This window comes from Acaryochloris sp. CCMEE 5410, from assembly GCF_000238775.2.
Taxonomy (GTDB): domain Bacteria; phylum Cyanobacteriota; class Cyanobacteriia; order Thermosynechococcales; family Thermosynechococcaceae; genus Acaryochloris.
Map to the genome: position 1 here is coordinate 3,861,515 of NZ_AFEJ02000001.1, position 57,671 is coordinate 3,919,185.

Genomic DNA, 57,671 nt, shown 5'->3' on the forward strand with positions numbered 1-57,671 from the left:
TTCTCAACACGGTTGTTGTTGAAGAAAATGCTTCGATTGAAAGTAATAACACGGCTGTGGAAGCCAACGGTTTAGCCAGCATCGTCTTGAATCAGGGCACGATTTCGGGTGGGGTGAATGGTGTCAGTGCGACGGGCAATCGATTCCGATTGTTCAATCGTGGCACCATTGCTTCTGATAGTCGAGCGGTGGATATTAGTGATGGAGATGGCAGCATTGTTGTCAATTCTGGCTCGATTCTGGGCACAGACGATCAGCGAAACGGAACCCTATATGTTGATGGCACTGTTGATAACTTTCGGCTTCTGAACCAGCGCTCGGGGGTGATTGATGCGGGAGAAGACAATCTTGGCGATGCTGTGTCGGTGCAAGTGGGTGCTGCTGATGATCCCACCAGCGAGCGGATCAATATTGTTAACAATGGTTTATTCCAAGGTCGGGGGGATGGCCCAGAGGTCTTTGCCAATGGCGCCCGAGTAGGAGCGAATGGATCGAGTGGTCTGCGATTCTTTAATGGTTCAGGACAGCCCGCAACAGCCGTAAGTGGGTCTGTTGTCAATAACGGCACGATTACCGCTGAAGTCAATGTGGGCTTCTTAGGCGGTTTGGTTGTCGAAGATGGCGTGGGCTTTAATGGGCAGATTATCAATGGCCGTCATGGTTTGATTAATGGCCCCCGAAATGGTTTGTACATTGGTAACGCGGACCATGATCTAACGATTCGCAATTTTGGAACGATTCAAAGTGGAAGTCGGGCGGTCAATATCGATGGCTCCGGTGTAGATCTGCTGAATAATGGCACCATTATTGGAACCGGCAATCAGCGGAATGGCACCGTCTACTCTGATGCCACAGCCGAAGACTACTCTATTTTCAATGGACGGTCTGGTTTGATTGATGCTGGTGAAGGCAATCAGGGTGCAGGAATTGCCTTGCAGACGGGTGAGGTTGCTGGTGATGTAGTGCATGCGACGCTGGTTAACCAAGGCACGATTCAAGGCCGGGGTCAGGCTGCCGCTAACCTAGGTTTGGCAGGTGATGGTCTGCGTATTTTTTCGGGTGTTGATGGTGGCGGCACGGTTTATCGAGGCAACATCTTTAATCAGGGCGATATTTTATCTGAAAGTACCCAAGGTGCAACGGCTGCTGTGCGCTTTGCTAATGGTCTGGCCTATGAAGGGACCTTAACTAACGCCAGAGGTGGCCTCATTGATGGTGCTCAAAATGGTCTGTATTTTGGCGATGCTGAGCATGATGCTAAGGTCATCAATCGCGGCACCATACAAAGTGGAAGTCGAGCCGTTAATATCGATGGTTCGGGCGTTGATCTACGGAACTTTGGCCAAATTCTGGGTACAGGTGATCAGCGTAACGGTACAGTTTACGCCGACTCTACCGCCGAAGAGTATTCCATCTTTAATGGACGTTCCGGTTTGATTGATGCGGGTGAAGGCAATAACGGTGCAGGGGTGTCCTTGCAGACCGGAGATGAAGATGGCGATATTGTTGAAGCCTCTCTCAGCAATGACGGTATCATTCGAGGTCGCGGTGATGGCACAGGTAATCAGGCTGGTGATGGTGTACGTCTATTTACGAGTGTGACGGGATCCACAACCTTTGCCGGTGACTTGAATAATCGAGGTCAAATCTTAGGAACCGATGATGGCATCGACATTCAAACTGGGGTGACGCTGGATGGCGATATCAACAACACAGGTTTAATTAGGGCAGATCAGATTGGCGTCAATATTAGTGGAGCGCTGAATGGTGACTTGAATAACCAAGGTACTATTACTGGGGGAGCTGCTTCCATTGATGCGAGTGCTGCTACTGCTGGCGTTACCGTCAATAACCAAGGAGCGATCAATGGTGATGTGATCCTGAGTAACTTTGACGACATCTTTAACGGTGCTGAAGGAACCGTTAGTGGCGTCATTGATGGGGGTGGGGGCAACGACCGTTTGATTGGGAGTCGTCAGAACGAGAATTTCGTGGGTGGCGATGGTCAAGATACGTTTGTGTTTGGAGCGAATTCAGGAACTGATTTTGTCTTAGACTTTTCAACATCAACCGTTAACGGGAGTGATGTTCTTGATTTCAGTGCTGTTTTTAGTGATATCAACGAAATTTTGGGGGTTGGTGGTGCTGCTACTCAGGTGGGCACTAGCACCTTGATTGATCTGGGCAATAACGATTCGGTCTTCCTGGTCAATGTCTCTGTGAATGACCTAACAGCGGATAACTTTATCCTCTAGGTAAGTTAGCGGCAGGCTCTGAGCCTGCCGCATATTCCATCTGTTGGCAGTGCTGATGTGTGGTTTCCATGCCATAGATCGGCAGAATTCTGATTCCAACTCGGCCCTTCAAGAGGCTAACCAAGCCATCTATTTCTCTTCTCGATGTATGGGGGCAATAGCGCATAAATTTTCTCCAACTGACCGATAAGTAGTTGATGCCTCTAACCCTTCATCTCTAGCGCAATTGGTTCTGATCAAACCATAGGGTTTATGACCAGCCCTAAACTTGTGAAAGCCAATATTAACAAAATTATTTATTCAAGATAGGAATAAATCTAGAAATGATAGTCCTAAGACTGTAGTTTTTATCAGTTGTTAAACAGGAGGATTAGGAATATCCCAATATAGGTCGAAAACTGATTGTCATTAAAAATATAATTCTCTGTGGTTTGTAGAACATAAAAGAATTATTTGCCTTAAAAAAATAATTTTACTAGATGTTAATGTCCTGGCTAAGACCTAATTCTAAATTTCTAAATAGATTAATGAATAGGGTTAGCAGTGTCGAAATGAATCTCTTGGTAATGCTTGGAACTGCCTTGTGAAAGTTACATCTTCTCAGAAAGAAGGGTATGGTAACTATACTCTTCCTTCGTTTATCCTTTCACCTGTTTTATTTCTATAGTCTCTAGATTGATCTTTAGACTTGAATAACTCTCTCTATTAAGAGTATTTTTGATATGATCTCTGCTCTACCGATTGTGGATAAAACTGTTCAACCCTCTGATTTAATTCCTTTACTTGGACAGTATCAGCTTCTGCCTCAGTTGCTGAAAGAACTGATTATTGACCAAGCTATTCAGGATGTGCAATTAAGCCCAGAAGAAGTTGTTCAGGCCGTAGAGCAGTTCTATCGCCAGCATCAAATCGGTGAGGAAGCTAGGCGTGAGGTCTGGCTAACGCATTACCGGATGACGCCTCAGCAGCTGGCGGCCCAAGCTCAACGGCAGATGAAGTTGTATAAATTCAAACTCCAGACTTGGAATAACCAGGTAGAGTCTGATTTTCTGCAACAGAAAGGGCAGTTCGATCAATATGTTTATTCCTTGATCCGAGTCGCAAGTGCTGAAGTGGCTCAAGAGTTGTACTTTCGGCTACAAGCGGGTGAACAAGCATTTGCAGATTTGGCGACCAAATATTCTCAAGGGCCTGAAGCACAAACAGGTGGTTTGATTGGTCCTGTCACGGCTGCGAATCTGCACCCCACATTAGTGCAAATTCTGACCAGCGCTCAACCGGGGCAAGTACGCCCACCCATTCGTTTAGGTGAATGGTTTGTGATTGTCAGCTTGCAAAAATTGATCTCGGCTCAACTAGATGCCCCACTTCGACAACAATTGCTAGAGCAGCGCTTTAATGAGTGGCTGCAATTGCAACTGCAATCTGTTGTTGTATCTGATGATTCTATTGCTGTTTCTGCGCAAACACCATGACTTCAGCTATCCTTGCCCTAGAGTCTTTTCTCAAAGATCTGCCCGGTTTTGACCAGCTGTCAGAAGCGGTTTTATCTTCGGTGGCGAAAGAGTTTCAACCGTTGCGCTATCCCATGGGCCGTCCGCTGGTCTCTAACCGGGCTATGCCTCAAGACTTTACCCTCATCTATCAAGGGCAGGTGCGGCTATTAGGCTATGATCCCCGAACCGATGCTCCAGTGACCCTCAGTCTATTGGGACCAGGTGCTGCAGTGGGATGGATTAGTCTCGTACGCCAAATTCCTTGTGAGACAGCCATTGCTTCGGTAGAAACAGTGGGCTTGAAGTTGCCCGCTGCGACCTTTTTAGAGCTGCTAGACCATGAACCGAGCATTGCCCAAGTCTATGAGCAGCAGCCCAGTGTCTTAGAAGCGTTTGATGTCTTGGGCCAACAGTTATTGATACGGGCGGATGGTTCGACGGACCTCAAACGATTGGCAGAACGAGCGTTACCCGACAGTTTGATTCAAAACCGCCCCATACGAGATATCTCCATTGCCCAATTACAACCGAATTTGGAATGGTTTGTGAGTGGCGGGTCTATTCCTGATTTAGAAGTTGGGCAACCCTTGGAAACTTGTCTAGAGCAGCTCAATGGCACGGTCTCACGTTCAGAAACGCTCCGGTTGATCGGCTTATCGCCCATCAAGGCCCAGCAGCCAAAGATTGAGCCAGTGGCATCTGCTCCGCAAACCGATGCATGGGAGGAGATTCCAGAAGCACCGACTCTACTACCTACGGTGGATGAAGCCCCGGTCAAGCATGGCAAATATCCCTTTAAATCAGGTCGGGGTCCTGTTGATGCCCCGCTGGCCTGTTTTCAAATGCTGGCGCTGCATCTCAATCTGCCATTTCGCAAAGATGTGATTCGGCGAATTCTCAAAAACCAAACGGAGCGAAATGGTCCGGGAATTTCCCTACCGGTCTATGGTGCGATCGCAGAGTCGATGGGCTTGCGTGCTCAACTCGTGGAAACTCCTGCCTCAGCTTTTCCTCGCCTTCCCGTTCCTGCTTTGATCAACTGGCAGGATCGCATTGCCCTGGTGTATGAAACCGGCTCAAAAGAAATTGTGTTTGCGGTGCCAGAGCAAACCATGCTCCGCAAGCATCCAGATGATTTTCTAGAAGCTTTTGATGACAAGGTGCAGGTGCTGCTGTTAGAGCGCACCCATGATACGCCTCAAAGTCGTTTTAATCTGAGCTGGTTTTGGCCGTCGATTAAGAAGCACCGTAAGGTTTTGATTGAGGTGTTGATTGCCTCGTTCTTTGTGCAATTGTTTGGCTTAGCGAATCCGCTGATTACGCAAGTCATTATCGATAAAGTCTTATCCCAAGGGGCTCTGGGAACCCTGAACGTGCTGGGTTTGTTACTGGTGGGCGTGGCTATTTTTGAAGCCTTGCTGACGAGTTTTCGAACCTATCTGTTTGTAGATACCACCAATCGGATTGATATGTCTTTGGGGGCTGAGGTGATCGATCACTTGGTGCGTTTACCCCTACGCTATTTTGATAAGCGGCCTGTGGGAGAGCTAGCCACCCGAGTCAATGAATTGGAGAATATCCGTAAATTCTTGACGGGGACTGCCTTGACGGTGGTATTGGATGCGGTGTTCTCTGTGGTGTACATCGTTGTCATGGTGTTTTACAGCTGGCTGCTGACGATTATTGCCCTAGGCACAGTGCCGCTGTTTGCCTTGCTAACGTTTATCTTTGCGCCGATTATTCGCCGTTTGGCTCGGACTAAGGCTGAAGAAAATGCCAAAACTCAGTCTTACCTGGTGGAAGTTGTTTCGGGTATTCAAACGGTCAAGGCCCAGAATATTGAGCTGAAATCTCGCTGGCAGTGGCAAGATCGCTATGCTCGCTATGTCAGCTCTGGATTTAAGGCGGTGGTGGCGTCTACCACGGCGGGTTCCATGAGCGGCTTTTTGAATAAATTATCCAGCTTGCTCTTGCTGTGGGTTGGAGCCTATCTATTTATTCAAGGGCAACTGACTGTGGGCGAATTGATTGCTTTTCGTATCATTGCGGGTTACACCACTGGTCCTTTGCTCCGCTTGGTGCAGCTATGGCAGAACTTCCAAGAAACGGCTCTGTCTCTAGAGCGCTTGAGTGACATTCTCGATTATCCCCAAGAGGTGACTGAAGCGGACCGAGATTTAATTCCCATGCCCCTGATGGAAGGGGCGGTCAAATTTGATGAGTTATCTTTCCGATTTAAGGACCATGGACCGATGCAGCTGCAGCAGGTGTCTTTGGAAGTTCCTGCTAAGACCTTTGTAGGTATTGTCGGTCAGAGTGGTTCAGGTAAGAGTACCTTAATGAAGCTCTTGATGCGGCTTTATAACGCCAATGGAGGACGGATTTTAGTCGACCAGTATGACATTAGTAAGGTCGAGTTATATTCTCTCCGGCGTCAAATTGGCATGGTGCTACAAGACAGTTTGCTGTTTGATGGCACGGTACAAGAGAATATTGCTTTGTCCTCTCCCGATGCAACGGCGGAAGAAATTGTGGAAGCAGCCAAAGTGGCCTATGCCCATGATTTCATTATGGAGCTGCCCCAAGGCTACAATTCCCGAGTTGGTGAGCGGGGGTCATCTTTGTCTGGCGGCCAACGGCAACGGATTGCGATCGCACGTATGGTATTGCAAAATCCCCAGCTCATTATTCTGGATGAAGCCACGAGTGCACTAGATTACAACGCTGAGCGCCAAGTTTGCCTTAACTTAGCAGAAGCCTTTGGCGATCGCACTGTTTTCTTCGTCACCCACCGCCTCAAAACGTTGGAATCGGCGGATATGATTCTGATGATGGATCAGGGCAATCTAGTAGAACAAGGTACCCACGCTGAATTGATGCAGCAAAAAGGTCGATATTACTGGCTATACCAGCAACAGGAGATTCAATCATGACCAGTACTCAAGATTTCGCTGGCGACCCCACACAACTGAATGGAACGAATGGCAGTAACGGCAATGGATCGGAGCCAACGGTTCTGTCCCTGACTAAATCAGAGCCCAAAAAAGAAAAACCGTTTGATCGTCCGGTCATTTTACAGCAATCCCCCGTCTGGTCTAGAGCGATTATTTGGGGGATTGTCGGTGCTGCGTCTGCGGCCTTGGCATGGGCCTGCCTATTTCAAATTGAAGAAGCCATTCCTGCTACGGGACAGCTCGAGCCGAAAGGAGCGGTTAAATCGGTGCAGTCCCCAGTGACGGGAGTCGTTAAAGAGATTAAGGTCGAGGAAGGAGACCTCGTCAAGAAAGGAGATGTGTTGATTGTTCTCAATCGTAAAGCAACGCGATCGGAGATTAACTCCCTGAAACGCCAGCGTAGTAACCTGGTTCAAGTCAACGAGTATTATCGCCAACAGCTGAAAGGACAAACCGATACCCCCTTGCCGGATTTAATTGATCCTGAGTTGATTAATTCCACCCGCGATCGCCAATCTTTAGTGGCGGAAAATAAATTATTTAGAGCTCAGCTGAATGGTGCTAATAATGCTCAAGCCTTTTCCGCAGAAGAGCGGCAGCGTTTAAAGTCGGGTCTGTTGCAAGGAAAAACGAGCGTGGCGGCTGCCCAAGCCCGAGTCATGCAAGGGGATAAACAGCTTCGCCAAATTGAGGTCCAGCTAGAACAGACCAAAATTCAGCTGGCGAGTGCCCAACAGACTTTAGCCCTCAACAAAGAAATTGTCGCAGATATTGAAGATGCCCATAAGAAAGGGGCCATTGCTCGGGTTCAATTCAAGCGCCAAGAGGATGAAGTGCAGTCTGGTGAAGCCGAGGTCTCTCGCTTACAACAAGAACAGATTCGCCTCTTGCGGCAAATGGAGCAGATTGGACAAGAAAAACTACAGTCTCAAGCCCAAGCGCTTAATACGGTAGCGACGAATCAGCGTGATTTACTAGATCGAATCGCCGCTAATCAACAGCGTATTACTGAAATTGACAGTCAGCTGACCAAGGCCATAGTCGATAATCAGAGAACCATCGCTGATCTTGAAAATCGGCTACAGCAAGCAGAATTAACCCTAGATTACCAAGAGCTGAAAGCACCAGTCGATGGGGTTGTGTTTGACTTGCAGCCCAGTTCACCGGGCTTTGTGGCAAATGCGAGTGAACCCATTTTAAAAATTGTCCCTGAGGATAATTTGAAAGCCAAAGTTTACATTACCAATAAAGATATTGGCTTTATCCAGACTGGTATGCCTGTAGATGTCAGAGTAGATTCCTATAACTTTAGTGAATTTGGTGACATTAAAGGCACCATTGAGTCCGTTGGATCAGATGCCTTGCCTCCTACAGAAGTGCGACAGTTTTATAGTTTTCCCGCTGTTGTTAAATTAGATGCGCAAACTTTGAAGACCAGGGGCAGCCGTGACTTAGACTTGCAATCTGGGATGTCGGTCAGTGTCAATATCAAAGTCCGCGATCGACCGATTATTAGCTTGATTACTGATCGCTTTTCCAGAGAAGAGGATGGCATTAAGCATTTGCGCTAAGTTATAAAAGTCTCGGCTGAGCAGCCCCTTGTAATGAGATCAGCAGGGTTGTTTTACGTTACTCCTAGAAAAAATAGGATGGTTCTACTGACCAACAGTAGAGAGACCGATGAGCCATCTAATCGATACTTTGAAGCAAGTCCCGGATTTCCGCAGTGCCCATGGCCGTATTCATCCGTTATGGCTGCTGTTGCTATTGATGGTGATGGGCATGCTTGCTGGATATCAAGGGTACCGTCCGTTAGAAACCTTTGTGAGCGATTATCGCCAGCCTTTAAGTGAGCTATTGGGGCTTGAGAGCCTCGAAGTTCCGTCTCACTGTACCTTTCGTCGAGTGATGAAGGGGCTTGACTTCCAAGCGTTGAGCCACCAATTTGAAGCATGGATGCTCTCGAAAGCCCAGACTCACTCTCCCGATAATTATGCAGCCTCCATTGATGGCAAACGGATTCGTCAGGGGCTGACAGATGCCAAGGGGAAGCAGCGTTTTGTGGGCTTGGTGAGTTTATTTGCGGTGGAAGCAGGCATCACCCTCAAGCTCGAAGCCCTCACTCAGGAGGATAATAGCGAAATCAAAGTCGTGCAGGCACTGTTGGAAACCCTTCAACTCGATGGCTTGCTGATTACCATGGATGCCTTACACGCCCAAAAAACACTTGAGAAGATTGTGGCCTCGGGTAACGACTATCTTGTGGCGGTCAAATCCAATCAGGGAAGACTTTACGACCACCTCCAGACTTACTTTGAGTGTCTTAAACCCATGGCTGAGCACATCCACTCCGCCCAAAGTAGAGGACGAGATGAACATCGGTGTATACAGGTTTATGAGCCTGTCGGCATAGCCCTACAAGAATGGACAGCAATTCGCTCTGTACTTTGTGTCCAACGATGGGGTACTCGCAAAGGAAAGGAGTATCACAATACCGCCTATTACATCAGTTCAGCTGCCACCTCACCCCATCATTGGCAATCTCTGGTCCGAGAACATTGGGGCATTGAAAATCGGTTGCATTGGCCGAAGGATGTTGTTTTTGGCGAAGATGATTATCGACTCGAAGATGAACAAGCACTGCTCAATTGGTCAGTGCTTAGAACTATTGGGATTAATATCCTGCGGCTAAACGACTATCAATCCCTCAAAACCGCGATGACTAAGCTTGCTAATCGGGTCGATATTATTTTTTCGCTGCTAACTTAAAACAGCCCTGATGAGATCAGTGAGTCAAATAAAAACCCTAACGGTATTTCGCTAGGGCCAAGGGATCGATATTGGATTCAGAATGGTTCAAGCGTTATGGCGGAGCTTAAGCTGCTTTCTTCGCCAATTTTTTGCTGGATAACTCTTCTAAGGTTTCGAACTCTAAAGACTCGTTCATGCTATCTACATCTAGATCGAGCAGCATAAAACTGTTGATTTCTGCATCAGATAAAAAGAGAGACTGTTCAGAATGGGAAACAGTGGTGTTTAACGTATTGAGAAGAGTTATGGTCTGAATATTTTGGAGAAGTGCCATCTGAGAAGTCATTGTTATTGGGGGAGTGTGGATTGGTTGCTTATAGATATAGACTAACCATTACAGTAAGCTTGAGAGTCAAGCTAAATTGGTATAAGAATAAGTTATACTTCAAGGCTCAACCCTATACTGATCGCTAAAACTATTGATATACAAAGCTTTTATGTATGTGTCATGTCTATTTTGAAGATATACATCGTATAAATAAAAAACTGCTCTGGCATAACCAGAGCAGTTTTCGTTTTAAGCCTTATGGGTTAAATGATGCAGATTGAATGCTAGATATAGCTGAAAGAACTATCTGTCAGGCTAAATCCAGAGTCACCCATAACATTGGCAATTAACTCATCAGCGCCGCCAGCACTGCCATCACCATTAGAATCTAGATAGATTCCAGTTCCGCTCATGCCAGGTGCTGAAACTCCTAAGACGTAATCAGATGCGGAACCACTGAGTTGAATCATATCCTCGCTGCCATTGAAGTCGGTAATGACGGCAAAGTCAGTGAGACCTGCTGATGTTTCATCGCCGTCGTTGTAGTAGGCAACGTCACCGCCAAGGACAAAATAATCTGCCCCTTCACCCCCAGTCATATAGTCGATAGAGCCACTGCCTTTAAGAGTGTCGCTGTTGGCACCGACTAATACATCGTCACCACTACCGCCTAGTAGAGTGTCATTGCCTTCTTGACCGATTAGGGTGTCGTTGTTAGCGCCCCCGTCAAGGACATCATTACCTGCGCCAGCATAGAGGCCGTCATTTCCGGCATCGCCAAAGAGCTGATCAGCACCACTGCCTCCATATAAGGAATCTAGACCTGCACCACCCTGTAGATTATTAGATCCGTTGACTCCATAGAGAGCATCATTACCGTCTCCACCCAGCAGTTGGTTATTCCCAGTGCTGCCAAACAGCTCGTCGTTGCCAGCGCCACCATCTAATAGATCATTATCGCTATCGGCATACAGGGAATCGTCTCCTTCTCCCCCTAAGAGAGTGTCAACACCAGACCCACCGTAGAGCTGGTCATTGCCACTGCCTCCTTCGAGGAAGTCATTGCCGCTACCGCCTTTGAGGATATCTGTTCCTGCACCAGCATTGAGGATATCGTCATTGCTGCCGCCGTCCAGGGTGTCTTTACCATCGCCACTGGAGAGGGTATCGTTTCCTGATCCACCCTCGAGGGTGTTATTGCCACCCGTAGTGGTCAAAACGTCATCCCCGGCACCGCCATTTAAGCGGTCGCTGCCGCTGCCACTAGAAAGGGTGTCGTTGCCTCCCTGGCCGTAGAGCTTCACTTTTGCCCCGTTGGTGGACGTAATTTCGTCATTGCCGCTATTGGCATAGAGCGTTTCAATGCCGGCTGTATCGATATCCATATTGAGGTCAGAGGTGCTTTGATAGTAAGCCGTATCTGAACCAGTGCCGCCTTCAACCACCGTATCGTTAGCGTCGAAGTAGAGTTTATCGTTACCAGCGCCCCCGATTAATTGGTCTGCACCGGCATCCCCTTTCAGGGTGTCGTTGCCAGACCCCGCATCTAAGAGGTCATCGCCACTACCGCCAAGCAGACTATCGTTGCCGTTACCGGAGCTTAGAGTATCGTTGCCAGACCCACCATCTAAGGTGTCTTGGCCTCCGGCAGTCGTTAGGCTATCGTTACCGTCGCCACCGAATAGAGCATTGTTGCCCCCGCTAGAGGATAAGACATCGTTGCCGCTGCCACCATCTAAGCGATCGCTGCCGCTGCCACTGGTAAGGGTGTCATCGCCAGCTAGGCCATACATCTTAATGCTGGTGCCATTGCTGGAGGTGAACTGGTCTTTCCCAGCGTTACCGTGAATTTCTTCGATGCTGACATCATCAATATTGAGGGTTAGACCGTCGCTACTTTGGAGTTTGGCAACGTCTGTACCGTCGCCACCATCGAAGGTGTCGTCCCCATCGAAGTTCAGGGTGTCGTTACCTGCACCGCCCATGAGGGTATCGGCCCCGGCATTGCCCGAGAGCACATCATTGCCTTCTTGGCCTTCCAATCGATCATTACCCGTGCCGCCGGAGAGGATGTCATTGCCCGCCCCTGCGAGAATGGTGTCATTTCCAGCACCGCCATCGAGGTTCTCATGGCCCGTGCCGCCGGTGATACTGTCATCACCCGCTTCTCCGTGAATTTCGACATTCTCGGTGCCGGAATTGGTAAAGACATCATCACCGCCAGAACCGTAGGCTAGCTCAATTTGGCTGGCGCCCAGGTCTAGAGTGACTGGCTGGTTGCCTTGGGCGCGAGCGATGTCATAACCGTCGCCGCCATCGACTACGGTATCGTCCGCGTCGAACAGCAATGTGTCAGAGCCTTCGCCTCCATACAGTGCGTCTGCACCATCGCCACCGACCAACATGTCGTTCTCGGTACCGCCTTCGAGGGTGTCATCCCCAGCACCCCCATCCATGTAATCATGACCCGCTTCCCCTGAAATCAGGTCGTTGCCTTCACCTGCGATCGCAGCATCTTCACCTGCTCCACCTACTAACGTATCGTCGCCAGTGCCGCCTTCAAGATAGTCATTGGCTGAGCCACCAGATAACTGGTCATTACCGCCGTTACCAAACAAGGCCACTGTCGTAGAAGCGGGGGCTCCAGCACCATTCGTATTCGTGAAAACATCATCACCACTGTTACCGTGGGCTTCATTAAAGCTGTTGGCTCCTGCATCAAAGATAACGCCCTCTGCAGACTCAACAATGGCAACGTCATAGCCTTCACCACCCAGGATTTGGGTATCGGCAGCATCCATAAAGACGACGTCATTTCCCTCTCCACCTAGGAGCGTATCAGCGCCTTCACCACCGCTAATAAAGTCATTGCCTGTACCCCCATCAACGACATCATCCCCGGCGTTTCCTGAGAGCCATTCGTCATTGCCGGTATTTCCTGCAATAACATCATCTCCTGCACCCCCTTCAATCACATCTTGGCCTTCGCCACCGCTCAGCGTATCAGCGCCTTCACCACCGCTCAAGTAGTCGTTTCCAGCATCCCCAGAGAGGACATCATCGCCAGCATCCCCCATGAGAACGTCTTTCTCATCACCGCCAAAGAGGGTGTCATTGCCAGCGCCGCCGTCTAAAATATCTGAGCCAGCTTCACCCTTCAGTAAGTCAGCATCATCGCCGCCGCCTAAGGTGTCGTTACCAGCTCCACCGTATAGGGTGTCTAGTCCAGCATCGCCTTGGAGAACATCATTTCCTGCATCACCGGTCAGTAAATCTTGGTCAGCGCCGCCCAGAACGGTATCATCGTCTTCACCACCGGAAACAATGTCGTTTCCCCGGCCACCAGAAACGATGTCGTTGCCTGTACCACCAGAAACGATGTCGTTGCCTGTACCACCGTCGACCCAGTAGTCATCGCCTGTTCCGGCGTTGAGAATGTCGTTGCCAGCCCCGCCAGTTAGAACGTCGTTGCCTTCATCCCCTGCCAAGGTGTCGTTACCTGTACCACCGCTGATGATGTCACTTTCTAAGCCACCGCTCAGCTCATCATGGCCTGTGCCGCCGTCTAGGGTGTCCTTGCCTGCGCCGCCGAAGAGCGTGTCGTCGCCTAGACCTCCTTCTAAGATGTCGTCGCCTTGGTCGCCAGAGAGATAGTCATTACCGCTGTTCCCCAAGATGGTGTCGTTGCCTTCACCCCCTATGAGGACATCATTCACAGATGAAGCCGTGCTCGCGTACACCGAGACGCTATCTAGATATCCACCCAAGCTATCGTCGGTACCCACGGCTCTAAACTCAAGGGCAGTCGTATCACCATTGCCACCTTGGAGCTTATAGGTATAGGTCTGCCATTGTTCGATTTGGCTTTCACCATGGATAGTATCGATGAGTTCGCCATCCCAGTAAACTTCAATTGGTGTACTGTTGAGATCTACACCGGGTCTAGGAGTGTAAGCAAAAGACAGCTCGTAGGTTTGTCCTGCTACCGTGTCTAATTGCTGCATCATGCCACTGTTATTGTGGCTATCGAGTTCTACTCGGGCTTGGCCGTCATCAGCGACCCCTATCTGCTGAACTTCGATGCCGGACCCTTGGGTACTTGTCCAACCAGCTATGGATTGGAAAACATCCCAACTCTTATTGCCCAGAGGATTGTCTTCGAAACTGCCATTGACGACGAGATTGATTTGACCCAGGCTATCTTCTTGACCGCCATCGATAAAGTCGTTCCCAGTTCCCCCGTAGATGGTGTCGTCTCCGGAACCCCCATCCATAATGTCGTTGCCAGCATTGCCTGACATTAAGTCGTTGCCGGAGTCACCCAGAACGATGTCTTGGCCTTCACCACCGCTAACGGTATCTTCACCAGCACCGCCAGCAACCACATCATTGCCGAGGCCGCCTTCTACGAGGTCATTACCATCGCCACCGTCGACCCAGTAGTCGTCGCCTTCACCTCCATCCAGGACATCATTGCCCGCGTCGCCCATCATGACATCGTTACCGGTGTTACCCAGCAGGGTGTCTGCCCCTGTACCGCCAGACAGCACATCTTCTCCAGCGCCGCCATCGATTAAATCAGCGCCTTCACCACCCGAGAGCCAGCCGTCGTTGCCAGCGCCCCCGTCAATGGTGTCATTACCCTGACCACCTTCAATGGCATCCATGCCTTCGTCGCCGGAGAGGAGGTCATCGCCGAGTCCACCATCGATAAAGTCATGACCCGCACCACCGCTGATGGTGTCTTGCCCAGCATCGCCGTAGAGAACGTCCTGGTCGCCTTCGCCGGAAATGAGGTCATTGCCTTCGCCACCATGGATATTGTCATCTCCGTGCCCCCCAGATAGGGTATCTGCACCGGTGCCCCCATCCATATGGTCGATATGTTCACCACCAAAGAGAGCATCGTCGCCCGCTCCCCCCATCATGGTGTCATCATCTGTGCCGCCGTAGAGGATATCGTTGCCTTCGCCACCATCCATGATGTCGTGGCCTTGCTCACCGTAGAGGGTATCGCTGCCTTCGCCGCCAGACATCCAATAGTCGTCACCAGTACCCCCGATTAGCTCATCGTTACCAGCTTCTCCCATGAGAATGTCATTGCCAGACTGGCCCAGGATTTTGTCATCCCCTAGACCGCCTTTAAGGGTGTCAGCACCTTCACCCCCATCCACTAGGTCATCCCCAGTACCGCCATCCACATAATCTGCACCAGAGCCAGCTAATAGGCTATCCTGGCCTTCGTTACCAAGCAGGTTGTCGTTACCAACACCGCCGGTGACAAAGTCATTGCCCTCGCCGCCGCTGAGAATATCGTCCCCAGCGTCCCCATGTAGGGTGTCGTCACCTGCTTCACCGGCTAGCCAGTAATCATCACCTTGGCCGCCAATAATCATATCTGCGCCTTGGTCACCCATGATGGCGTCTTTACCTAAGCCACCAATGAGGACATCATTGCCAATGCCACCTAAGAGGAGGTCATCATTTTGGGTACCACTACTAATGGCGTTGGGATCGGCGAAACCTGCACCGCTTTCATCGATGGGACCGGTATAGGTGTAATTGCCACTTGCATCTTGTTGCCAGTTTTCGGTACTTCCTTCATCACCATGCATCCAGTCATTGCCTTGGCCGCCAGAGAGCGTATCGTTGCCTGTGCCACCTTTGACGACATCATCGCCTTCATTACCCGATAGCCAAACATCATCGCCTTCGCCGCCGATAATGGTATCGTCGCCTTCCTTGCCGACAACGACATCATCTGCCTCGGAGCCGAATAGAGCTTCGCTGCTGTCAGTACCAAATACTTGCATGGTTTCCCCCTGGTTTGTAATTCTTTTTAACGCTAATTGTTCAAGTTCACTAGAGTGTCAATAGGTGAAGATATAAAAAAAACTTATGTATTGACATGGATAGGCAGGACGGTTTGTGGACTTCATCATTCGGTGAAGTCCGGTGGATCAGAAACGATGGTTTAGAAACGGTTAAGGAACGGGTTGTGGATAGCTGACGGTTGAGGTATCTACAACGATGGGTTCATCCACAATCACATCGTCAAGATTGGCATCAATTAAATTGCTGCCAAATAAGTTGACCCCTCGTAAATCTGCTCCCTGTAAATTGGCTCCCATAAGGATAGCTTCGCTGAGGTTGGCCCCTCGCAGGTCTGCCTCACATAAGCAAGCGCCACCCAAATTGCTGCCAATTAAACTGGCGTCTGTTAAGGTGGCTTCACTTAAATCTGTACCAATCAGGACCGCATGGGATAAATCGGCCTGTTTGAGGTAAGCACCAATCATATCGGCTCCACTCAGATAGGCTTCGCGAAACGTGCATTGTTCTAGGGCAGTTTCGTTTAAACTCGCCAACATCAGTTCAGCCCGATTGAAATTGCTATGGCTGAGGAGCGTGCCGCTCAATTTAGCTCCAATCAGCTTCATACCTGCGAAATGGCGTTCACCTGCTGCATATTTTGCCAATATGCTTCGGCTAATATCTTCATCTCCTTCCAGATCTGCATGACTATGCTCTTCAATTGTTTGTAGCAATTTGAGAAGAGATTGAGATTGGGGGCCGACCGTACTCAGCTGTTGTAATTGTTCAAAACGACGTCCTAGTTGTTGTCGAGAATGGTTGAGTTCTGCGAGCTGTTGGTCTATTTCTTCGACATGGTGGGCCACCATTTGCTGCATGCGCTGTTGTGCATCTTTGGAATGTTCACCAAGGTCTAACAGTTCTTTAATTTCGTGTAGGGAGAGGCCAAAATTTTGGGCACTGCGAATGATTTGTAATCGGTTTTGAGCGGCTGTGGTGTAGAGACGATAGCCGGATCGATTCCGTTCGGGTTGTTTCAGGAGTCCAAGTTGCTCATAATAGCGAATGGCTTGGGGAGAGACACCAAATTTACTGGCGAGTTGGCCAATGAGCAGTCCAGTCGTCATTTCATTATCAGGGATTAGAAATCCAAGTTTTTTATCGGTTATTCTTAGGATGCCCAAATAAAAAGGCAATTTAGCGGAGTAAAGACGACAAACTCCAGCAAAAATTGCCTTTGACTGATATAAGGTTTAAGAGAAATAGTTTGGATTTGACTGTTAGTTAAGCCACGGCAGCCACTAAATGATTTGTAGTTTTTGGTCCAACTTTTTCTTTGAGAACATCTTGAATTTGGCGTAAATAATCTTCGGCAACTTCTTGAGGAAAATTGAGGTGAATGGTGAGATTAGGATTGCTGCTATAGATGTGTAATGAGCCATAGGTGGGTAACCAGCCTGAGAAGCCAGCGACCTGTGTATAGGCGATAAATTGGAAAGCCCGAGTGCTGGGGTTAGAGTACTCAATCCCGCTTTCTGTAAGGGTAATAATGACATCGCTGTTTGCATCTTTGGGATGAAAACCTTTGAATTCCATTCTCATGACAGACTCCTAGACATGGGTCAATTTAATGTGCTCAATCTGGTGTTTGCGGAGTATTCTTTTATAGAATATTTTTGCTAAAAAAGAGTAAGTTTTCTATTTGTCGTGAGTACGAAAGCAGAAAAAGAATGACTCTTTAGTCAGATTGGATATTTCAATATTGCCCAAAAAGTAGTTCTATCTAACTTGATAATGTTGTGGCGTTCAAGTAAAAAATTTAGACTGTATTTAATTTTTGTCGGAGATATATGAAGACTCAAACAACTTATTTTTTGTGTATACAAAATAGACAGAAAGATATACATCCTAAACGGTATTTTTGAATGCTTAACAGATGGGGCAGAGTTGTACTGGAGGTCCGTCTTTAGGCTGCTCTAGACCTGTACTAGCAAGTTTACGGTTCGCTAGCCATCACAGCTTGCCCTTGGGCAGGCGGGTTCTTTTGGTCCCAGAGTAGCCGATATAGCTGAATAGGGGCTTGAATGCCTTTGACTTGCACAGGTGTCAGCTGCTGGAGCGGTACGTCACACTGATGCAGTTCATTTAAGGTGCTTTGGGAGATCAAGATTTCTCCAGCACGGGCCACGTCACAAATACGACTACTGACGTTAGTGGTATTGCCAATGGTGCCGTATTGAAACAGTTGTTCAGACCCAATATTGCCAGCGGCAACGACGCCGGTGTTCACCCCAATATGAATCTGAATGTTAAAGTTCCACCGCTTGGCCCAGCGTTGATTCAGTTTGGAGACGGCTTTTTGCATGGCGATGGCGGCTTTCACTGCCCGCTCTGCATCGTTGGGATGTTGATAGGGGGCTCCCCAGACGGCCAAAAGGGCATCCCCAATATATTGCTCTAAGGTGCCTTCGTATCGAAAGACGATGCCCTCAACCATGACGCTAAAGTATTCGTTGAGCATGGCAATCACCTGCCGAGGTTCGAGGCGCGAGGAGAGCTCGGTAAAACGGCTGATATCGGCAAAGACGACAGTGACCTTGGTATCAATGATCTCTAATCGACTTTCCTCACTCAACTTTCGCCAGACGTTTTGCGGGAAAAAGCGTTCTAATTTGGTGCGCAGAACGGCTTCAGTTTGAATCTTTTTGTAGAGATGGGCATTGTCGATTGCGATCGCAGCCTGATTCGCTAATCCACCTAAAAATTCCAAATCTTCTTCCGAGTAGAGGGCGCGGACCGACAGGTTATCCGTATACAACACCCCAATCACTTCATCCCTGGGCTTGAGGGGGACGCACATGGCGGCATGGATGGCCTGCTGGACGATGGAGCGGGATTCGTGAAATCTGCGATCGCGGGCGGCATCATCCGTGAGGATGCCTTCGCCTGATTCATAGACAAAATTGGTGATGGTGGTGCTGTAAAAGCGAAGTCCCGTGGGAATACCACTCCGGAATTTGATCGCTTTTTGTTCTAGCTCCTGGGTTTGAGGATTGACCAGGAGAATTAAACCCCGGTCAACGGTCATAATCTCGAACAGCAAATCGAGAATTTTATCGAGCAGTTCTTCTAACTCTTTAGGAGAAGACAGCTGCTGACTGACTTCGAGCAAAATTTTGAGCTTATCAACAGAGCGGGTTTGATCGTCCTGCTGTTTTAACTTTAAGCCGACGCCTGATTGGCCAGGGGCATCCGGCTCCAGTAAATCTTGCAGCTCAATCCGAGTATTTTCTGGAGCAAAACGACTAATGATGGAAAGGGATTGATCCGGGGGTGGACTGGGGGGACTCAGATCGGGAATGGTGGCCGTCAAGTTCCAGGTGATTTGCATATCTATGGTCCCGAACCGGACCCGATCACCATCTTTGAGATGGCATTGCTGAATCGGCTGATCATTCACATAGGTATGGTTGAGGCTATCTAGATCCTTGAGAACAGCCTGACCATTTTCTTGGACCATTAGCTCCGCATGATGACGCGATAAGCTCGGGTGCATCAGCACAATATGATTGTCTAACCCCCGGCCAATCGAATTGGATCCTGTAACCAAGGTGTAGGATTTGGGATTTGGTGCATTGGGGGGAGCCACTAAGTACGGCACATGCACTCCTGTCGTGGATAACGCGTCTTGATCACAACTTTAGAGATAGTTTAAAGGTTACCAATCGCTAAATCAGGGGAAGTTAAACACTATATTAATGTCTAAATTCAAGAACTCCCAATAATTGGGTGAGTTTTAGGTTGGCTTTGGTTCCAGATGTTGCCTGATTGATTTACACAATAAGGAAGCTCAATCACAATAAAAGGGAGGTTACCGTTTTGGCAACGACTGATGTTCTGAGTCAGTCGGGGACTCGCAAGTTTTGGCGGCGATGGGGGCAGACTGACACATATACAGATGGCGCTTGAGGTCGGACTCAAGTTATGACTGAGAGACAGGTTGAGACTGAGCTGTTATGACCAAACTCTTAAATAACCGTTATCAAGTTCTGGATGTGTTAGGGGGCGGTGGCTTTAGCACCACGTTTTTGGTCGAAGACACCCATATGCCCTCTCGGCGTCGCTGTGTCTTAAAACAGCTCAAGCCCGTGAGCGTTGACCCCTCGATTCAAACCCTGGTGCAAGAGCGGTTTCAGCGGGAAGCGGCCATTTTAGAAACCTTAGGGGAAGTCTCGGATCAGATTCCCCGACTGTATGCCTACTTTACGGAAGCCCATCAATATTATCTAGTCCAAGAGCTGATCGAAGGACGAACCCTAGCAGAAGTGATCCAGACGCAAGGCGCGCTCAGTGAAGCGACGGTCCTCGATATTTTGATGAGATTGCTGCCAATTATCGATCTGATTCATCAACGAGGCATTATTCATCGCGATATTAAGCCAGAAAATATTATCTTGCGCAACCAGGATGGCAAACCGGTCTTAATTGACTTTGGGGCGGTGAAAGAGACCCTAGGGACGGTGATGAATCCCCAGGGCCAACCCACTAGCTCTGTGGTGATTGGCACTCCTGGATTTATGGCGACTGAGCAATCCCGAGGCTTTCCTACTTATGCCAGTGATTTGTATAGTTTGGGGCTGACGGCCATTTATTTGCTCACGGGTAAGTTTCCCCATGAGCTGAATATCGATCCCCAAACTAGCCAATTACGCTGGCATCAATCGGTACTGAATGTATCTCCTGGGTTCGCGACGGTTCTCGATCGATCCATTAACCTGGCAGCCCGTGATCGCTATGCATCAGCCCCTGACTTTTTGCAAGCGCTCCGCGATAGCACGATCAAACCTGACGCCAGTGCGTCTGTAGCCAATGCCCCCGAAGCCAAGGCGGCGGTGCCACCGCCTGCCCCTACCCCCGCCTATGCTGAGCCGATCCCGGTGGTTTCGCCAGAGAAGTTGCCCACGAATACCGCTGCACATACGTCTGTGCCAGAGCCAGAGCCTAGCTTTACTCCTAAGAAAGTCGGGATACTGAGTGCGATCGCACTCGCGTCTGCGGTGGTTAGCTTTGTGGCCGTCCAACAGCTATGGCCAGTGATGGCAGGACTTTTAGCGGGCCGTACCGATGATCCTAGCCCCACGGAAATTAGCCCTGGCGTATCGCCCACTGATACACCTGAGGCATCATCCAGCCCGACTCCAGAGATATCGCCTAGTGTGACGCCAGAGGTTTCGCCCAGTGTGACGCCAGAGGTTTCGCCGCCGCCGACCCAATTTGCTGCGATTGCCTACTCCATCCCCACAGGTACTTATGGGTATGGGTTGCGGTATCCGTCTCAGGTGGCTGCCGAACAACGGGCTCTTCAAGAATGTAATCAGCGTGTCCCTGCTCAAGATTGTCAAGCCTTGTTTTGGTTTAAAAATGCCTGTGGGAGTTTAGTCCGGGCCACATCGGGAGCCTATGGCTGGGCGTGGAGTGAAACTATTCAGGAAGCAGAGCAAGAAGCGCGCAAGCAATGTTCTAGCTTTGGGGGCACCGATTGTCAAATTTTGCTGAACCTGTGTAGCGATCGCGTGATCCAATCCAGCTAAGCCGTCGTTTTCTCTAAATATCGGCGAACCCCTACCCCCATTTGGGTGAGGTTAGGGCCGATCTTTTGACTCAGTAACTCTTCTACAAACCCTGCCACTTGACTCCTTAAAAAGTCGGGAATGCCGTCAATTTTGCGAGGATAGATAATCAACTCTCCCCGATTCTCGACAATCGTGGTGTCCCCCTGCTCGCGAAAGAGATTTTTGCCAGAACAAGACACGGCTTCTGTGAACGCATGGGTTGTAATCCGCCACTCCAATGAAAAATCGGCTTCATTCCAAATATTATGTTCAGTCCAAGACAGCATTTGCTCGTCAATAAAGGCCTTGGCAATAGTCGGAATATCACCACCCCCATGCCATTCATTGGTACAAATCACTCGCTGATCTTCTCGCTGGTAAGTCTTGGGCTCAATATGATGCACATTGTCCATATAGGGTAAGAGTTCTTGTAATTTATCCCGGTAAGTTGCAAATACAAGGGATCTAGGAAATGGGATGTGGGCATCTACAGAGATGTTCATATTGAGCTGACCGATAACAAACACATATAAGCAACCGAATGGGAGTCAATGGATGATGGATTTACAAGCTTCTATGTAGATATCGCATTTATATGGCTTCTGCGTTTAGATGTAGTAAAAATCAATGAAATTAAAGTGTTTGTTGAACAGTTTTTTTATAGGTTCACATCATGTTAGTGTAGGGCGTTGAAAACCCTTAAACCCCTGATGGGTAAGCTTTATCTCTACCTCGCTGTTCAATAGCTTGGCTTAATCTCTCCCTATTCTGGCAGCATCTTAACCTGAATGCTCAAATCAGAGGTTTTAAGACTCCAAGAGGGTGAGACAATTGTAAGCAAATAGAGTGATAAATGCTCTAGCCAAAGTATTTTTTAGATTCGTTAACGTTTTAGCTCACTTCTCATCAAAACTCTTCCTAAATCGGTTTAGGAAGCACCAGTGTGTGTGGAAGCAAAGGTTCACCTTATGACATTCAAACTATCGCAGGCTAAACATCCTTGGAGACTTTCGGCGGAACTACTCCCATTTTTAGCCATGTTAGCGGCGATTGTGGCTTTATCCTTAGCTGCTATTTTTATCAAGTTAAGCGAACGTGAGTTGGGACCCTTTGCGACCATCTTTAATCGCTTTTGGGTGGCCTATATTGTCCTATGGGTGTGGCATGAGTGGGAGAGTCTTCGAGGGTCGACAGAAGCAGTCAAAGAAATTGAATATACTCGACGGGATCAAGGATTACTGGTTGCAGCAGCCCTGATGTTTTGGGGGTGTATTGCCTTATGGGCTTGGTCTCTGACGCGCACAGAAGTGGCAAACTCAACGCTACTGCATAATCTCACCCCTTTATTCACCACCCTGGGAGGATGGTTACTGCTACAGCAGCGCTTTGATCGTCGCTTTGTTGTGGGGCTGGTGGTAGCAATCATCGGGGCAGTGGCTTTAAGCGTTGGAGATTTCCAAGTATCAACCTCTCATTTAACAGGCGATCTGGCCTCCCTCTTATCAGCCGTCTTTTCTGCAGCCAATTTGATGATTATTGAGCGACTGAGGGCTAAATTCTCTGTCAATACCATTCTCCAATGGTGCTGCTTTTGGGGGGCAATCTGGACCTTACCTGTCGTGTTACTGACCGAAGACCGCCTATTTCCGATCTCAGCCTCGGGTTGGCTATCAGTGATTTGTCTAGCCATTGTTTGCCAAGTGTTAGGCCAGGGACTACAAGCCTTTAGTTTGAAGCGGCTGTCGTCAGGACTAGTGGGTATTTTGCTACTCCTAGATCCAGTGTTAGCAGCCCTGACTGCTTGGGTGTTGTTTGCCGAGAGCTTGACCCTATTGAAGTGGACAGCTTTTTTTGTGGTTCTATTAGGTGTCTATTTGGCTAAGTCAAGTGATGTCGGTACCCATCCTGTTGAAGAAGGATCTTGACGGCTGATTGAATCTTAGACTCTGGACGAGGACATGCAATGCATCGGAAGTATTGCTCCCAAGATTGGATCTAATGGGAGAGGGGAGCTGTGTATAAATAACTTTACAGATAATGTTACAAACATCTCAAGATAGAGCTGACTAGGGATGGATAACAGAAGTGTAAATCTCTGATGAGTAGGATATGGGCCAAGATTTGAGAGTGCAGATTGAAACTTATACTTTTTGTAGAGAAAGGATTTGAGCCTACTTTTGCCTGGTTCCGTAGCCATCGATACATAGAGAATATAAATGATCAACATTGTCAAATAAACATTGTTATTTCTTATGATTCTCGTTACAATCGTATCCATCGGGCTAAACGCCTAGCAATTACGGAGTCACATGTCATGAGCACACAAAATCAAACTTTCGGATTCACTAGCTTTGCAGAGACCCTAGGTGGTCGCCTTGCAATGGTTGGTTTTTCGCTGGCCGTGATCACTGAAGTTCTAACTGGACAAGGGATTGTAGGTCAAATTGCAGCTTTACTGAGCTTCTAGTCTGAAGCTGCTGACTAAACCGCATAGTTTTGAGTAGAATAGTTCGCGCTTTAAGCCCCCAGCACTGCTGGGGGCTTTTCTTACATCTACCTACCCAGGGAAGGGTTTGTGATTAGACAAAGGCAAATCCTTGGCTAAAGTCATTGAGAGTGACTTGGGAAACCACGCCAATCAACTCATTGGTGGCTTGCTCATGCCAGATTTCTGTGGAGACGCCATCTTGAGCCAGTCCCAAGACATAGTCTGCGGCACTCCCTTGGAGTTGAATCACATCATCACTGAGAGTAAAATCCAGGATATTGGCATAATCGTTCGCCCCACTAGTGTTGACATCGCCATCGTCATAGAACAGACCGCTGGCATCTCCCAAGATGAACTGATCCAGACCCAGACCGCCCATCATGGTGTCGAGCCCTTCACTACCCCAGAGCACATCGTCTCCAGCACCACCATCCAGGTGATTGTCGCCAGTACCACCCGTCAAGGTGTCGTTACCTGCTTCACCCGCAAGGTCTCCTAAATCCTTACTTAAGACATCATCGGCTAAGCCACCATGGAGAATGCCAGAAGCATCTTGGTAGACTCGCACATAGTCAATATTGAGAGAACTTTGGTCGGGAGTATTGGCAGTGGGCTGCCCGGGCCAACCGCCTCCAATCGCTAGATTGGAGATCAGGTACATGGGGACATCAGGAATATCATGGGTGATTTCATACAGGGCTTGACCATCCACGAACCAGGTAATCTTATCGGCATCCCACTGGGCACCAAAGGTGTGAAAGTCAGCGCTGAAGTCAATATTGCTGAACACCTGCTCTCCACTTTCTGAGGCAATGTTGGATTGGCCATCGACATAGTGTAAGGAGGTGAAGATCCGATCCGTTTGGTCACCGAGTACTTCCATCACATCAATTTCTGGGGGCCAGCCACCATCGGTGGGCAGCATCCAAAAGGCTGGCCATAGGGCTTCACCACTGGGAACTTGAGCCCGAATCTCCATATAGCCATGGGTAAAGGCTTGCTTGTTGTGGCTGGAGATCATCCCGGAGGTGTAGTCAAAGGTCTGGGTATCGGCATAACCTGCAAGGGGGTCGATGATGTTAGCCGTAATACCCTGGTCGAGTTTTTGGCCCAGCAGTTTAAGCGTCCCGTTCTCAATGTCCATGCCGTCATAGGTGACGCCATCAATGACCTCGTTGTCACCCACGTAATATTGAGCTTCGTTATTCCAGAGGTTGGTGCGACCGTTGTAGTGATTGTGGTGGGTATAGCGAGTATTCCAGAAAGACTCATCTAAAGACGTGCCGTCAAATTCATCCTGAAAGACGAGTTCCCAATTGGAATCATTCGCTGGATGCCAGTCAGTGGCATTGGGGTTATCGGTATAGTCAAAGTAATTGGCTGAAAGAACGACACTGTCAGCTTTTAAGTTTTCAACCACTGCGACCAATTCGTCAGTGCTATCCCAAGTACCGTTGTTATTGGTATCCAGATAGATACCAGCATTTTCACCAGAGAATTGAGATTGGAGGCTGGTGGGAATATCAGAGACCACATAGTCATTGGCACTGCCATGCAGTTGAATGCTGTCTTGGAGGCGATTGAGGTCTTGAATAACCGCATAATCGTTGTCGCCCTGGGTAGTGGCATTGCCATCATCGTAATAGGCAGAGATGGAATCTCCTAGGATGAAGGCATCGGCTCCTTCGCCGCCGAGCAAGGTATCGATGGTATTAACGCCACTGTGGCTGTTGTTGGAGGCTCTTACGCCATCTAGGACATCATCTTGAGCACCACCATTGAGGGAGTCGTTGCCTTTGCCGCCCCAGAGTTGGTCATTACCTGTACCACCGTCGAGGGTGTCATGGCCGTTGCCCCCTTCTAGGCTATCTTGGCCAGTATAGCCATACAAGACGTCTGTGCCGCCATTTCCATAGAGGACATCATCTCCGGCTCCCCCATCCAGGAGGTCAGCTCCACCTCTGCCATAGAGCGTATCGTTATCATTTTCTCCATAAAGGGAGTCTTGACCTGCGCCACCGTCTAAGAAATCGACGCCATCAAATCCGAAGATAAGGTCATCACCATCGTTGCCGTAGAGGAAATCGTCACTGACGTCTCCAAAGATCAAGTCATTGCCACCCTGGCCACTAATCGTATCGTTTCCAGCACCGCCATTTAGGGTGTCATCACCATCGCCGCCATCTAGGGAATCATCCCCTAAGCTGCCGTAAATCTCATCATTTCCTTCTTCGCCAAAGAGGGTATCGTTGCCGTTATAACCGTAGAGTTTATCGTTACCTTTTCTGCCGTAAACGATGTAGTCGACTAGATCTTCCCAGCCACCCCAAATATCATCTCCATCACTTAAAAAAAATGATTTTATAGTTCTCATTGATCAATCCTTTTTGTGTGTATCCTTTGTGCCTTGGAAGACATTTTTGTGTTGTGTAAGTCGATTCTAAATTTTCTATTTAGCTGTAATGTCAATAGATTATTTGATTAGTATTTCCTATAATTTTTCGCAAAAGTGAGTTGCATAAGTTTTATGCAACTCATAAACAAAATATTAAATTGTGTGCTTCTTAGCTTTAATTTATGAATTGAATATGGCTTCAATCTATGATTTAGAATGAATCAAATGGCGAATATCCAGTGATAGAATGACAGCACTCTAGTTGAGTCGATAAATGGATGTAACCTAGGCCAACTGTGAAATTGTAAGCTGTTTGAAAAAGTTCAGCAATAACTTTTGCACCATAACTATCGATTAAGCGAGTATTCTGAAAATCTAATACAATATATTTATTTGAAGTGATAGCTTCACAGATTGTTTGGAATAGTTTTTCTGTGTATTCTTGATTGCTTTGTGTCACATATTTAGGCATGACTAATATACAAGTCTGATAGCTTTTGTGGGTAATAGAACTAGTTTTTAAAGAAGCGGAAACATGTTCTTTTAGTAATGTGGCGTAAGACATGGTTTATCGTTCCAATGAGTCGAATTTGGCTCTCAGTAATATACTTACTATGTAGGCCAACTCATCTACTATGGCAGTCCCATGTATGCAAACATGTTTTTGCCAAATAAAAATAGGTATAAGTTTTGTATAACAATTTCTGGAATGGCAAAAAGCAGGTGTAGATCCAGGGCTGTTTTAAGTTAGCAGCGAAAAAATAATATCGACCCGATTAGCAAGCTTAGTCATCGCGGTTTTGAGGGATTGATAGTCGTTTAGCCGCAGGATATTAATCCCAATAGTTCTAAGCACTGACCAATTGAGCAGTGCTTGTTCATCTTCGAGTCGATAATCATCTTCGCCAAAAACAACATCCTTCGGCCAATGCAACCGATTTTCAATGCCCCAATGTTCTCGGACCAGAGATTGCCAATGATGGGGTGAGGTGGCAGCTGAACTGATGTAATAGGCCGTGTTGTGATACTCCTTTCCTTTGCTTTGTGCCCCATCGTTGGACACAAAGCACAGAGCGAATTGCCTCCCATTCCTGTAAGGCTATGCCGACAGGCTCATAAACCTGTATACACCGATGTTCATCTCGTCCTCTACTTTGGGCGGAGTGGATGTGCTCAGCCATGGGTTTAAGACACTCAAAGTAAGTCTGGAGGTGGTCGTAAAGTCTTCCCTGATTGGATTTGACCGCCACAAGATAGTCGTTACCCGAGGCCACAATCTTCTCAAGTGTTTTTTTGGGCGTGTAAGGCATCCATGGTAATCAGCAAGCCATCGAGTTGAAGGGTTTCCAACAAAGCCTGGACGACTTTGATTTCGCTATTATCCTCCTGAGTGAGGGCTTCGAGCTTGAGGGTGGTGCCTGCTTCCACCGCAAATAAACTCACCAACCCTACAAAACGCTGCTTCCCCTTGGCATCTGTCAGCCCCTGACGAATCCGTTTGCCATCAATGGAGGCTGCATAATTATCGGGAGAGTGAGTCTGGGCTTTCGAGAGCATCCATGCTTCAAATTGGTGGCTCAACGCTTGGAAGTCAAGACCCTTCATCACTCGACGAAAGGTACAGTGAGACGGAACTTCGAGGCTCTCAAGCCCCAATAGCTCACTTAAAGGCTGGCGATAATCGCTCACAAAGGTTTCTAACGGACGGTACCCTTGATATCCAGCAAGCATGCCCATCACCATCAATAGCAACAGCAGCCATAACGGATGAATACGGCCATGGGCACTGCGGAAATCCGGGACTTGCTTCAAAGTATCGATTAGATGGCTCATCGGTCTCTCTACTGTTGGTCAGTAGAACCATCCTATTTTTTCTAGGAGGAACGTAAAACAACCCTGGGTGTAGATCGCTTGAAGAGCTACCGTTTTAGGCGGTCATTTGCAAAATATGCTGTTGATAGAGTTGACTCAACTGCTGGGCTACACCTTGCCAGCTAAAGGTTGTTTCTACTCGTTTGCGGGCGGCGAGTCCCCATTGTTCTCTGAGAGCAGGATCTGCCAAAATTTGATCAATGGCTCGGGAAAATCCAGGAATATCTTTGGCCGGGATGAGTAAGCCCGTTTCATGGGGTAGAACGGTGAACTGTAGCCCCCCTACATCGCTGGCAATCACGGGTGTTCGGCTAGCCATTGATTCTATGGCGACTAGGCCAAAGGGTTCATAGTGACTCGGAACGACGCTGACATCAGCTGCTGCATAGTAGTAGGGCAAGGCGTCATTGCTAATTCGCCCCGGAAATTGTGTATGGTCGGCTAGATCGAGATCTTGAACGATACCTTCAATGCGATCGCGTTCCCAACCGTCTTTTTCCCCCGGACGACTACCCCCCCCAATAATCAAGCGTAAGGAGTCATCTGTCCTAAATTTAGACTGAGCCATGGCCCGGACGAGGGTTTCAATGCCTTTGCGAGGGTCAAAGCGACCAATATAGAAGACGACTTTAGCGTCTAGGGGAATGTCCAACTTTTGGCGGGCCTCGGCTCGGGTCATCGCTCCATAGCGACCAATGTCGGTGCCACAGGGAATGACTTGAATATTGCCACGGGATGAAAGATGCGATCGCATATGAGCTTCTTCCTGAGGACTCGTGGCCACAATACAGTCCGCAGCTTCTAAGCATTGCTTTTCGATCGCGAGCCGAGTCTTCGCAATGGTAGGAATATTGGGAACATTGGCATACTTGATCGCCCCTAGGGAGTGGTATGTATGCATTTGAACCAGAGGTTGGTGCTGTTTTAGTTCCATGCCGACCCAGCTGGACAGCCAATAATTCGTGTGCACCAAAGGATATTGACAGCCTTCTTGCTGTTGAAACCCTAGAAGTTCTCTGACGAATTGTGGTAGATACTCAAAAATTTCGTCCCGACTCACAAATTCAGTGGGGCCAGCAGTTAGGCGAATGGTGCGACAACCAGAGCAATGTTGGACCTGCTCAGCTTGTTGAGGGTGAGCCTTTCGGGTAAACATATCTACCTGCCAGCCGAGATGAGCTAGCGCTTCACCTACTTGGCGGACATAGACATTTTGTCCACCTGCTTCTTCTGCACCGATCTCAACTGCAGGATCACCATGTACAGAAATCAGTGCAACTTTGGTTGGCGGTCCATGGGGTGAGATTGGACTAAATGGACTCATGACCCTGCGCAGAACTAAGTAACACTTAGCAAGAATACTTCCAAAATTTGCAAAATAAATCAACAAATATTTATACAAAGCATAGCCTACAACCACCCTTTCCCTGATGAATTGCTGTGTTTCTCAACAATCGCCCAGCAAAAAAATGCTGAATGCGGAAATGATCCCCATTGTGATCCCTTTCCATAAGCTGGGGTTTTCGTATCCATTAGACATCAAAAACAGCAATTATCCGTAAATGCTTTGTTATAGATTTAATCCAATGTATATTGTTGTTAACATTGATTAAAGTCAACTAAAAGCGCTGACCTATGCAGATAACGAACCGAATCCATTTCCGAAACTTTAGCGGTGACCTCTTTGGGGGGATCACCGCTGCTGTTATTGCTTTGCCTATGGCTTTGACCTTTGGGGTTGCATCTGGTGCAGGTCCTGCTGCGGGCCTTTACGGTGCCATCTTGGTGGGCTTCTTTGCGGCTTTGTTTGGGGGCACGCCTACCCTGATCTCTGAACCTACGGGTCCGATGACTGTCATTATGACAGCGGTCATTGCCAATCTCACAGCAGCAAATTCAGAAAAAGGCTTAGCGATGGCCTTTACGGTGGTGATGATGGCAGGGGTATTCCAGATTCTGTTTGGTGTTCTGCGCTTAGGGAAATACGTCACCCTGATGCCCTATACCGTTGTGTCGGGCTTTATGTCAGGGATTGGCATCATTTTGGTGATCCTGCAGCTGGGACCCTTTTTAGGGGAGGCAGCGCCCAAAGGTGGGGTGCTAGGTACGCTCAGGGAGTTACCGACTCTTTTGTCGGAAATTAACGGCGCTGCGTTGTTTTTAAGCCTATTAACGGTAGCCATCATTGTCCTGATCCCGATCATTGTGCCCACTCAACTCAAGAAGTGGTTCCCACCTCAATTGGTTGCCCTATTAGTGGGTACCTTTGTCGCACTGTGGTTGTTCCCAGGTGCCAGCGTTGATCGGATTGCACCTTTTGAGGCCGGGTTGCCGACCCTACGAATGCCTGTTTTTACCCAGAGCGAACTGCAGCTGATGGTTGTGGATGCGATTATTTTGGCCGTTTTAGGGTGTATTGATGCCCTGTTAACCTCTGTGGTGGCTGATAGTCTAACCCGCACAGAGCATAACTCTAATAAGGAACTGATCGGCCAAGGGATTGGCAACCTAGTGTCTGGTTTGTGTGGTGGTATTGCAGGTGCTGGAGCGACGATGGGCACCGTGGTCAATATTCAAGCGGGTGGGCGAACGGCCCTCTCTGGTTTGACTCGCGCTTTTATCTTGTTGATTGTTGTGCTCTGGGCAGCCCCTTTAACCCAGAATATTCCCTTAGCCGTACTGGCGGGAATTGCCCTCAAGGTGGGGATTGACATTATTGACTGGGATTTCTTAAAGCGGGCTCATCAAGTGTCTTGGAAAGGGACCGCCATTATGTATGGGGTGATTGCCCTCACCGTTTTTGTTGACCTGATGGTGGCTGTGGGGATTGGGGTGTTTATTGCCAATATCGTTACGATTGATCGCCTGAGTACCCTGCAATCCAAATCAGTGAAGGCCATCACTGATGCAGACGATGAAATTCAACTGACAGAGGAAGAGAAAAAACTCCTCGATCAGGGCCAAGGACGCATGTTGCTCTTTCATTTAAGTGGTCCCATGATTTTTGGTGTGGCGAAAGCAATTTCACGAGAACAAAAAGCACTGAAATATTGTGAGGCTTTGGTTCTAGACTTGAGTGATGTGCCTCATATGGGGGTTACCTCGTCCTTGACCATTGAGAACGCGATTGAAGAAGCTCTCGACAAAGGTTGTTCTGTTTTTGTGGTTGGGGCTGCTGGCCAAACGAAACGCCGTCTAGGCAAATTAGGGATTTGGGACCGTCTTCCCCCGGAAAATTTATTGGCAACTCGAGTAGAAGCGTTGCGCAAAAGTGTCGCAGGTCTGGATCACTATGCGACCTCCGGTTGAGAATAGCTCACCCTTAATGTCTGGATGCTTAATCAAGGATGTTTTTCTGATTTGACAGATTATTGTTCACTTAATGTGGGATATGAATACATTCATCGATACTTTATCAATGTCACCGCTTCTCCAAGGCGGCATTTCTCAGCCTTGGTTAATCGCTGCAGCTAATGCAGATGAAGCGCCCCTCATCCTCTCAGGGGTACTCCTTAGCCTAGTGGTCATTTATCTGGCTAGTAAGCTTGGCGGTGAGTTATCACAGCTCTTAAACTTACCGCCTGTATTAGGAGAACTAGTGGGGGGTGTGGCCATTGGGGCCTCAGCCTTGCACCTGCTGGTCTTTGCGGAAGGTGGAACGGTGGCTGCCGATTCGGCCTTAATGCCGATTCTGCAGTTTATTGGCGGCAATCTTAGTGCGGAATCGATTACCTCAATTTTTGAAAGCCAGAGCGAAATCATTGAGATTTTGTCTGAGCTGGGGGTAATTATTCTGTTGTTTGAGATTGGCTTAGAGTCGGATCTCAGAGAACTGACGGAAGTGGGCTATCAGGCGGTGTTAGTGGCGGTTGTTGGAGTGGTGGCTCCCTTTACTGCAGGAACAGCCGGATTAATTCTCCTGTTCAATATGCCCACGATTCCCTCGATTTTTGCTGGAGCAGCGTTGACGGCAACCAGTATTGGTATTACCTCCAAAGTCCTGTCTGAATTGGGCTTTCTCAAATCAAAAGAAGGCCAAATCATTGTGGGGGCTGCCATTATTGATGATGTGTTAGGCATTATCGTCTTGGCGGTGGTGGCTAGCTTGGCGAAAACGGGCGAAGTCGATATCGTTAATGTTCTGTATTTGATTGGTAGTGCCACGGCGTTTTTGGTGGGCTCCATTCTATTAGGTCGATTTTTCAATCAGGCCTTTGTGACCATTGCCGATCAGCTCCAAACTCGCGGCAAACTGGTGATTCCTGCTTTGAGTTTTGCTTTTCTTATGGCTTTCCTCGCCAATGCAATTCACCTAGAAGCGATTTTGGGTGCCTTTGCAGCAGGTTTAGTGCTCGATGAAACCGATAAGCGCAAAGAGCTGGATCAGCAGGTGGTTCCCATTGCCGATATTCTCGTGCCGGTTTTCTTTGTGACTGTAGGGGCAAAAGCTGACTTAAGCGTTTTGAATCCTGCTATTCCTGAAAACCGTGAAGGTCTTGTTATTGCTGCCTTTTTGATTGTGGTGGCGATGATTGGCAAGCTGATTACGGGTTGGACTGTGATCGGTCAGCCTGGGATTAATCGATTTGCCATTGGCGTCGGTATGATTCCTCGGGGAGAAGTAGGTCTAGTGTTTGCTGGTATCGGTTCAGCCAGCGGTGTCCTAGATAAGCCCTTAGAAGCGGCGATTATTACGATGGTGATTCTAACTACCTTTGTGGCGCCGCCGTTATTGCGGGTAGCGTTTAAAGGTGGTGCGATCGCAATTGAGTCTCCGGCTAACTAGCACATCTCGAGAACTGCGATGCTGGGGTGATATCGCAGTTCCCTCACCCACTTCTCTCACCCCCTTTTTTAATTAACTCTTTTTAAAATCACCATGTTAGAAGCGTTTATCTTTGCGACGATTCTCTGTGGCTTTTTCGGCATCATCCTCAAGCAAAATCTGATGATGAAGATTATTGCAATGGATGTGATGAGTACTGGCGTCATTGCCTATTACGTCAAGATCTCAGCCCGACAAGGATTATTCACTCCCATTCTCACCAATAGTCATCAAGGGGCCTATGCGGATCCGGTCCCTCAAGCCGTGATTTTGACGGCAATTGTGATTGGTTTTTCGATTCAAGCGTTGATGCTGGTGGGCGTCATGAAGCTCTCCCGCGACAATCCCACCTTAGAAAGCCGCGAGATTGAAAAGACCTACACACCATGAACACCCTGACGATTATTTGGATAGCCCTGCCGTTTTTCGTGGGGTTTGTAGGGTATCTAGTCCCTAAAGTTGATCGGTACTTAGCCTTGGCCATGACCTTGGTGTCTGCCAGCTATGCCGCTCGGGTGTTGATGGAATCAATGCCGCTGACGGTGGAGCTGATGGATAACTTTGGGGTCACCCTCCAGATTGATAGTCTGAGTGGCTACTTTATCTTGACTAATGCCTTAGTTACGGCTGCCGTGATTTGCTACTGCTGGGGAACGGGAAAATCCGCGTTTTTTTATACCCAGACTATTATTCTCCATGGCAGCGTCAACGCCGTCTTTATTTGTGCTGACTTTATTAGCTTATATGTGGCCCTAGAGGTGATTGGCATTGCCGCCTTTTTGCTGGTGTCTTACCCCCGCACCAACCGGGCGATTTGGGTGGCTTTGCGCTACCTGTTTATCAGCAATACGGCCATGCTGTTTTATTTGGTGGGGGCTGTGTTGGTGTATCAAGCCAACAACTCCTTTGCCTTTGCGGGCTTGGCAAAGGCACCCCCAGAAGCCTTAGCCTTGATTTTCCTGGGACTGCTGACCAAAGGCGGCATCTTTGTATCGGGGTTGTGGTTACCCTTAACCCATTCCGAGTCAGAAACCCCTGTCTCTGCCCTACTCTCCGGTGTTGTGGTGAAAACAGGTGTCTTTCCTTTGGCTCGGATGGCCTTGATGGTGGATGCAGTCGCCCCAGTGATCACCTTATTTGGGATTGGCACCGCCTTTTTGGGAATTAGCTTGGCTCTCTTCGAGCAGGATACCAAGCGGCTGTTGGCTCAAAGCACGATTTCCCAACTTGGATTTATCCTGGCTGCCCCTGCTGTAGGTGGGTTCTATGCCTTGACCCACGGCTTGGTGAAAGCCACCCTCTTTTTAACCGCAGGCACCTTGCCTAGTCGAGATTTTCAGGAACTGCACAAGCAGCCAATTCCGCGATCTCTATGGCTGGTCTTGGTTATGGCCAGTTGCTCCATCTCCGGTATTCCCCTCTGGGCTGGTTTTGCTTCCAAGGCCTTAACCCTAAAGAGTTTGCTGCCCTGGCAAATGATTACCCTCAATATTGCCACTGTGGGTACCAGTGCCATCTTCGCCAAATTTATCTTTTTGCCCCATCAAAGTGAATCTAAGTCGATTAGGCCCGGCTTTTGGGTAGCAGTGCTGCTGCTATTAGGCGGCTTGCTGGCGGCGAATGGTGTCTATTACCAGGCTTATACCCTAGCCAATATTGGCAAAGCCATAGCAAAAGTAGGGATTGGCTGGCTGGTCTATTGGCTCGTTATCCGACGGGTGGTGCTGAAACTACCACGGGTCCAAGAACAAATCGAGCATTTAATTGGGGGGATGAGCTTAATGTTAGTTCTACTGTTCTGGATGGTGTTGGCATGACTGGATATCTAAATATTCTGCTGCGCTTAGCCATCTGGTTTTTGCTGACCGCCGATTTTGGCATTGCCAATATCATCATTGGCGTCTGTGTAGCTCTATTGCTACCGCGCCGCGCAAATCCGGGGGCCTTAAAAGATTGGCTGCATGCGATCGGGGAAATTATTATTGCCATTCCCCAAGCTTTTATTGAGGCGATTGAAATTATGGTTCGTCCCCATCGCTATGAAGCGATGACGATGGAACATGTCAAACCACAACGCACTCCTGGTCTAATTTTTCTCGATATTTTCGTGATTACCTTTACCCCGAAAACCATTGTGTTGAAATACCACGAGGAAGGGTTGTACGAAGTCCACCGGATCCAGCGGAGGAAGCAGTCATGAATATCATCCTAATTGCGATGATTCTGGCCCTAGCGATTCCCATTTATGAAGCCTGTCAGGACGAGGATGTGTGGCAGAAAATGTTGGCCTTTGCCAGTATCGCCAGTAAAACGTCGATCATGATTTTGGTAATTTCAGTTCTGCGGGATGACTGGATGATTGGCGTTGTCGGGGTGTTGATTCTCAGTGTTGGCAATGCAGCCCTGATGCTGTTGGCTCATATTATTAAACGGATTAGTGACGGATGATTAACGCAATTAGTTATGTCTGTATGGGCATGGGCATGGTCTTCTGGTTTTGGGGCACCTGGCCCTTAGTGGGTCACCGCTCAGTGCTGTATAAGCTCCATAGCCTCTCCGTGGCCGATACCTTGGGTTCCATGTTAATTGTCGTCGGTTTGCTGCTTAAAATTCCCCGAGAGTGGCCCTTGCTGGTGTTAGCCATTCTATCCCTGGCCATCTGGAATACGGTGCTGGGATATGTGTTGGCCTATTGCTCAAGTAGTCCCAAGGAGGCCGAGACATAATGGAAGATAGCTATGTTTACATCATTATTGCCCTGTTGCCTTTGACCGCAACAATGGTGGTGCTGCAGGTCAATCCCTACCATGCTCTGATTATTCGGGGGATTTTGGGTGCGGTAGCCGCTCTGGTCTATGCCGTCTTGGGGGCAGCAGATGTGGCCTTAACAGAGGCTCTCGTCGGAACTATGCTGGCGATTACCCTCTATGCAGTAGCAGTCCGCTCCTCCCTAGTGGTGCGATTGGGAGTACTCCAAGCCGTCGAGCCCCAAGGGTTTCAATCTTGGATTGAAGGATGTCGGACGGTATTCTCTAAGCACTATATGCGCTTAGAGCTGGTCAATTACCCCAATGACCAAGACCTCCGCCAAGCCTTGAATGAAAAGGAAGTGCATGCCATTTATCTGCCTCAACAGCCTGCTGAATCCCAGGATCAAGCCCTAATTCGCGTCCCTCGCTTATACGAAATTATGGAAGCAGAATTGACATCACCCGCAACAACCCTGACCTGTGTAACGGTGGCTGAGTCTGCGGAGGTGAAGGTATGAAGTGGCTGTATATCCTTGCGGGCTTGGCTCTCTATGTCAAAATTTTGGTGATGCCTAATCCAGACTTAGATATCCCTGATCTATCGTTTGTGCAGGCTGTTGTCGATGATAGTGGTGTTCCCAATGCCTTAGCGGGCATTATTTTCAGGAATCGCCTCTACGACACGATTTTCGAGGTGGTGGTGTTTACCATTGCAATTATGGGCGTCCGTTTTCTGCTGGCGGATGAGCAGCCCTCTAAAAAGGTGCATCGATTTACAGATGAACCCTCGATTGTCCTTGCCAGGTTAGGGGCAACCATTGCCTCCTTGGTTAGTATCGAGTTAGCGATTCGAGGTCATTTAAGTCCTGGAGGCGGATTTGCAGCAGGTGTGGCAGGCGGTACCGCGATAGGTCTAATTGCGATTACCTCATCTTCGAAGTGGATGCAAGGAATCTATCAGCGCTGGCGAGCGGCTATGTGGGAGAAGATTTCCGTGCTGATATTTTTGGTCTTAGCTGCAATCACGTTGGTCGGTTTTGAGTTACCTCACGGTGAACTCGGTGCTTTGGTCAGTGGGGGTGTGATTCCTATTCTTAATGTATTGGTGGCGATTAAGGTAGCTCTCGGTTCTTGGGCTGTGATTTTGGTGTTTATTCGATATCGTGGGTTGTTGTAGGCTATGTCTTGTAATGCTTCCAAAGGAGCAACGGCAAGTTTGCATATCGGAAAACTTCCGTGAAGCTGCTTTAGCATTCAGCGGTGCTAATGTAAAACTAGCTTTGTGTTGAGAGTTAGAAAAGCTATAACTGTTTTTATGTTAGGAAGAGATCAGCCTTCTAAGCCTAATCATTAATCAATCGATGGACATAGTTGCTGCCACACCTGATGAAATCAACGTAATGATCTGCTATCGGGATGGGCAGAAGCAAAGCCTGAAACAGACGCCATTTTTCTCGTTTGCCAACAAACGCTGGTACCGAGACAAAATCGCTGAAATTGACTGCTACATCAATGCAGCAAAAGTCACGGAGCGTGTCTTCTCTGTTCCAGGCTTCAAACGCAGAATATCTTGGTGGGATGAGTCTAAGAGCTGCTACTACACTGAAATAAACGGCCTCATCTGTGAAATTGACGAATATGTACATGGCGATTGTCTTTGCATTCAGCAAAGTGCTACTCCACAGGTAACCGTGCACGAATGCCCAGACGGTGAAGTGTGTACTGCGATCATTATTGACGCAGACATCAACAGAATTGAAGACATATCCGATGCTGTCTCTAGTGAAGTACCAGTGTGCAGCGTATTTCCCGGTTACTACGAATCCATCGTGGCCGATATCAACGCGTGCGTGGAGCCCTTGTTTCCGCATGAACGCCCTGAATATGTCAATGACGATGTTTATTGGTTTTACTTTCACAACGAATGCGCTCATTGTGCCGCAGCATATGGTGCTTAAGGAAGATGCCTAGAGCCACTTCAACCGATGACTGATGAACTTCTCGAACACATACGCAAACGCCCAAGAATGTACGTTGGCTCGACCGAGTTTTGGGGCTTCATCAACTACTTAGTCTGCGCGTATCGCTTGTTGATTCAGTGGGGGGCAACCCGTATCGAGCTGACGCAAGACACTGCGTTTACGCTTTATTCTGACGCCACGCTCCCTTTGGATTTAGACACTAACAACCCGTTTGAGTCCATCTCGACAAACTTTAACCATGTCGATGCATGTATCCTGAACGCATTGTCAAAGCGGCTGGATATTTACAACGCAGATGGCGTTGCCTACGCATATGAGCTTGGGAAACGAGTAACCAGTTCGAGCGAACACTTGGCGTCAATTGGTGTGACACTTCATTTCATCCCAGATGATGACATATTCTCCGTGACCGATCTTCAACCAGCGGTTGTCAGCAGCTACCTCCACCGCATGTCATATTTATATCCTCGTATTCAGTTTTCGGTCATCGCTGACGACTACAAATCGGTTTACTCGCGTCCTGGTGGTATCGCGGAGATGTTTAAGGGTGTCTCAGCTCCCTATCAACTGCTACATGAACCGATTCATGTGTCCGGTAAGGATGGCGACTTCGAGATGGAACTGGTCTTTGCATTCCACAGTTGGTCCGAGGAAATGACGTGGACCTTTGCCAATTACGGACGCGCTGCTGATGGCGGCACCCATGATGACGGATTGCGTGCTGCCTTGGATGACTTTGCAAGCGAGGTGATCGGCAATGATGACAGGCATAATCGTCCTGGCTATTTGGCTATATTGTCTTTTCAATACCCCAATGTACAATTTGCGGGATGTATCAAGAGCAAGATTGGCAACATCGAATTGGAAGCAAAAACATACAACTTGGTTGGCAAACTATTAAGTTCGATTGATGTGGTAGGTCTAGCGCACCTCAAAAGCATGAGCCGATTTCAGTCCGCAGACTTTTGGTGATACCCAAATTGCCTTGCATCACCCGTGACAGAGCAATGCTATGAACTGGAGCGGTTAAGGCAGACTGATTCATAATGGACACTCAATGATTGCCACTCGATAACAGCAAGTGTTAGACCTCTATCCTGCTTTGCAGTTTTTTGGGTGAGAAATTCTCGACAAAATGAGAGAACAAGTTTGTGATAATCTCTGACCGACGGTAAAGTTTGCTCCCGATATAGCAGGCATGGCAAAACTCCCAAACGACATCTCAGAGACAATCTGGAGATTAAAGCGGCAATTAGCTGATGTGATCGAGAATGCTAGAACTACTGAGTTCGCCCTGTTCAACACATTCGGTGAAACCGAACGAACCATTGTTTATCTTGACGATTTGCAAAGTGTTGCAGAGCAGGCGACTGAGCGATTTACCCAGTTTTCAAGCCTGCAAATTCGGATTTTCAACATTCAGCCTCATGTTCCAAGAGATATGCTAGAGCTAGTGATGCAAATTATTTCGAATACAGAGGCTAGACTGCCAGCACTAGAACAAAGTATTCAAGAAATTAAGACCGAGTGGAAGTTACCATGACCAACCAACTATTGATGCCCGATCCGTCCGTTGATCCACGTCTGTTGGGAAATCTTCGTCGTGCTCGTCTAGAAATTGAGGAATTAGGATTACAGCTTGATGAAGTACTGGCTAAATTTGACGAAGAAATCCGTCAGCAAAGGCTTAAACGCATTCAGCAGTCCTTAAATCTTGCCGACAAGCAACCACTTAGTTCATGACTATCAGTGGAAGTGTTAACACGGAAGTAAGCGTTCAGATCTCTGATGGTTAGATTGATAGAAGACACTCCGATGACTCAAGTTACCCTCAATATCCCGGATGACTTATTTGAGAATTCAGACGACACTTCCATAGACTTAGCCCAGCGATTACAGTTAGCAGCCGCGATCTACTGGTATACCCGTGGCGAGATCTCCCAAGGGAAGGCTGCACAGTTAGCTGAAATGACACGTAAAAAATTCCTTGAACGATTGGCCCATGAAAACCTAGATGTGTTTCAAGTCGATTTAGAAGATTTAGCTCAGGAGTTAGTCTTAGACTGTCGGCTAACATGAGGTAAGACTTATGGGTCACAAGTATGGTCACAACAGTTGTACCAGTTGAGCATGAAGCCATTGGAGAAAAACGCGTCAGTGTTAGCGGCTTGACGTGGGATGCCTATCAGCAAATTCTGCATGCCTTACCTAATAGTCGAGCAGTTAGACTCACCTATGACCAAGGAACTTTAGAAATCGCGATGCCTCTGGAAGATCATGAATTTGCCCTGCGATTAATTGAGCGATTCATTGTGATTTTGGTGGCGACTATGGGAATGAAGATCAAAACAATGGGGTCCACAACCATGGATCGCCCAGATTTAGATCGGGGGTCTGAACCCGATTGTGCCTATTACATTCAAAATCAAGCGGTGGTTGCAGGACGGAAGGTTGACTTCTCTCAAGATCCACCACCGGATTTGGTTGTAGAAGTAGACATTACCAACACGGATATTGCTAAAGATCGGCTGTATGCCTCGATGGGAGTGCCTGAGTTTTGGCGCTATAACGGGCAGGTGTGGCGGATTTTTCAACTGCAGGGAGAAGCGTATCACGAATGCGATCGCAGCCCCACCTTCAATTGGGTCAACAAAGAAGACCTATACCACTTCCTAGCACAAGCTCAACAGGATGAAATTGCTGCGGAGCAAGCGTTCCGCTCATGGGCTCAAGAGCAGTGTCAGTAAAAGTTACAGCAGTGAAATTGGCTGGTTTAGAGCCTGTTTGAGTTACACATCTGCACAAGAATATGAGGATGCCAGACGACGTTTATTATGGAAAAAATGTTAGTGTCCTGATTTATTCGCCATGGGCTGAGATAGCTGAAATGCTTTGATAATAGAGAATTCAGAGCACTCCTTTATGAACATTGCCCAACGCGAGCAGCAGATTATCCGCATCCAATCTCAAAGTTCCTATGCTTCTATTAACGAAGCCCTAGAATCAACCCTTCGTCTTGAAGCTAACCGAGTCACCCAGATCGCAGTAGAGTCAGCTCTAGACGAAGAAGTTCAAGCTTATCTATCAGAGATTCAAGGGGATCGACCTCGACGTTCAGGCTACTATCAACGGATCCTTGATACCCAGTACGGCAGGATTACTCAGCTGTCCGTTCCCAAACTACGGAAAGGGAATGCAGGCCGAGAGTGGCAGATTTTAGAGCGTTACCAACGAGCCCTTGGCAGCCTGCTAGAGTTTTGCCTAGGGCTGTATGTCATGGGCTTATCGCTTCGAGATCTGCAAGAAGCTCTCTATGAGATCCTGGGTGCAGTCTTATCCGTGAATGCCATTAACCGGATTACACTTAAAGCCCAGAAGCAGATGCTCCAAAGTCGTCAGACTCGTCTTGAGAAAACCCCTTTTATTTGATTGTTGATGGGGTTTGGGCGAGTGTTCAATGTGCGTCTGAAGACTTTTGGGAAGACCAAGCTGGGCATATTCGGAAACTACGCCGTGCGGAAGACAGAGTCATCTTAGTGGCCATGGCGATATGGCCAAATGGGACACAAACTGTTCTCCATTATGAAATTGCTGTCCAAGAATCTGAGGCAGCTTGGCTACTGTTCTTTGAGCACCTGCGGCAACGAGGATTGCAAACCCATTTGGTGAAGCTGATTGTGAGTGATGGCACCACTGGGCTACCTAAGGTAATTCGCGCTCTGTTTCCCCTCGCGCAACATCAACGGTGCATTACCCATAAGGTTCGAGCGATGCTCCGGCATTTGGGCTATGAGCAATTGCCACACCTGGATGCTCAAGGACAAGAACTGTCCCACTCTGAAGCCAAGAAGCTGCGGTATTCACAAATTAAACACGATGCCTATGCTATCTATAAAGCGCCAGACTGGGAAGAAGCTATTGTTGCGTTGCTCGTGTTTGCACAGAAATGGACAGACCTTGAACCCGATGCGGTCAGAACCTTTACCAAAGATTTTGCCCTGACCTTGAGTTTCTATGATTTTGATGAATCCATTCATTCGCTGATTCGTACTTCCAATGCGCTAGAACGGTTGTTCCGAGAATTCCGAACCAAAGCTGATGAGATTGGTGCTTTCCCCAATGAGGAGAGCTGTTTAGCGATTTTCTTCCTCGTCTCACGCAGAGATCATGCCAAGCATGATCGTCTCAATAACCATGGCGAATAAATCGGGACACTAACGAAAAAATAAACAAGACTTTGGGCTGCACTACAGCGTATTCGAATCACCGCCTTGGGATAAACTATCACAGTTGGCTTTACGTGATATCGGTCATATCAAACGCATGAGCAAGAGAACAGTTGATGAACTATTGAGGTGAGAACGTTTGCACAAGTTACTCAACTGTTTGTATCTGCACCTGACCATCAACCACCCGAGCCGGGTAGACCGCAAGCTTGACGGCATCATTATCTAAGCAGTCCCCTGTTTTGAGATTAAAGTTCTGTTTATAAATCGGAGAGGCCACTTTCAAGACGCCCTTGCGATCGCCAATTAGACCCCGCGACATCACAAACGACTTGCTAAAGGGGTCAAAGTTATCTAGAGCATAGACTTCATCGGTTTCACCAATGCGAAAAATGGCCACCTGATTGTCTCCCACCAGAGCGTTAACACCCGTGTTAGGTGCGATCGCATCTAGTGAACAAACGGTGATCCAACGGTTGGCTGTAGTCATTGGGGCCGGGGTTGATACGGATTGTTCCATGACAGCTTGGGTAATAAGGATCAAGAAAAAACAAGGGGATACAGATGTGGTCATCGTGTCTGCATCCCTGTAGCAAGGTTGAGAGGCTAGCTGCTGCTGGGAGCAACCAAAGCCTCTCCCTGTTTTAAGATGGCCCGCTCTGCCTCTGTGGCCGGACGCTTCTGGCCTCGCTCCTGTACATAAACCAAGGACGGGTCGGTGGCATCGGCATTCACAAAGTGACGGAAACGCTGCATCTGTTGTGGACTCTCAAGGGTGGCGGCCCACTCACATTGATAGGTGTCTACATGGTGCTGCATCTGGGCTTCCAGCTCCGCCGCAATGCCAAGGGAGTCCTCAATAATCACCTGTTTGAGATAGGCGAGTCCCCCTTCTAGCTTGTTAAACCAGGTAGAAGTACGTTCCAGCTTATCCGCCGTACGAATGTAAAACATCAAGAACCGGTCGAGATAGCGAATCAAGGTTTCCTTATCAATATCCGTCGCCAGCAGAGAGGCATGTTGGGGCTTGGTACCACCGTTGCCACAGACATATAGGTTCCAGCCATTTTCCGTGGCAATAATGCCAAAATCTTTGCCCTGGGCTTCGGCACATTCCCGTGTACAGCCCGACACCGCCGACTTGAGTTTGTGGGGCGATCGCAAGCCCCGATAGCGCAGCTCCAGCTCAATGGCCAGACTGGTAGAATCTTGCACACCAAATCGGCACCAGGTACTGCCCACACAGGATTTCACCGTGCGCAGTGCCTTACCATAGGCATGGCCTGACTCAAACCCAGCGTCCACCAATCGCTTCCAGATCAGGGGCAGTTGATCCACCCGGGCTCCAAACAAGTCCACCCGTTGGGCGCCAGTAATTTTGGTGTACAGGTCAAATTCTTGAGCCACTTGACCTAAGACAATTAGCTTCTCGGGGGTAATTTCTCCCCCCGGTATTCTGGGGATCACAGAATAGGTGCCATCTTTTTGAATATTGGCTAAAAATGAATCGTTGGTATCTTGGAGGCCCACATGGGGACGATCCAGCACATACTCATTCCAGGTGGAGGCTAGCATCGACGCCACTGCTGGTTTACAAATCTCGCAGCCATGGCCCGAACCATGCTGGGCTAGCAGTTCATCAAAGGACTTAATCTGTCCCACCCGCAGTAGGTGATATAGCTCCTGACGAGAATAGGGAAAATGTTCGCACAGGTGGTTATTAACCTCGATGCCCGCCTTTTTCAGCTCCGACTGCATCAGTTCTTTCACTAGCGGTACACAACCACCACAGCCCGTGCCCGCATTAGTGCATTGCTTCAGGCCAGGCAAATCGGTGATATGGTCGTCTCGCACCGCAGCACAAATTTGCCCTTTAGATACATTGTTACAAGAACAAATCTGGGCCGTATCCGGTAGATTCTCTACACTCAAGGATGGGGCCTGCCCTTCAACCGCTGGCACCATTAGGCTTAAGGGGTTGGCTGACAGTTTGACCTGGTTTTGGGTTAGTTGTGAAAATGTGCCATAGTCCGATGCATCGCCAATCAGTATGCCTCCCAGCAGCAGTGACCCGTCGCTGCTGACCACTAGCTTTTTGTATGTGCCTGCGATCGCATCGGTCACTACCAGCTCTTTAGACCCCGGTGTTTTGGCAAAGTTGTCACCAAAGCTGGCCACATCTACTCCCAGCAGCTTCAGCTTGGTGGACATATCCGCTCCAGTAAACTGTTGCGGCGTCGCCACCTCCATCAGCGTATCGCTGACCACCTCCGCCATATGGTATCCCGGTGCCACTAGGCCAAAAGTACGGTCTTGATAGGCGGCGCATTCACCAATGGCATACACCTTGGGATCTGAAGTTTGGCAAGCTTCATTGATGACGATGCCCCCTCGGTTGCCGATGGCTAGGTCGCAGTTTCGGGCTAACTCATCTCTGGCCCGAATCCCTGCCGAGAAGACAATCATATCCGTCTGTAACGCTTCGCCATCCGCAAATTCCATTCTCACCAGCTTGCTGTTTTCGCTGACGATATTGGTGGTGGTTTTGCTGGTGTGTACCTGTACCCCTAATGCTTCAATTTTGTCTTTCAGTACGGCACCGCCTGCCTCATCGATTTGCACGGGCATTAGCCGGGGGGCAAACTCCACTACATGGGTGTCTAGCCCCAGAGATTTTAGCGCGTTGGCGCATTCCAGACCCAGTAGCCCACCGCCTACTACTACGCCGGTTTTTACCTGGAAACCGTAGGCTTTAATTGCGTCTAAATCTTCAATGGTGCGATAGACAAAAGTGCCGGTGGCGTCGTTGCCTTTGATGGGAGGGACAAAGGGGTAGGAGCCCGTGGCTATGACCAGTCGGTCGTAAGCAATTTCAAGGCCGTTGGCAGACTTGAGGATCTGGCGTTTGCGGTCAATTTCCACCACCTGGTCGCCAATGTAGGTGGTAATGCCATGCTCCTGATAAAAACCAGGCTCTACCATGGTGAGGCCTGCGGCGGTTTTACCTTCAAAGTACTGACTCAGGTGTACGCGGTCGTAAGCGACACGGGGCTCTTCTCCAAAGGTGACCAGGTGCCAGCGATCGCCACCTCTTTTTTCTACCATTAGCTGGAGAAACCGATGTCCCACCATGCCGTTGCCAACAACGACGAGAGTTTGCTTATGGTTCGGCATATGTGTAGTTTTTGAGCAACATACTGAGCACCAGGGTGATCGATCCCTGGCGAAAAAAACAGCCCTTGTATGCGCTAATTGACTGAGATCGATGCAATAAACGCGTTTAGAGGTGAATTATTAATAGTTATTCTCACAAGTACAAAAAATAATACTTGAATATAACAAGTTGTTATTGAACGGTAATGTTTTGCAAAGCATCTTGCGACATTAGATTGGTTCGCTCTTGTCTAGTTCTCAAAAAAATCTACAAAATGATTTCAGTTACATCTATTTCTCGACGGTGACGACTGGCTTCGATTGGGTCAACAAAGCAGACCTATACCAATTCCTTGAACAAGCCCAACAAGATGAAATTGCTGCCGAGCAAAATTTTCGAGCAGTGGTGCAACACAAACTTCAGCAGCCATAATCCACTTATGGTCTGTATATCACCCAGCCTCTAGAGGTGAGAAACTGACTGTTGGAGTTTGAATTGCCATAACTGAGCATTTCATGTTTGGCTGACTTGGGACAGCCATTGGAACTCTGTTCACCCATACAGAGCAGATTCCAGCCCGCAAATGAAGTTGAACTGCCGGGAGTAATTGGTTCAACGCCAGGATTGACTGATTGAAATTGGTTAAATAATTGATTCAGTGCTAGAAATTGGGACTGACTGAGAGACGCAATGTTGGCACTATAAGCGGGAATGGGTTGATTGGGATTTTGGATCACTTGATCAACAATAGAAAGCTCAGGTTGCCTTGCTGGTGGGGGCGTACTCCTAAGATCTTGCACATCAGGTTTAGCCCATTGAGGTTTGAGAGATGTGCGACAGCGCGGGTTGTCTAAGTTGCAGTACAAGTCTGGACACTGAAGCTGTTGCCAAAGGGCTGCCTCTTCACCATAAAAGAAATCACTGCCAATACCAGGGCCTCTGGGTAAGAGAACATTACAGGCATGTTGTCGAGTGCCCGTAATTTTTAATACACCAGCCGTATAAGTCTGAATTTTGTCATTACTGCTATTGGCAACGTTGACTGTTTTGGTAATGGCAGGGCTGGAGGGCGTTTCATTGCTGGGGGTGTCAGTTGAAATGGCTCCCTCATCCGGATCATTGAAGTTATCAGCAGAGGCGGCTGCCTCATCCTCAGCATCTTGCTCTGCAGAATTTGTAGAAACGATGGGATTCACTTCCTGAACGGGCGGTTTTAAGATCATGGCTGCCCCCATAATGCTGGCGGCAATTACGCTAGTGCCTGCAATTACAGGAATTAACCAGTTCTTACTCGGCTTTACCTTTGCCTGGTTAGACATTGGTGCAGCAGGTTGTGAAGTCATGGGTGTTGGCACGACATACTCAGTTGTTGCTAAGGTGCCTGAAGTTTGTGGAGTGGGTGGTGTATCCCTAATGGGAGTCGAAGGATTGACGACTGTTGATTTTGCTTGTTGTAAGGCTTGGATCGCTTCTCCTGCGGTTTGATAACGCTCTTTGAAGTGGTAGCGCACCATTTTGGTGAGAAATTGAGCAAATCCACTGCTAACGTCGGCTTGGTCGATCCAAACCAGCTCACCTTCATCATCTTCTGGGAGTTGAGCTGGTGAGAGTCCTGTGAGGGCTTGAATACCGATAATGCCAACGGCATAAAGGTCGCTGCTAAATCGAGGCTTGCCACGAGTTTGCTCAGTGGGCATGTATCCTGGGGTGCCAATTGCGATGGTTTGGCTGACTTGTCCTGATACAACGGTTTGCTGGGCACGCACTTCTTTAACCGCTCCAAAATCAATCAGAACCAGTTGGTTGTCTTGTTGGCGGCGGATAATATTGTCTGGCTTAATGTCCCGATGAATCACCTTTTGGTCATGGACAAACGTAAGAATATTGAGAATTTCCTCCATTAGCTGGATAACCTGGGGCTCACTCCAACGCTGGCCGAGAGGTAGCTCCTGAGTCAGCGGATGCCCTTCAATAAATTCTTGTACCAGATAAAATTCAGCACTTTGCTCAAAGTAAGCTAACAGCTGGGGAATCTGAGGGTGTTTCCCCAGTTTTTGGAGAATTTCTGCTTCGCTAAAAAATAAACGCTTAATCGTAGTGAGAAAGGCAGGATCTGCCTTGGCAGCATGGAGGCGCTTGACCACGCATTGGGGCTGACCGGGTAGGTGGGTGTCTTTGGCGATAAACGTTTGTCCCATCCCGCCAGCAGCGAGTGGTTGGATAATTTCGTAGTGTCCAGCAAGAATTTGTTCAGTCATAATATCCCCTCTCTGGAGTTAGTTTTCCCTGTAAGAGAAGAGGATGTTTCACAGGAGTGAAGGATTGCTCTAGGCTTTGGTGTGAGGATTATAGCTTTTTAAGGGATGTTGGAACCTTGCCAAAAATGATGGTCTTCATATCCCATGATTTTGAAGTTAGTCCTGACAATATCGGCTGAGCTGAAAGCTATGTTGGAGCTGTTTAGAGAGATGAAATGACCTCAGAATTAAGATTGTCCCCATTCAAATCTGCAATTTTGAAACCGTCTATGGATCAAGGAGACCAAATCAATCTGAACACTCCAAACTCCTTCTTCTGTGAAGTCTTCACCAATTTGGAGTAACAAAACATCTGCTTCCTGAGTAATGGCTTTAATGGTTTCTTCGTGCTTTTGGCAATGAGTATAGATGCCATAGATTTTGGATTTCTCGCTGCCAGCAAAGTAATCCCAAATCAGATCTCCTTCATCATATCCATCTAGATCTTCTCCTGCCTCACAGTAACGATATCTAGATCTGAAATCTTCCTTTTCATTAAAAATATCGTTGACTAGACAACCATAGAAAAACCAGCGGTCATATTCTCGAACGATCCTAGTTAATTGGGTGGCCTCAACATCGGCATACAGGACCTTGCCATGATCGCCACTGTTGGCAATAAAAAAATATAAGAATCCTGTTTTAGGTAGGAAGTCTAAGGGATCGAAAGCAGAAAATTTCTTCAGATCTAATTGAGCAGCGAAAAACATATTTTCTGGATAATCCAACGATTCTGGTAAGTCCACAATTGGGCCACCAATACGGGATGCACCTCAGGGCTGTTTTAAGTTAGCAGCGAAAAAATAATATCGACCCGATTAGCAAGCTTAGTCATCGCGGTTTTGAGGGATTGATAGTCGTTTAGCCGCAGGATATTAATCCCAATAGTTCTAAGCACTGACCAATTGAGCAGTGCTTGTTCATCTTCGAGTCGATAATCATCTTCGCCAAAACAACATCCTTCGGCCAATGCAACCGATTTTCAATGCCCCAATGTTCTCGGACCAGAGATTGCCAATGCTGGGGTGAGGTGGCAGCTGAACTGATGTAATAGGCCGTATTGTGATACTCCTTTCCTTTGCTTTGTGCCCCATCGTTGGACACAAAGCACAGAGCGAATTGCCTCCCATTCCTGTAAGGCTATGCCGACAGGCTCATAAACCTGTATACACCGATGTTCATCTCGTCCTCTACTTTGGGCGGAGTGGATGTGCTCAGCCATGGGTTTAAGACACTCAAAGTAAGTCTGGAGGTGGTCGTAAAGTCTTCCCTGATTGGATTTGACCGCCACAAGATAGTCGTTACCCGAGGCCACAATCTTCTCAAGTGTTTTTTGGGCGTGTAAGGCATCCATGGTAATCAGCAAGCCATCGAGTTGAAGGGTTTCCAACAAAGCCTGGACGACTTTGATTTCGCTATTATCCTCCTGAGTGAGGGCTTCGAGCTTGAGGGTGATGCCTGCTTCCACCGCAAATAAACTCACCAACCCTACAAAACGCTGCTTCCCCTTGGCATCTGTCAGCCCCTGACGAATCCGTTTGCCATCAATGGAGGCTGCATAATTATCGGGAGAGTGAGTCTGGGCTTTCGAGAGCATCCATGCTTCAAATTGGTGGCTCAACGCTTGGAAGTCAAGCCCCTTCATCACTCGACGAAAGGTACAGTGAGACGGAACTTCGAGGCTCTCAAGCCCCAATAGCTCACTTAAAGGCTGGCGATAATCGCTCACAAAGGTTTCTAACGGACGGTACCCTTGATATCCAGCAAGCATGCCCATCACCATCAATAGCAACAGCAGCCATAACGGATGAATACGGCCATGGGCACTGCGGAAATCCGGGACTTGCTTCAAAGTATCGATTAGATGGCTCATCGGTCTCTCTACTGTTGGTCAGTAGAACCATCCTATTTTTTCTAGGAGGAACGTAAAACAACCCTGGGATGCACCTAGAGCAAAATCAACAGAGGTGTGATCTATATCGTTTTCCTTCATATAACTACTACAGTTCAAGGATTTTGGATAATACCGTTGTGAGGCAGGCGTAAATCGGATAATTTTGTACATCAAAAAGCCTATAAATCAATTACCGATTAAGAATTTTGGGTGAAGCGATGATATCGTTTCTCTGTCATCAGTTTTCCCTCCCAGAGAAGGGAACTCACCTGACTTTCGTTAACACTATGTAGTTACGATTCGAGGATCCGGGCTAGAGGTGCGTTGTTCTGGTGGGATACTGTACGACTGATCGCTGGTGGACGATACCACCCTGTTCTAAGATAGCCAGCATTAAGACCCACAACATCATGATGTTCTGTATGGTCTGGGCAAATTACTGGCAACCGAATTTATGACTGCTGATCATCCTTTATCGGCTCAACAACAAGAGCTTAGCCATCTCAATTTCCGTGTTTTGGAAGTGACGTCAGACACGATTATTGCGGCTCGGCGGACCTTTAATTGGGAATGCCTATTGACGTGGGTGAACTACACCGTCTTTGTCCGCCGTGTTCCTCTCCTCAATGCTCAGGTCATGGAAACCGATCAACAGACCTTAATGCAGAAGGCTCAGCAGGCGAATCAGTCACCATTGCCTCGGGGGTTTCAATCGGGTAATGCCGTTTTGGTTGCCTATATTGCCGACCAAGTAGATTTAGAGGCGCGCCAACTCTGTCAGCGAAAAACGAAAATTCGATTTGCTCAGTTTTATGTACCTGCCGCCTCGGATCATGAAGGGCAAACGTATCTGATCCAAAAAACGCCCCTGTGGGGATTTATCTATTACGTCAAATTTCGCTACATTCTCAACCGTCTCTTAAAACCGACAGGAACACCGAATCAGGAACCCCGATCAACGGCTGGCCTGATCCTTACAGGAGTCTTTGTTCTGTACATGCTGTTCTTGGTCGTGATTCTGGCTACGATCTTTAATTAGCAGTGAATGCTTAGATTGCGAAGGTGCCCCATCGGTTTGCTAGCGCTCTCCTCTCAGCAAATCCTCAAGTTTATTTATGAACCTCTCAGGGGCGGATCAAATCCCTCTCAAAATGTCCCGGCATTATTAGAGATAAGTTCAGTCTTACAGGGAATTTGTTATGAAACGTCTTGCTTTTGGCACCTTATCCGCTTTTCTGCTTGCAACTAGTGTGATTCAGCCCAGCCTAGCCATCGAATCGGTTCTCCAAGGGAATGCCAATGAATCGTCTTTTCTCGTGGCTAAGAAATCGGTTGTTGCATCTGGACAGTTTGTTACCGTCAAAAAACAATCCACGGGTTCCGCTCAGATTATTTCTAAAGGCGGCAAGCGCTATTTAGAATTAAGCACTGACTTTAGTACTGCTAAAGGCCCTGATGTAAAAGTGGTCTTGTCTCGTCAAGCTCAGGTTCCAGGCTCCATTGAAGAAGGAACTTATGTAACCCTAGCTCCTCTACAAAAGTTTCAGGGTAAGCAACTTTATGAAATTCCTAGCGATATTGATTTAGACGATTATGCATCAGTGGCTCTATGGTGCAGACAGTTTAATGTCACGTTTGGGTATGCTCCCCTTAGTTAGTTTCATGATGGGAAGATGAGTGGTCTAATCCTCTGGACTGGAGTAGACTATCCCAGATTTGCTCTCAATCCTTTTCATGTGAATAGTGTTCGCCCGAGTCTCTTGTACCGATGGGGTAATCTTCCAAGCGCTTCTATGAAGATTGCTCCATTTTTTATAGGGGCCGGTTGATAGCTACAAATAAGGGTAAGGGTCTGGGTCTGACCTACAGTATCGCCAAGTGGGTCAATGGTGAACTTGAAGATAGGGGCTATGACACCTCGCAAGTGCTGGCTCACAATTGAGAAAAATGGCTGACTGGCTCGATGGGGTCATTGGTTGGCACGACTCAAGACAGAATGACAAGGGAAAAGCCCTAATGAAGGTTGATCCTCGGGGTTGCGTTTGCCCATACCAAGAAGTTCGGTTATCTGGACAATAACCCGATATTTTAGTTCGGGCCTTGAAGCTACAATGGGTTAGCTTTAGCACTCTCCTCTTGAGAGTGCTAGTGTGCTGACAAACATGAAACGTTGTGTGTAATTCACTGAGAAGGCGCAAACGAGAGGACGCTTGTAATGGCCAAACATGTAGTATTTGATGAAGAATCGCGTCGCGCTCTTGAGCGTGGTGTGAATTCTCTGGCAGATGCCGTACGAATCACTTTGGGGCCTAAAGGTCGCAATGTGGTTCTGGAAAAGAAATTTGGAGCACCCCAAATTATTAATGATGGGGTGACCATTGCGAAGGAAGTTGAGCTAGAAGATCCGTTGGAAAATGCGGGTGCTCAGCTGATGCGAGAAGTGGCTTCCAAAACCAATGATGTTGCGGGTGACGGTACCACTACCGCTACAGTTCTGGCCCAAGCGTTGATTCGCGAAGGTTTGAAGAATGTGGCTGCTGGGGCTAACCCCGTGGCCCTTCGCAAAGGGATTGATAAGACGATTGATGCCTTAGTGAAAGAGATCGAAGCCAAGTCGAAGCCCGTTGCCGGAGATGCGATCGCACAAGTGGCAACCATCTCTGCTGGGAACGATACCGAAGTCGGTCAAATGATTGCCCAAGCCATGGATAAGGTGGGCAAAGATGGCGTCATTACCGTAGAAGAATCCAAGTCCCTCGCCACCGAAATGGAAATCGTGGAAGGGATGCAAATCGATCGGGGCTATATCTCTCCCTACTTTGTGACCGATGCAGAACGCATGGTTGCTGAGATCGAAAATGCCCGCTTGCTGATCGTCAATAAGAAAATCAGTTCTCTTCAAGATCTCGTCGGTATCCTGGAGCAAGTTGCCCGTGCTGGACAGCCTCTCCTAATTATTGCTGAGGATCTAGAAGGAGAAGCCCTAGCCACGTTGGTGGTGAACAAGCTGCGGGGTGTCCTTAATGTTGTGGCTATCAAGGCTCCTGGTTTTGGTGAGCGCCGCCAAGCCATGCTTCAAGACATTGCCGTCCTCACCGGTGGACAGGTCATTTCTGAAGATGTGGGTTTAACCCTCGACAAAGTTGATTTAGAGATGCTGGGAACGGCTCGCAAGGTCACCATCAGCAAAGACAACACCACGATTGTGTCGGAAGCGGCCAATGCAGGGGATGTCGGCAAGCGAGTGGAGCAGCTCCGTCGCCAGTTGGATGAAACCGATTCTGAGTACGACAAAGAAAAGCTGCAAGAGCGGATTGCTAAGCTTGCAGGGGGCGTTGCTGTCATCAAAGTAGGTGCCGCAACCGAAACCGAGCTGAAAGATCGTAAATTACGCATCGAAGATGCGCTCAACGCGACGAAAGCAGCCGTAGCTGAGGGGATCGTTCCTGGCGGTGGCACCACCTTGATTCATCTCACCAAAACCATTGAGAGTGTTAAAGCTCAATTGAAAGATGAAGAAAAAGTTGGTGCAGACCTCGTGGGTATTGCATTAGAAGCACCTCTCACTCAAATTGCGGACAATGCTGGTAAAGAAGGCGCTGTCGTTGTAGAGAAAGTCCGTGATGCGGACTTCAGCTATGGCTATAACGCCATGACTGACACCTACGAAGATATGATTGCTGCTGGAGTCGTTGATCCTGCGAAGGTGGTTCGTTCGGGCCTCCAAAATGCGGGGTCGATTGCTGGTATGGTGCTCACCACTGAAGCCTTAGTAGTGGATAAGCCTGAACCTGCAGGTGCTGCTGCGCCCGATATGGGCGGCATGGGTGGCATGGGCGGCATGGGTGGCATGGGCGGCATGGGTGGCATGGGTGGCATGGGCATGATGTAAGCCCAAGCACCTATGACTCGTCAGCACTAAGTTAGCTCTGAGTCTTGCAAAACAGCTTGTCATCTGACAGGCTGTTTTTTGGTGTATGAGCAGTCATGCTAGAGAAAAGTGGCAGTTCCTAGTGCCAACTGCCGTTAGAGCCAGAATTTCAGGTTTGTTGAAGTCTCGAAATCAATACTCTCAGAGCAAAAAAGTGTTAGAGAATACAAAAAAACTATATTTAATTAAAATTTAATTTTTTATCGGGTTTTGTAGTCAGATCTTTAATTTGAAAAGGGTATTATTAGATACAGAAATGAATCGTTCATCTTGCATCGCTTGTCTGTTTGATTCCTGATCAAAGGTGAGTCAGCAAGACGGAAGTAAGGCATTTACCTGAAGGAACGCGCCTCATCCCATCTATTCGGTCGGAGGCCAACCGTGAAATATTCCTATCGTGGTGTCGAGTACACCCCTGTTTCTCCCTCAGTAGAAGTCACAGAAACTGAAATTATTGGCCACTATCGTGGCACTCCCTGCCGCCGTCGGCAGTATGCAACTACGGATCTTCATCAACCCACTCACGTTATGACCTATCGTGGCGTTGAGTATGGACAAGGAGTGAACAATTCTACAACTCGCCAAGAGTCTACCTTGCCTCAAACACCCAAGATTCCTGATGTTGTGCCTCAATCTATCTCTGTCGGCACAGCCATGAATTATTCCAGACCCTCTGGGCGTTTGGGTATTCGGGATGTATCCGATTTGGAAAAAGTTCATAACACTTTTATTCGCCAGACCTTGGAGCATCGTCTTGCTGTTGCCAAACGTAAAGGCGATCAAGGACTGGTTCAAATGCTAGAGCAAGAGCAGCATCAGCTGAATTAACGCTAGCATCAGTCACTGAGTTACTTAAAAGCGATGCCCTCGATTATCTAAATCGAGGGCATTTTTGTGATGGATAGACTAACCATGGCAGACATTAGTGAACAAAATACAATCCTCTGAACAGATCTTCCAGCTAACTAATGGCTTCTGGGGTATGGGTGTTTAGTGGGCAGTCTAATCGATCGCTTTCAATAACTGTGAGCGCTCTAAAGTCGCTTGTCCAAAGCCAGGAATCCATGCAATCCAGCGATCTCGATCTCCTGGGCACAGCAGCAAAGCGGCATCTTCACTGTAGTCAGACAAGGGATTGCGGAGCTGTACCCATTGATGTGCTCTAGGAACAAAAACGTCGGCTGCTATGGATTGCTGAGGCTTTTTAGTAGAAATACTCATTGCTAAGCTAAAATCCGTATCTTTTGATACAGAAATTTTATAGCTTTTTTGAAATTTTTTTGTCGTTGATGGTGAAACTTAACTTGGTGTCTAGACAGGCGATATGTCTCCCAATCCCTTACCTAGCCCCCATCTCCATAAAAGATGAAATAGAAGGATGGATGGGCAATGTTACGTAAAAGGCATAAAACCACATATTTGTATGGGTTTCTATAGGATTTGAGGCTTGTTTAATCACTTTTTTTATGGTCTAATCTAGCAAAATTCGCACCTGCGTTTTCCATGATTACCTTCAATCCTGTGCTGCTTATTCTGACGATTGCTTCAGGATATTTATTTACGATCTATATGGTCTTAGGGCTGATAAAGCAAAGTGATCAGCTCCATTAAAATCCCCCCAAAAGACCAGCCTTTTGGGGGATATCGGTGACTTAATCGGCCATGCGCCTGAGAAGCAATTGCTAGAACTGTTCTAGACGGTATAAAGCTGTGAATTTACTCAACAGCTTTGGCTACGTCTCCAACCTTAAAACCTGTGCCAGTCAGAATCTTGCCGACAGAGGATTGGGCATCGACTTCGGTGAGTTGAATGCGGCCTACAGACTGAGTCTGGCGACGTAATAATTGACCCGTTGTCGGATCTTTAATATCTTTGATTACTCGTTCAACGGAAACCACCATACCAGGGCGAAAGCCATGAACGCCCCCCTTATTGAGAACGATTTGAGTGCCAGTGACATCGGCAACCACCATTTCTTCTACAGGGAGAGTGGCGGGCTTGGCCGCGAGCTTAGGAGCTACTGCTGCAAGTTGGGACACAATTTTATCCACGGCTTGACCTGAGGCTTCACCCAAGAGGCGCTCGCTACTGTCAGAGTTGCTATCAACACCAATACCAAAAATACGACCACGACCCCCACTTTTATCTGCTTGGCCGGTGCCTTCAGCAGCGGTGAGAATTTCTCCTGTGGCTGTACTGACGAGGCGGGTAGAGAGTTGAACCGTTGCAAGCTGAGTTTTTTGTTTGCCTCCTAGACCAAAGAATCCTCCGATAGAACCGCCTTTGGATTGTTCTTCGATATGAAACTGAGTAATGGAACCAATCAGGACGGCATCTACTCCCAGGACTCGCCCAATTTGAGCAGCAGTGGTGGGTTCAATACGGCCTGATGCGCCTAGGTTCTGTTCAGCTAGGATGGCGTCAATTTTGCTGCGTTCCACCAGGATGTAGGTGCCATCTTTGACGAGTTCATTGGTCAGCAGATTACTGATGCCTCGGGATGCGCCATTCTTACCGTATAACCCATAGCTAATCCCAGTTTTGCTAACGTTGGCATAATCGAAGTCTAAGACGGCGATGCGTCGGCTTTCTTTAACTTTGATTTGCTCAACCCCAATGCCAGGAGAACTGAAAGGGTTGGCATAGACTGAACCCGGAACGCAAAAAGCGGTGAGCACGGTGAGGGCAATAGAAAGTTTCGCAATGGGTAAAACTGTGTGTTTCATGAAAGTAGCGTCCAGTACATCCTTAATAGATTTTGACGGTAGTGAGAAAGATTCAGTTTCCAGATCGTAAGAAATAGAATCTGGAAGGAGAAAAAGTTAACGATCACAAATGGTTCGAATCGACTGTCGGCAATTTTTGGAGGCAATATTGATCGCTTCTAAAGCTCGCTGGTAATCGGCTTGGTTGTTATCTTTAAGCGCTAGATCGGCGGCGGTCCGTAAATCCGTGAGGGCTGCTCCTTGTTGACCTTGGTTGAGGTAAACAATCCCCCGGTTGTAGTAGAGAATGGCGTGGTCTCCCTGGAGCTGAATGGCCTGGGAGTAATCTGCGATCGCACCCCCAGTATCCCCCAAAGACGATTGCACCAAAGCTCGGCCAATATAGGCTTGCAGCAGATTTTTGTCCAACTGAATCGCCTGATTAAAATCCTGTAAGGCTCCCGTTTGATCCTGCTTGACGAGGCGAATGCTGCCGCGCAGGGCATAGGCTGGGGCAAATTGAGGATTTTGGCGAATAGCCTGGGTGGTATTGCGTAATGCCCCGGCCATATTCCCCAGGCGGTATTGATCTAAAGCTTGCAGGTAGAAGTCAGAAGCACTTGAAGGGGCGGAAGGGACAGAGGCGATGGGTTTAATCGGGGTAGTGACGGTATTGGCCGGGGCCATCTTCAAGAAAGTATGAATCGGAATCCCGAGATTAAACCCCGTTTTGATAAAGATATCGGGGTTGATATTTTGATTTTGAACCGTAGTAGTGGTGTCCGCGCGGCCATGAATGCCCAGTAGTTTGCCATCCTTGTCCAGAACGGGTCCACCACTCATGCCGGGGAGGGTGTTGTTGGTATACACCAGGGCATAGCCATCACTTAAGGGACGGGTGGCATTGGCCGTGATCGTTCCTGTGGTGAAGTTGTAGATAATATCTGTCAACGCCTGAGTTCGGCTGGGAAAACCGGCGACGTAGCTCTCGCTGCCTTCTGAGAGCTGTTGAGAGTCGCCAATTTTGACCACAGTATAAGAGCGGTCACTGGTAAACTCCAGCAGGGCTAAGTCGACGCCAGGAAATTTAGTAATCGTCTGCACATTGACGGGATATTCCTGACCATCATTCGTAATAACGACGTATTCATCGACGGTGGCCACCACGTGAGCAGCAGTCAACACTGTATAGCGATTACCATTGCGTTTGATAATTACGCCAGAGCCAGGGGCTTGGCTATCGACCCGCACAGTGATTTGTTTGGCGACTTTATTAATTTCAGCGGGACTCAGGGCTAGGGCAACTTGCGGTGCCAAGACAATGGCGGCAACTGTTCCTAGGAGCAGGGTGGAAAATTTTTGGGGAATGTTCATGCAGTGTCCTAAAAATATGCCATTGGCATATAAACCGATGCTTGGATGTCTTACCTAGTTAGTGTATGACTCTGGTTCGAGGATACCCTAACCCTGTTTGAGGTTAGACAAGGTTTTATTCACCAGAATAAAAACCAGCATCTATTTTAATCTTAACGACTTAATTTTAGGAGACTAAGACTTGGATCACGGCTAGAGAGTGATCTTGGAAGTTGAAAATTCTACCGAACACTGGCTTGAGTCACTTCCTTGGTCTGTTCTTGACTTGGTATTGCTATATTGTCAGGATCTTGCCTGCAGTATTGCTCTTTAAAGTGTTCCTGAACGTAGTAATGAACAAATTGATAATGCCCCGCAACACACAGAATGAAGCGATAATTTTCAGCTTGTTGCAAGAATTTTGCGAAGTTCCAAGGGGCAACACCGGACTGAAAAAGAACAAAGCGTAAACAGATGTGTTTAATTACTTCTTCAAGTCCGCTAGTTAGCATAACGATAAGTCCGATAGTTAATCCGCAGATACATCCTCCAATCAGCCAGCTTGTTGAATTGAAAAGTACTACAATC

General features: G+C 48.1%; 48 protein-coding genes, 2 pseudogenes and 1 riboswitch (2 of these 51 running past the window's edge). Of the genes and pseudogenes, 30 read left to right on the top strand and 20 right to left on the bottom strand.

Annotated elements, in window-relative coordinates; genetic code table 11:
• A protein-coding gene (locus tag ON05_RS17840; RefSeq protein WP_010468686.1) for a calcium-binding protein crosses the window boundary here: on the top strand, window positions 1-2,255 show its 3' portion. Its footprint begins 145 nt before the window's first position; the window shows 2,255 of its 2,400 coding nt (coding positions 146-2,400); the start codon falls outside the window, past its left edge; its stop codon occupies window positions 2,253-2,255.
• Here the strand turns inward: ON05_RS17840 and ON05_RS17845 are convergent.
• Window positions 2,245-2,421 carry a hypothetical protein gene (locus tag ON05_RS17845; RefSeq protein WP_175307176.1) on the bottom strand — a complete coding sequence of 59 codons (177 nt, stop codon included), beginning with the start codon at window positions 2,419-2,421 and terminating at the stop codon, window positions 2,245-2,247. The genes ON05_RS17840 and ON05_RS17845 overlap by 11 nt on opposite strands.
• Window positions 2,422-2,977: 556 nt before the next feature.
• On the opposite strand from ON05_RS17845, the gene ON05_RS17850 reads away from it, so the two are divergent.
• From ON05_RS17850 to ON05_RS17865, 4 genes are all read left to right on the top strand, one after another.
• Window positions 2,978-3,730 carry a peptidylprolyl isomerase gene (locus tag ON05_RS17850; protein ID WP_010468684.1) on the top strand — a complete coding sequence of 251 codons (753 nt, stop codon included), beginning with the start codon at window positions 2,978-2,980 and terminating at the stop codon, window positions 3,728-3,730.
• Window positions 3,727-6,684, top strand: a complete 2,958-nt coding sequence (locus tag ON05_RS17855; RefSeq protein WP_010468682.1) for a peptidase domain-containing ABC transporter — start codon at window positions 3,727-3,729, stop codon at window positions 6,682-6,684. Before ON05_RS17850 ends, ON05_RS17855 begins: the two co-directional genes overlap by 4 nt.
• Window positions 6,681-8,276 (top strand): HlyD family efflux transporter periplasmic adaptor subunit, encoded by a 1,596-nt coding sequence (locus ON05_RS17860; RefSeq protein ID WP_010468680.1) that lies wholly within the window; start codon window positions 6,681-6,683, stop codon window positions 8,274-8,276. The genes ON05_RS17855 and ON05_RS17860 overlap by 4 nt, the downstream gene beginning before the upstream one ends.
• Window positions 8,277-8,385: 109 nt before the next feature.
• Entirely contained in the window at window positions 8,386-9,474 is a 1,089-nt protein-coding gene (locus ON05_RS17865; RefSeq protein ID WP_262561924.1) for an ISAs1 family transposase, read from the top strand.
• A gap of 106 nt (window positions 9,475-9,580) precedes the next feature.
• Here the strand turns inward: ON05_RS17865 and ON05_RS17870 are convergent, their stop codons facing one another.
• The 5 genes from ON05_RS17870 to ON05_RS17890 all read right to left on the bottom strand — a co-directional run bounded on the left by ON05_RS17870 (window position 9,581) and on the right by ON05_RS17890 (window position 19,259).
• Window positions 9,581-9,790, bottom strand: a complete 210-nt coding sequence (locus tag ON05_RS17870) for a hypothetical protein (RefSeq protein ID WP_010480509.1) — start codon at window positions 9,788-9,790, stop codon at window positions 9,581-9,583.
• Between the two features lie 278 nt (window positions 9,791-10,068).
• Window positions 10,069-15,597 carry a calcium-binding protein gene (locus tag ON05_RS17875; RefSeq protein ID WP_010480511.1) on the bottom strand — a complete coding sequence of 1,843 codons (5,529 nt, stop codon included), beginning with the start codon at window positions 15,595-15,597 and terminating at the stop codon, window positions 10,069-10,071.
• Window positions 15,598-15,768: 171 nt separating this feature from the next.
• A complete protein-coding gene (locus tag ON05_RS17880) occupies window positions 15,769-16,725 on the bottom strand; it encodes a pentapeptide repeat-containing protein (RefSeq protein ID WP_010480513.1) in 957 nt (318 codons plus the stop codon).
• A gap of 157 nt (window positions 16,726-16,882) precedes the next feature.
• The gene (locus tag ON05_RS17885) at window positions 16,883-17,194 is read right to left on the bottom strand and encodes a hypothetical protein (RefSeq protein WP_010480514.1); all 312 of its coding nucleotides are present in this window, start codon (window positions 17,192-17,194) and stop codon (window positions 16,883-16,885) included.
• A gap of 400 nt (window positions 17,195-17,594) precedes the next feature.
• Complete coding sequence (locus ON05_RS17890; protein ID WP_029315734.1) at window positions 17,595-19,259, bottom strand: adenylate/guanylate cyclase domain-containing protein; 1,665 nt, start codon at window positions 19,257-19,259, stop codon at window positions 17,595-17,597.
• 355 nt (window positions 19,260-19,614) lie between these two features.
• Here ON05_RS17890 and ON05_RS17895 point away from each other — a divergent pair, with 355 nt between their 5' ends.
• Window positions 19,615-21,189 carry a protein kinase domain-containing protein gene (locus ON05_RS17895; RefSeq protein ID WP_010480518.1) on the top strand — a complete coding sequence of 525 codons (1,575 nt, stop codon included), beginning with the start codon at window positions 19,615-19,617 and terminating at the stop codon, window positions 21,187-21,189.
• Here the strand turns inward: ON05_RS17895 and ON05_RS17900 are convergent.
• Window positions 21,186-21,713, bottom strand: a complete 528-nt coding sequence (locus ON05_RS17900; protein ID WP_010480520.1) for a hypothetical protein — start codon at window positions 21,711-21,713, stop codon at window positions 21,186-21,188. The genes ON05_RS17895 and ON05_RS17900 overlap by 4 nt on opposite strands.
• Before the next feature lie 465 nt (window positions 21,714-22,178).
• Here ON05_RS17900 and ON05_RS17905 point away from each other — a divergent pair, with 465 nt between their 5' ends.
• A complete protein-coding gene (locus ON05_RS17905; RefSeq protein WP_010480522.1) occupies window positions 22,179-23,135 on the top strand; it encodes a DMT family transporter in 957 nt (318 codons plus the stop codon).
• A 389-nt stretch (window positions 23,136-23,524) separates the two neighbouring features.
• Entirely contained in the window at window positions 23,525-23,677 is a 153-nt protein-coding gene (locus ON05_RS17910; protein ID WP_010480524.1) for a high light inducible protein, read from the top strand.
• 112 nt (window positions 23,678-23,789) lie between these two features.
• On the opposite strand, the gene ON05_RS17915 is transcribed toward ON05_RS17910, so the two are convergent.
• The 4 genes and pseudogenes from ON05_RS17915 to ON05_RS17930 form a co-directional block, all read right to left on the bottom strand.
• Window positions 23,790-26,072 (bottom strand): family 16 glycosylhydrolase, encoded by a 2,283-nt coding sequence (locus ON05_RS17915; RefSeq protein ID WP_010480526.1) that lies wholly within the window; start codon window positions 26,070-26,072, stop codon window positions 23,790-23,792.
• A 232-nt stretch (window positions 26,073-26,304) separates the two neighbouring features.
• On the bottom strand, window positions 26,305-26,658 hold the full coding sequence (locus ON05_RS17920; protein ID WP_139026170.1) for a hypothetical protein: 354 nt from the start codon (window positions 26,656-26,658) through the stop codon (window positions 26,305-26,307).
• A 177-nt stretch (window positions 26,659-26,835) separates the two neighbouring features.
• Window positions 26,836-27,926, bottom strand: a pseudogene (locus tag ON05_RS17925) (ISAs1 family transposase).
• Between the two features lie 94 nt (window positions 27,927-28,020).
• Window positions 28,021-29,289: a glycosyltransferase gene (locus ON05_RS17930; protein WP_050857441.1), complete on the bottom strand. Its 1,269-nt coding sequence runs from the start codon at window positions 29,287-29,289 to the stop codon at window positions 28,021-28,023.
• 311 nt (window positions 29,290-29,600) lie between these two features.
• On the opposite strand from ON05_RS17930, the gene ON05_RS17935 reads away from it, so the two are divergent.
• The 17 genes from ON05_RS17935 to ON05_RS18015 all read left to right on the top strand — a co-directional run bounded on the left by ON05_RS17935 (window position 29,601) and on the right by ON05_RS18015 (window position 41,727).
• A complete protein-coding gene (locus ON05_RS17935) occupies window positions 29,601-31,274 on the top strand; it encodes a SulP family inorganic anion transporter (protein ID WP_010471100.1) in 1,674 nt (557 codons plus the stop codon).
• A gap of 109 nt (window positions 31,275-31,383) precedes the next feature.
• Window positions 31,384-32,751, top strand: coding sequence for a cation:proton antiporter (locus ON05_RS17940; protein WP_010471102.1), 1,368 nt, complete (start codon window positions 31,384-31,386; stop codon window positions 32,749-32,751).
• Between the two features lie 93 nt (window positions 32,752-32,844).
• Complete coding sequence (locus ON05_RS17945; RefSeq protein ID WP_010471103.1) at window positions 32,845-33,180, top strand: cation:proton antiporter subunit C; 336 nt, start codon at window positions 32,845-32,847, stop codon at window positions 33,178-33,180.
• A complete protein-coding gene (locus tag ON05_RS17950; RefSeq protein WP_010471105.1) occupies window positions 33,177-34,607 on the top strand; it encodes a cation:proton antiporter in 1,431 nt (476 codons plus the stop codon). Before ON05_RS17945 ends, ON05_RS17950 begins: the two co-directional genes overlap by 4 nt.
• Complete coding sequence (locus ON05_RS17955; protein WP_010471108.1) at window positions 34,604-34,990, top strand: Na+/H+ antiporter subunit E; 387 nt, start codon at window positions 34,604-34,606, stop codon at window positions 34,988-34,990. The genes ON05_RS17950 and ON05_RS17955 overlap by 4 nt, the downstream gene beginning before the upstream one ends.
• Window positions 34,987-35,238, top strand: coding sequence for a hypothetical protein (locus ON05_RS17960; protein ID WP_010471110.1), 252 nt, complete (start codon window positions 34,987-34,989; stop codon window positions 35,236-35,238). Before ON05_RS17955 ends, ON05_RS17960 begins: the two co-directional genes overlap by 4 nt.
• Window positions 35,235-35,516 carry a monovalent cation/H(+) antiporter subunit G gene (locus tag ON05_RS17965; RefSeq protein ID WP_029315074.1) on the top strand — a complete coding sequence of 94 codons (282 nt, stop codon included), beginning with the start codon at window positions 35,235-35,237 and terminating at the stop codon, window positions 35,514-35,516. The genes ON05_RS17960 and ON05_RS17965 overlap by 4 nt, the downstream gene beginning before the upstream one ends.
• The gene (locus ON05_RS17970; protein ID WP_010471112.1) at window positions 35,516-36,058 is read left to right on the top strand and encodes a DUF4040 domain-containing protein; all 543 of its coding nucleotides are present in this window, start codon (window positions 35,516-35,518) and stop codon (window positions 36,056-36,058) included. The genes ON05_RS17965 and ON05_RS17970 overlap by 1 nt, the downstream gene beginning before the upstream one ends.
• Window positions 36,055-36,717, top strand: coding sequence for a Na(+)/H(+) antiporter subunit B (locus ON05_RS17975; protein WP_010471114.1), 663 nt, complete (start codon window positions 36,055-36,057; stop codon window positions 36,715-36,717). The genes ON05_RS17970 and ON05_RS17975 overlap by 4 nt, the downstream gene beginning before the upstream one ends.
• A gap of 184 nt (window positions 36,718-36,901) precedes the next feature.
• A complete protein-coding gene (locus ON05_RS17980) occupies window positions 36,902-37,498 on the top strand; it encodes a hypothetical protein (protein ID WP_029315075.1) in 597 nt (198 codons plus the stop codon).
• Window positions 37,499-37,525: 27 nt separating this feature from the next.
• Complete coding sequence (locus ON05_RS17985; protein WP_010471117.1) at window positions 37,526-38,494, top strand: DNA gyrase subunit B; 969 nt, start codon at window positions 37,526-37,528, stop codon at window positions 38,492-38,494.
• 226 nt (window positions 38,495-38,720) lie between these two features.
• On the top strand, window positions 38,721-39,065 hold the full coding sequence (locus ON05_RS17990) for a hypothetical protein (RefSeq protein ID WP_010471119.1): 345 nt from the start codon (window positions 38,721-38,723) through the stop codon (window positions 39,063-39,065).
• Window positions 39,062-39,265, top strand: a complete 204-nt coding sequence (locus ON05_RS17995) for a hypothetical protein (protein WP_010471121.1) — start codon at window positions 39,062-39,064, stop codon at window positions 39,263-39,265. The genes ON05_RS17990 and ON05_RS17995 overlap by 4 nt, the downstream gene beginning before the upstream one ends.
• Window positions 39,266-39,337: 72 nt before the next feature.
• A complete protein-coding gene (locus ON05_RS18000) occupies window positions 39,338-39,601 on the top strand; it encodes a UPF0175 family protein (RefSeq protein WP_010471124.1) in 264 nt (87 codons plus the stop codon).
• Between the two features lie 23 nt (window positions 39,602-39,624).
• Entirely contained in the window at window positions 39,625-40,269 is a 645-nt protein-coding gene (locus tag ON05_RS18005; RefSeq protein WP_010471126.1) for a Uma2 family endonuclease, read from the top strand.
• Between the two features lie 175 nt (window positions 40,270-40,444).
• Window positions 40,445-40,951: a transposase gene (locus ON05_RS18010; protein ID WP_262561927.1), complete on the top strand. Its 507-nt coding sequence runs from the start codon at window positions 40,445-40,447 to the stop codon at window positions 40,949-40,951.
• On the top strand, window positions 40,948-41,727 hold the full coding sequence (locus ON05_RS18015; RefSeq protein WP_262561929.1) for a transposase: 780 nt from the start codon (window positions 40,948-40,950) through the stop codon (window positions 41,725-41,727). Before ON05_RS18010 ends, ON05_RS18015 begins: the two co-directional genes overlap by 4 nt.
• Window positions 41,728-41,896: 169 nt before the next feature.
• Here the strand turns inward: ON05_RS18015 and nirD are convergent, their stop codons facing one another.
• Together nirD and nirB are read right to left on the bottom strand one after the other, a co-directional pair.
• Window positions 41,897-42,268, bottom strand: coding sequence for a nitrite reductase small subunit NirD (gene nirD / locus ON05_RS18020; protein WP_029315030.1), 372 nt, complete (start codon window positions 42,266-42,268; stop codon window positions 41,897-41,899).
• Window positions 42,269-42,354: 86 nt separating this feature from the next.
• Window positions 42,355-44,922: a nitrite reductase large subunit NirB gene (gene nirB, locus ON05_RS18025; protein ID WP_010470083.1), complete on the bottom strand. Its 2,568-nt coding sequence runs from the start codon at window positions 44,920-44,922 to the stop codon at window positions 42,355-42,357.
• A 226-nt stretch (window positions 44,923-45,148) separates the two neighbouring features.
• Here nirB and ON05_RS18030 point away from each other — a divergent pair, with 226 nt between their 5' ends.
• A complete protein-coding gene (locus tag ON05_RS18030) occupies window positions 45,149-45,334 on the top strand; it encodes a hypothetical protein (RefSeq protein WP_010470081.1) in 186 nt (61 codons plus the stop codon).
• Between the two features lie 5 nt (window positions 45,335-45,339).
• On the opposite strand, the gene ON05_RS18035 is transcribed toward ON05_RS18030, so the two are convergent.
• The 3 genes and pseudogenes from ON05_RS18035 to ON05_RS18045 form a co-directional block, all read right to left on the bottom strand.
• Window positions 45,340-47,160, bottom strand: coding sequence for a serine/threonine-protein kinase (locus tag ON05_RS18035; protein ID WP_010470079.1), 1,821 nt, complete (start codon window positions 47,158-47,160; stop codon window positions 45,340-45,342).
• A 227-nt stretch (window positions 47,161-47,387) separates the two neighbouring features.
• Window positions 47,388-47,960 (bottom strand): YwqG family protein, encoded by a 573-nt coding sequence (locus ON05_RS18040; RefSeq protein WP_262562172.1) that lies wholly within the window; start codon window positions 47,958-47,960, stop codon window positions 47,388-47,390.
• Between the two features lie 23 nt (window positions 47,961-47,983).
• Window positions 47,984-49,072 (bottom strand): annotated as a pseudogene (locus ON05_RS18045) (ISAs1 family transposase).
• A 475-nt stretch (window positions 49,073-49,547) separates the two neighbouring features.
• Here ON05_RS18045 and ON05_RS18050 point away from each other — a divergent pair.
• The 4 genes from ON05_RS18050 (at window position 49,548) to ON05_RS18065 (ending at window position 53,852) form a co-directional block, all read left to right on the top strand.
• On the top strand, window positions 49,548-50,132 hold the full coding sequence (locus ON05_RS18050) for a hypothetical protein (protein WP_010472299.1): 585 nt from the start codon (window positions 49,548-49,550) through the stop codon (window positions 50,130-50,132).
• A 160-nt stretch (window positions 50,133-50,292) separates the two neighbouring features.
• On the top strand, window positions 50,293-50,751 hold the full coding sequence (locus tag ON05_RS18055; RefSeq protein ID WP_010472300.1) for a DM13 domain-containing protein: 459 nt from the start codon (window positions 50,293-50,295) through the stop codon (window positions 50,749-50,751).
• A 557-nt stretch (window positions 50,752-51,308) separates the two neighbouring features.
• Window positions 51,309-52,985, top strand: a complete 1,677-nt coding sequence (gene groL / locus ON05_RS18060; protein WP_010472301.1) for a chaperonin GroEL — start codon at window positions 51,309-51,311, stop codon at window positions 52,983-52,985.
• Window positions 52,986-53,284: 299 nt separating this feature from the next.
• Window positions 53,285-53,375, top strand: a riboswitch (Glutamine riboswitch).
• A 30-nt stretch (window positions 53,376-53,405) separates the two neighbouring features.
• Window positions 53,406-53,852: a DUF4278 domain-containing protein gene (locus tag ON05_RS18065; RefSeq protein WP_010472302.1), complete on the top strand. Its 447-nt coding sequence runs from the start codon at window positions 53,406-53,408 to the stop codon at window positions 53,850-53,852.
• Between the two features lie 174 nt (window positions 53,853-54,026).
• Here ON05_RS18065 and ON05_RS18070 read toward each other — a convergent pair whose 3' ends face one another.
• From ON05_RS18070 to ON05_RS18085, 4 genes are all read right to left on the bottom strand, one after another.
• On the bottom strand, window positions 54,027-54,245 hold the full coding sequence (locus ON05_RS18070; RefSeq protein WP_010472303.1) for a hypothetical protein: 219 nt from the start codon (window positions 54,243-54,245) through the stop codon (window positions 54,027-54,029).
• 495 nt (window positions 54,246-54,740) lie between these two features.
• The gene (locus ON05_RS18075; RefSeq protein ID WP_010472304.1) at window positions 54,741-55,751 is read right to left on the bottom strand and encodes a CsgG/HfaB family protein; all 1,011 of its coding nucleotides are present in this window, start codon (window positions 55,749-55,751) and stop codon (window positions 54,741-54,743) included.
• Between the two features lie 96 nt (window positions 55,752-55,847).
• The gene (locus tag ON05_RS18080; RefSeq protein ID WP_010472305.1) at window positions 55,848-57,104 is read right to left on the bottom strand and encodes a serine protease; all 1,257 of its coding nucleotides are present in this window, start codon (window positions 57,102-57,104) and stop codon (window positions 55,848-55,850) included.
• Window positions 57,105-57,325: 221 nt separating this feature from the next.
• Window positions 57,326-57,671, bottom strand: the final stretch of a protein-coding gene (locus ON05_RS18085; RefSeq protein WP_236618925.1) for an NACHT domain-containing NTPase. Its footprint extends 1,832 nt past the window's final position; the window shows 346 of its 2,178 coding nt (coding positions 1,833-2,178); its start codon lies off the right edge, out of view — the gene reads right to left on this strand; its stop codon occupies window positions 57,326-57,328.

What these genes read in the sequence shown, in the direction of transcription:
- ON05_RS17955 (WP_010471108.1), top strand. Translation starts at nt 34,604, where the DNA reads ATGACTGGATATCTAAATATTCTGCTGCGCTTAGCCATCTGGTTTTTG.
- ON05_RS17880 (WP_010480513.1), bottom strand. Translation starts at nt 16,725, where the DNA reads ATGACGACTGGACTGCTCATTGGCCAACTCGCCAGTAAATTTGGTGTC.
- ON05_RS17875 (WP_010480511.1), bottom strand. Translation starts at nt 15,597, where the DNA reads ATGCAAGTATTTGGTACTGACAGCAGCGAAGCTCTATTCGGCTCCGAG.
- ON05_RS18050 (WP_010472299.1), top strand. Translation starts at nt 49,548, where the DNA reads ATGACTGCTGATCATCCTTTATCGGCTCAACAACAAGAGCTTAGCCAT.
- ON05_RS17865 (WP_262561924.1), top strand. Translation starts at nt 8,386, where the DNA reads ATGAGCCATCTAATCGATACTTTGAAGCAAGTCCCGGATTTCCGCAGT.
- ON05_RS17990 (WP_010471119.1), top strand. Translation starts at nt 38,721, where the DNA reads ATGGCAAAACTCCCAAACGACATCTCAGAGACAATCTGGAGATTAAAG.
- groL (WP_010472301.1), top strand. Translation starts at nt 51,309, where the DNA reads ATGGCCAAACATGTAGTATTTGATGAAGAATCGCGTCGCGCTCTTGAG.
- ON05_RS18055 (WP_010472300.1), top strand. Translation starts at nt 50,293, where the DNA reads ATGAAACGTCTTGCTTTTGGCACCTTATCCGCTTTTCTGCTTGCAACT.
- nirD (WP_029315030.1), bottom strand. Translation starts at nt 42,268, where the DNA reads ATGGAACAATCCGTATCAACCCCGGCCCCAATGACTACAGCCAACCGT.
- ON05_RS17860 (WP_010468680.1), top strand. Translation starts at nt 6,681, where the DNA reads ATGACCAGTACTCAAGATTTCGCTGGCGACCCCACACAACTGAATGGA.
- ON05_RS17870 (WP_010480509.1), bottom strand. Translation starts at nt 9,790, where the DNA reads ATGGCACTTCTCCAAAATATTCAGACCATAACTCTTCTCAATACGTTA.
- ON05_RS17985 (WP_010471117.1), top strand. Translation starts at nt 37,526, where the DNA reads ATGACTGATGAACTTCTCGAACACATACGCAAACGCCCAAGAATGTAC.
- ON05_RS17905 (WP_010480522.1), top strand. Translation starts at nt 22,179, where the DNA reads ATGACATTCAAACTATCGCAGGCTAAACATCCTTGGAGACTTTCGGCG.
- ON05_RS17970 (WP_010471112.1), top strand. Translation starts at nt 35,516, where the DNA reads ATGGAAGATAGCTATGTTTACATCATTATTGCCCTGTTGCCTTTGACC.
- ON05_RS18080 (WP_010472305.1), bottom strand. Translation starts at nt 57,104, where the DNA reads ATGAACATTCCCCAAAAATTTTCCACCCTGCTCCTAGGAACAGTTGCC.
- ON05_RS17965 (WP_029315074.1), top strand. Translation starts at nt 35,235, where the DNA reads ATGATTAACGCAATTAGTTATGTCTGTATGGGCATGGGCATGGTCTTC.
- ON05_RS17940 (WP_010471102.1), top strand. Translation starts at nt 31,384, where the DNA reads ATGTCACCGCTTCTCCAAGGCGGCATTTCTCAGCCTTGGTTAATCGCT.
- ON05_RS18000 (WP_010471124.1), top strand. Translation starts at nt 39,338, where the DNA reads ATGACTCAAGTTACCCTCAATATCCCGGATGACTTATTTGAGAATTCA.
- ON05_RS17895 (WP_010480518.1), top strand. Translation starts at nt 19,615, where the DNA reads ATGACCAAACTCTTAAATAACCGTTATCAAGTTCTGGATGTGTTAGGG.
- ON05_RS18075 (WP_010472304.1), bottom strand. Translation starts at nt 55,751, where the DNA reads ATGAAACACACAGTTTTACCCATTGCGAAACTTTCTATTGCCCTCACC.
- ON05_RS17850 (WP_010468684.1), top strand. Translation starts at nt 2,978, where the DNA reads ATGATCTCTGCTCTACCGATTGTGGATAAAACTGTTCAACCCTCTGAT.
- ON05_RS17900 (WP_010480520.1), bottom strand. Translation starts at nt 21,713, where the DNA reads ATGAACATCTCTGTAGATGCCCACATCCCATTTCCTAGATCCCTTGTA.
- ON05_RS17845 (WP_175307176.1), bottom strand. Translation starts at nt 2,421, where the DNA reads ATGCGCTATTGCCCCCATACATCGAGAAGAGAAATAGATGGCTTGGTT.
- ON05_RS17920 (WP_139026170.1), bottom strand. Translation starts at nt 26,658, where the DNA reads ATGTCTTACGCCACATTACTAAAAGAACATGTTTCCGCTTCTTTAAAA.
- nirB (WP_010470083.1), bottom strand. Translation starts at nt 44,922, where the DNA reads ATGCCGAACCATAAGCAAACTCTCGTCGTTGTTGGCAACGGCATGGTG.
- ON05_RS17945 (WP_010471103.1), top strand. Translation starts at nt 32,845, where the DNA reads ATGTTAGAAGCGTTTATCTTTGCGACGATTCTCTGTGGCTTTTTCGGC.
- ON05_RS17960 (WP_010471110.1), top strand. Translation starts at nt 34,987, where the DNA reads ATGAATATCATCCTAATTGCGATGATTCTGGCCCTAGCGATTCCCATT.
- ON05_RS17910 (WP_010480524.1), top strand. Translation starts at nt 23,525, where the DNA reads ATGAGCACACAAAATCAAACTTTCGGATTCACTAGCTTTGCAGAGACC.
- ON05_RS17885 (WP_010480514.1), bottom strand. Translation starts at nt 17,194, where the DNA reads ATGGAATTCAAAGGTTTTCATCCCAAAGATGCAAACAGCGATGTCATT.
- ON05_RS17915 (WP_010480526.1), bottom strand. Translation starts at nt 26,072, where the DNA reads ATGAGAACTATAAAATCATTTTTTTTAAGTGATGGAGATGATATTTGG.
- ON05_RS18070 (WP_010472303.1), bottom strand. Translation starts at nt 54,245, where the DNA reads ATGAGTATTTCTACTAAAAAGCCTCAGCAATCCATAGCAGCCGACGTT.
- ON05_RS17975 (WP_010471114.1), top strand. Translation starts at nt 36,055, where the DNA reads ATGAAGTGGCTGTATATCCTTGCGGGCTTGGCTCTCTATGTCAAAATT.
- ON05_RS17980 (WP_029315075.1), top strand. Translation starts at nt 36,902, where the DNA reads ATGGACATAGTTGCTGCCACACCTGATGAAATCAACGTAATGATCTGC.
- ON05_RS18035 (WP_010470079.1), bottom strand. Translation starts at nt 47,160, where the DNA reads ATGACTGAACAAATTCTTGCTGGACACTACGAAATTATCCAACCACTC.
- ON05_RS18005 (WP_010471126.1), top strand. Translation starts at nt 39,625, where the DNA reads ATGGTCACAACAGTTGTACCAGTTGAGCATGAAGCCATTGGAGAAAAA.
- ON05_RS17855 (WP_010468682.1), top strand. Translation starts at nt 3,727, where the DNA reads ATGACTTCAGCTATCCTTGCCCTAGAGTCTTTTCTCAAAGATCTGCCC.
- ON05_RS17950 (WP_010471105.1), top strand. Translation starts at nt 33,177, where the DNA reads ATGAACACCCTGACGATTATTTGGATAGCCCTGCCGTTTTTCGTGGGG.
- ON05_RS18010 (WP_262561927.1), top strand. Translation starts at nt 40,445, where the DNA reads ATGAACATTGCCCAACGCGAGCAGCAGATTATCCGCATCCAATCTCAA.
- ON05_RS17995 (WP_010471121.1), top strand. Translation starts at nt 39,062, where the DNA reads ATGACCAACCAACTATTGATGCCCGATCCGTCCGTTGATCCACGTCTG.
- ON05_RS17935 (WP_010471100.1), top strand. Translation starts at nt 29,601, where the DNA reads ATGCAGATAACGAACCGAATCCATTTCCGAAACTTTAGCGGTGACCTC.
- ON05_RS17930 (WP_050857441.1), bottom strand. Translation starts at nt 29,289, where the DNA reads ATGAGTCCATTTAGTCCAATCTCACCCCATGGACCGCCAACCAAAGTT.